This is a genomic window from Bacillus sp. S/N-304-OC-R1 (assembly GCF_019749375.1).
In the GTDB taxonomy this organism is placed as follows: domain Bacteria; phylum Bacillota; class Bacilli; order Bacillales; family Cytobacillaceae; genus Cytobacillus.
In genome coordinates this window covers 1-57671 of sequence record NZ_JACWFE010000014.1, presented here as the reverse complement: position 1 = coordinate 57671, position 57671 = coordinate 1, and the positions used below count along the sequence as shown (strand labels likewise).

Sequence of the window (57671 nt, the reverse complement as noted above, 5' to 3'; positions counted from 1 at the left end):
GATACAGCCATATAACTATATAAATTGGGCACTTGAAGTATTGCCGGCTATTGCACTGCTTGCAGTTGTAATTTTTACATATAATAAGTTTCGGCTTACCACGCTTTCCTATATTATTATCGCAATCCTAACCATTTTAATGTTCATCGGGGGCCATTATACATACTCTAGGGTTCCGCTATTTGATTGGATTAAGGATTATTTTGACTTAAAACGTAATAACTATGATCGGTTTGGACATTTTTTAAAAGGCTTATTTACTATTGTGATAAGGGAGGTTTTGATTCGCAAATCCCCGCTAACAAAAGGAAAATGGTTATATACCATTACATTGAGCATTGCCCTCTCCATTGGGACTTTATATGAAATTATCGAGTGGCTAGGAACAAAAATAATAAAAGGCGGAAAAGTATCAAAAGACTTTCTCGGAACCCAAGGAGATATTTGGGATACACAGTGGGATTTATTTTCACTGCTGATTGGTTCTATCCTTGCTTTATTATTCTTTTCAAACCTTCATAATAAGCAGCTTAGAAATAAAAAATAAAAAACTTGTCTATAAGGAAGCCTTATTAAAAATGTTAATAAAATGCTAATTTCCTTTATTTTTAATTATGTATAAAATAGTAGTTAGAAGTAATATTTTGGAAAAAGGGGAAATGGAGTGTTAAGAATGGGCATTGATTTTCACGATCAAAAAAACCATCTTTCCTATGCAACTAGAGAAGCTGATCGTTCGTGGGTGGAAACGATTAGGGGATTGATACAAGTTGAAGATATAAAGAAGGCTGTTGATATTGGCTGTGGCGGGGGAATTTACTTAAAGGCACTATCAGACATGGGTATTCTGTCTGTCACCGGTGTTGATTTTTCAGAAGTAAGTCTTGAAGGGGCAAAAGAAAATTGTAAAGAATATGAAAATATTTTCCTTCATTATGGGAATGCTGTAGAAAGCGGTCTGCCAGATCATCAATTCCAATTATTGCTGGAAAGAGCGCTAATTCATCACATAACGGATTTAGAGGCTTGTTTTGCAGAGGCGTATAGAATTTTGGAGGATGACGGAACATACATTATTCAAGATCGAACCCCAGAGGATTGTTTATTAGAAGGAAATGAGAAGCATATAAGAGGATATTTCTTTGAAGCATTTCCTAGATTAATAGACAAGGAAATTAAGCGCAGACACAGCAGTGAAGTGGTTATTGAAAAGCTCAAGGAAGCTGGTTTTAGAAAAATTCAAGAAGTGAAGTTATGGGAAGTTAGAAAAATTCATAATACAAAGCAACAATTACTGAAAGATTTGCATGAAAGAACAGGCCGAAGTATTTTACACGAATTAGATGATCATGAAATAGCTACATTGATTAGCTATATTGATAATTCCATTTCTGAAGTCTCTGAGGTCGTTGAAAAAGATAGATGGACGATTTGGAAGGCTGTCAAATAAACACTATGTCCCTAATTGACATTTTTTTAATTTCCATTTAAAGTTAAAATACATGAATGAACGAAAGGGTGACCCAATTCAATGAAGTTTTAATCCTATTTTCGAAAGTAAGCAATTGAAGGGTATTTTTTGCAGATGATGTCTGTCTGCTTTATTTGTGTTGCCTTCAATTGTCGTTTTCAGAATAGGATTGGATTTCGATAGTTGGACTTAAGGGAGCATTGTTTTTGGGAAGAGGTCTGTGAATTTGTCCCGAAAAAGTTCAGAATAAAGCTAGGGATGTCATTTCCCGACTTTTTCTGAGCTGGCTCTTTTTGATGTGCGCCTATACCTTATACCGAAGCCTCCTATTCTGAATGAGATAGGAGGCTTTTTATGTCTCCTAATAAGAATTTATAAGGAGATGATTGTATGCTATTAAAAGCTCATCATATAAAGTACTATGTTCAGGACCGTTTATTATTAGATCTTGATCAATTAGAAATTCACCGAAAGGATCGCATTGGATTAGTTGGCAGAAATGGAAGTGGAAAAACGACGTTAATAAAAATTTTGGCTGGCGTGCTAGCTCCTGAGGAAGGGAAGATCAATCACCACATAAAATGTGATCTAATACCACAGTTAAAGAGAACAGATACTGTAAAAAGTGGTGGAGAAATCACGCAGGAATATATCAATAAGGCCCTCATAAAAGATTCAGGACTCTTATTTGCAGACGAACCAACGACCCATTTAGATACTGATCATATTGAATGGCTGGAAAAGAAACTAGATCAATGGAATGGAGCATTTATGATAGTTTCACATGATCGTGCATTCCTAGATGCACTCTGCACAAAGATTTGGGAAATTAATGAAGGGAAAATAAAAGAGTATACGGGAAATTACAGCAGTTATATAGAGCAAAAAGAGTTAGAGCGCAAACAAGAAAAAATGGCTTATGAAATATATGAAAAGCAGAAAAGCCAATTAGAAAATGCATTGAAATTAAAAGAGCAGAAAGCTGAAAGAGCAACAAAAGCTCCAAAAAGGGTGAGTAATTCAGAAGCAAGGATAACCGGTGCCAAACCATACTTTGCAAAAAAACAAAAAAAGCTGCAACAAACAGCAAAAGCCCTTGAAACCCGCTTAGAAAAATTAGAAAAAGTAGAAAAAGTGAAGGAACTTCCTCCGCTGAAAATGAATTTGCCTAACGAAGAAAACATCAAAGACAAAATTATTCTTCGGGTACAAGAGGTAGCCGGCATGATTGGTGATCGCATTCTTTGGAAGGGGATAAGTTTTAATGTTCGAGGCGGTGATAAATTAGCCATTATTGGGCCAAACGGAAGTGGAAAAACAACTTTCGTAAAAAAGATTATGAAACAAGAACAAGGCATCACGCTCTCACCATCAGTAAAAATGGGTTATTTTAGTCAAAATTTAAATATTTTAGATGTGGAGAAATCTATTATTGAAAATATTCAGTCTACATCCCAACAAGATGAAACACTGATCCGGACTGTACTTGCCAGAATGCACTTCTTTAGGGATGAAGTGTATAAGCCTGTAGATGTTTTAAGTGGCGGAGAACGAGTAAAAGTAGCGCTAGCCAAGTTATTCTTGAGTGATATCAACATGTTAATTTTAGACGAACCGACGAACTTTTTAGATATGGAAGCGGTTGAAGCGTTAGAGGGATTATTACAGGAATATAGAGGGACTATAATTTTTGTATCTCATGACAGGCGTTTTATTGAAAAACTTGCTACACGCATATTAGCCATTCGTGATGAGAAAATGGAATTGTTTGAAGGCACCTATCAGCAATATTTACATTATGAATCACAGCCTGTGCGTAATACGAGTGAGGATAGACGGCTCGTCCTCGAAACCAAAATAACTGAAATCCTCAGTCGTTTAAGTATTGAACCGTCAGCAGAACTCGAATTGGAGTTTCAGAAGCTTTTAAAAGAAAAGCGGGAGCTTGAAGCGAATAAATAATTTTGGACCGGGGGACATTTCTCCTGGTTTTTTTTAAAAAAAGCATAGAAAGGAGGAATTGATAAATTCATATATAAATATCTATATAATCTGCTTGTAGTCCCCTTAGAAGAAATCTTTAGGCAATATTTTATCGACATTATGGATATTGGATAATCAGTCGGGCAAGGCGAGAGTCTCCTTGCCCTATGAAAAGTAATACAGAATTCACGAAGAATACGACACATGCTGAGGAATTTCTATTATGATTGAATTGGAGTAGAATAATTTAGAAAGGATGTTGTAATGTGGCCTATAAATCTAGGACGGAACCTCAAAAACTAATCATTTCACGAATCTTAGACAAAAGAATGAATTTGTCTGAAAAAGACAGACAGCATTATGTAAGTCTTCAAAAAGGCTATGAAGGAGAAGTGATGTTTGATGCTTTAACAGAAAGGCTTCAAGGTGATTGTTTCATAGTTAATGACCTGCTGCTTAAGTTTAACAATACCTTGTTTCAAATAGACACTTTAATTATTGCTTCGGATAAAATTTACCTTTATGAGGTGAAAAATTTTGAAGGTGATTATTACTTGGAATCAGATCGATTGTATAAGGTGCCTAAATATGAATATAATAATCCGCTATTCCAATTAACCCGAAGTGAATCCCTCCTCCGCCAATTGCTGCAAAATTTAGGCTGCAACCTCCCTATTGAAGCAAAAGTAGTTTTTATTAATCCGGAGTTCACCCTATACAAAGCCCCCTTGGACAACCCTTTTATTTTTCCAACACAAATAAAGAAATATTTAAACAAAGTAGACTCGACATTTACAAAACTAGCACAATGGCATAAAAAACTAGCTGACCAGCTCATTTCACTTCATATTAATGAAAACCCCTATACATTATTACCGCCTTATGAATACGAGCAACTGAAGAAAGGAGTTATTTGCAAAGTCTGCGGTTCATTTTCGTTTACAATTCAAGGCTATTATTGTCACTGTGGTGATTGCGACCAGAAGGAACTGATTTCAGCGGCTATTTTACGAAGTGTAAGGGAATATAGGATTCTCTTTCCTGACGAAAAAGTTAGCACTAATATTATTTACGATTGGTGTGGGGGAATAAAAGAAAAAAGGACTATGAGAAGGATTTTATTAAAAAATTTTGATAGAATCGGGACTAAGCAGTGGACTTACTATGAATGAGTAAAGATACCACTCTTAGAGGCAGTTATTATTGAGAGCAATCCATCATATTGTTGTGATAATGGTCAAGCTACGGTAGTTTCAAAGCCGAGTTGACTGTCGCAAGAGTGATGACGGCCAAGTGTTGGAGGACCAAGAGCAGATTTGTCCGTCATGAGTGAGATGACGGCCAAGTGGTGGAATATCGAGTGCTGAGTTGACCGTCATAAGTGAGATGACGGCCAAGTGGAAGAGGAACGAGAGTAGATTTGTCCGTCATAAGTGAAATGACGGCCAAGTGGAATAGAATTAGAGAGTAGAGTTGACCGTCATCAAGGTCCTAGCTACTGTTATCTACCCAAAATAAAGTTAAAGTGACCGTTATCTTAAAAAATAACGGTCATTTCAAGTCAAATCACTATCTAATCAGTCTTCAACAACGAATACATATACAAATCATCAAATTTCCCGCAAGTATATTCATATTTTCGCAGAAGGCCTTCGCGTATAAATCCTTTGCTTTCAAATAATTGGATTGATGGAGTATTTGGGGGTTCGATTAATGCTTGAATTCTCATAAGACCAAGGTCCTGAAAACCGTATCCAATGATAGCAGTTAGTGCCTCGGACATGATGCCCCTTCTCCAATAGTCTTTTGACAGCTCTGCTCCAATCTCCGCTCGGGAGTGTCTTGGAGATATATTAAGAAAACCGCAGCTTCTAATGACCTTATCTTGTCCCTTTAAGGTTATTCCCCAGCGTATTCCCGTTTTGTTCGTATAAATATCCTTATACCACTGGATTTCTTCCAATGCTTCCTTTTTGTTTTGAAAGGGCTCCATTCCAAAGTATTTCATCACTTCTGGATCTGAAAGATAGGCCATTAAACTGGCTGCGTCATTTTCAGTAACCTCTCGTAAATATAATCGCTCTGTTTCTAAAACAGGAAAAGTATTTGCTAGCTCCAAAATTTAATCCTCCCTTTGGTTTTCCCCATATTTTGACACTAAATTATATGGTAATACGAATTCAATCATTTCTAGTGAATTCATTGACAAATATTAACTTTAATTATATGAATATTTTATGTGTATAGAGTCTGGTAGAAAAACTATTTCATGCGGTTGGGCAGGGGAAACAATAATGGAATCAGCTGTGTTTGTAAAAAATTATAAAGGTGATATGGAGTTAAGAAAAAGCTTTAACGAGCTGGCCATAAATACATTTGGTATCGAATTTGAGGATTGGTATAAGTTAGGATATTGGACTGAGAAATATCAGCCGTATTCTCTTATGCAAAATGGAAAGATTGTCGCTAATGTGTCAGTTAACATCATTCAATTAATAATTAACAATCGATCAGTTCAAGCCATTCAGATTGGCACCGTCATGACAGATAAGCAGTACCAAAACCGTGGTTATTCAAGAGTCCTAATGGAAAAAGTCCTCAAGGATTTCAGCCATATTGATGTCATGTATCTGTTTGCCAATCAGACGGTATTAGATTATTATCCGAAGTTTGGCTTTAAGCGAATGAATGAAACCTTATATTCTATTCCATATTCTTATAGAGGAAAGAAGAAATGCATTAAGAGTTTAGACGGAACAAGAGAGGAAGACTTAGAGTTTATCTATCAGTTTGCGAAAAAAAGAGCGCCTGTTTCAGCTTCATTTGCGACTTCAGCTACTGAAGAATTACTAATGTTCTATGCGTTGAAGGTTTTTACACATGATTTCTATTACCTTGAAAATCTGAATACAATAGTGATATGTCAATCAGAGGGCTCCAATCTCCATGTTTATGATATTATCTCGGTCGGGCAGCCTGATCTAATACAAATTATTGATCAGTTGGCTGCAGAAGAAACTACTAAAGTTATCCTTCACTTTACGACTGATGCAAAGGGTGTCCAAATGGAAAAATACGAGAGTGAAAATGTCCTTTTTGTTCGGAATACTGGCAATCTCAAATTTCCAGAACAATTTAAGCACCCTATTACATCACAGGCTTAGCAATACCTGATTCAAAGGTAACAAAAAATAAAAAGGAGAAGGAAAAATTATGAATCATTTTACTAAAGCCTTTTACCTGCTGGAAAATGGCAAAAACGGAACTTCCACCACGCTGGGATTGTGATATTCATAATATGGCATCGAAAAAATTCGCAGGGAGTCTAGGATTCCAACATCCAATAGAATACTCAGTGTTTATCAAAAATTAACTGCCTAATTTCAAAAAGGCACCTTTCTAAAAAAAGGCCTTTTTGTCCAATCATGATCCAAACCAAGCTTCGCTTAACGCTTGGATTCCTACTCTATTTTGTGTATCTTGGTGCAAGGAAACTTGGTTTCAAATTTGATCGAGTGGGACAGTGAACCCGTCCCGTTGTCCTATTGAAGATTAAATATTTCAACCGTATGAATGTTTGGGTCTCCTGGTTTGGATGTGCTAATGTAGGCAGTTTTGGAATTAGCGCTCCAAGAGCCTGTGAGCGAAATGACTGCATAAAGGTCAGCGTTTTCTAAGATGCGTACGGTATTTTTAATTTTATTATTTTCGAGTTCTGCCATGTAGACATTCGTTTTATATTCATTTTCGACTTGTACAGGGGTGTCGAATAGGATTTTGCTATGGTCCGGTGATAATTTGTAAAATGGCACCCATATTCCCTCTTCGTCTTTACCTCCTGCCACTAGCTGTGTTACTTCATTTGATTGTAAATTCATAAGGAAGACTCCCGATTTGCCTTTGTACAAATCGCTAAAAATAATTTGGTTTGGTCCGATGAAATCATAATAATCCATTGAGTTTATGTCTGCCAATGTTGAGATCACTTTGAGCTTATCGTTATAGTCCAGATGATAGAGTCCTTTGCCATGCTCTTTAGATTGTGCTGCCACATAAATGCCGTTTTCATCTTTTTTAACAGATGTTAAAGTGAAATTATTTGTCTCAAACCACTTATTCATTTCCCAAGTCTTGGCTTCCGATGTGTCTACATTCATGACATGGACCTTAATTTGTTCTCCACTTTCAACATGAATTACTTCTTTTCCATCAGCATCTGCAAAATAATATGGATACGTTTCCGTTCCATGTCCAATTAATTTTTCGGAGTTGGTTTGAAAATCCAGCACATAGATTTTTTGATTAACTAATGATAGAGCACGGTTCCCATTTTCTGATACGGCGAAAAATGGTTTATCTGCAAGCTTCTTTTTGACTAGGGTTTCTGTATTTATAAGGTGAGCCCCGCCGTCCTGATTGAAATAAATCTTGTCGCCATGAAATCCAGTGTAATCAGCTTTTATTGGTAGTTTGACTGATTTTTCATGCGTCACTGCTAAAGAACTATCAGCTAGGGAGCTTTCAAGTTGTACATTATCATTGATTGTGACCGTTTTTTGCATATCTGCTTTCCCTGTTAATGAACACCCTGCTGCAACAAACCCTACTAATGTTATCACTGCTAGACCTTGGAATTTTTTTTTCATTCATTTTTCCTCCTTTTTCAGTACATGATTATCATAGTCCAGGTCTATTGCTAACTTGTGATGAGTTGTTTCCGACTTGTTGCCAGAGAGGAAATGAAATTTCAATTCTTGCTTCGTTATTTTCGTAATGTAAAGATATTGCTCCATCATATTGTTCAAGGATTTGCTTGCAGATGAAAAGTCCTAAGCCGTGACTATCTTTTCTATGTTCGTGAATAAAAGGTTCAAATGCTTGTTCCAAAATTTGTGAAGGGATCTGATCACAATCGTTTGAAATGATTATTTTTTCGTCTACCAAAATGCGAATTGATCGGTTAGCTTTTCCGTGCTTAATCGCATTATCGATAACGTTAATGATTACCTGACGCATATCATCACGATACGCTTTAACGAAGTAGGATTTGCCCTTTATCTCGATAGCCATTGCATATTTTCTTGCTTTCAACTCCATATCCTCACAAATAGATTGAATCAACGGCAATAGATCAAACACTTCCATGTCTTTACAAATACCTGACACTTGTGATTTTGAGAAGGACAGTAATTGTGTCACCATTTCATTTAGACGTTCACTTTCAGAATGTATTTTAGATGCTGCCTTTTGCAGGAAAATGGCATCATTAAAGTCCTGATCACCGATAATTTGGGCGTATCCTGAAATAGTTGCAAGTGGTGTTTTTAGTTCATGTGTTACATTGTTGAAAAAGTTAGTTCGTTTCTGTTCTAGAAGCAATACTTTTTCTTTTTCCTCTTGAATTTTTTCAATATGTAAACGGATTTCGTTTTGCATATGCTGAAATTGGCTTGATAGTTCACCGATTTCATCCGATGTTTTTTGATTTGAAATTTCGTTGTAGTCGCCACTGGCCATTCGTTTTGCAGCAATTGTTAAATATCGGAGCGGCTTAATAATTTGATTCGTTAAAAGTAAAGAGATAATAAATACTCCAATAAATAAAAAAATCGTGAGAAGTTTGAAGCTATTTAAGAGCTTCTGATTATGATCGAACAGCTCCGAGTAGTCACCCGTAAACCGAACGACCCCATAGAATTTGTCTTGGATATAGACGGGATAGGCAAAGTAAATAATGGTTCCCTTTTCCAACTTTTTTGGTGTGTATGCAGCTTTGTTCTGGAATGCTTGCTGCAGTTCAGTGCTGCTCGTTTTATTCACATCATGCTCGTATTTTTGATTTTCCATTAACAACGGTTTGTCAATTGGAACTGCCTCGTATAAAAAAGCCCCATCTGTTTTGTATAGAGCAACGCTTTGGGCATGCATCTTGCTTAATACTTGAGCGATGGTACTGCCATATTTAACAAAGAGGTCATCATCACCTTTGTGTAATTCAGAAAACTGTTTAATATATTCTTTCGAAGTATACTGCTGCTTTGTTAGTTCGTTTTTAATAAAATTAGCCGTATTATTTTCGATTGTTTTTGCCAGTAATTCATTAAACACGAGGGCAGAAAATGAAAATAGAATCATAAACCCAATGAGAAATTTTCGTCGAATTGTCCATTTCATATATTAAAGTCCCTTCATTTTATAGCCAGTTCCAAATACGGTTTCAATAATGGAAGGATCTAATTTTTTGCGAATTCTTTGAACATGAACATCCACAGTGCGGAGTCCACCGTCAAAATCCATGGCCCATACGGTGTCTAAAATTTCTTCGCGGGTAAAAACACGATTTTTATGTTGAGTAAATAATAATAAAAGCTCATATTCCTTCGGCTTCAAGGTAACAGTTTCGTTATTCTTGAAAACGGAATGGGAACGGGGGTCAATCTTAATACACTCATTTACTATTAAAAAGCTGTATAAAGACTCCCTCGGCTGCCGGCGAAGCAAAGTCTTTACACGAGCAATGAGTTCACGAATATCAAATGGCTTTGTCATATAATCATCGGCACCTAGCTCAAGCCCTAAAATTTTGTCAACAATGTCATCGCGGGCAGTCAGCATGAGAATCGGCACATTGCTAATTGCCATTATTTTTTTGCACAGCTCAAAGCCCGTTGTGTCAGGCAACATTAAATCTAGAATTATTAAATCAATTTCTGTTCCTTGAAGTCTATCCAATGCTCCTTTTCCAGTAGAGGCTGCAAGGACGGAAAATCCCTCCTTTCGTAGTGCATATGCCAATATATCCGCAATGGAGTCTTCATCCTCTATAATCAAAATGGTTTTGTTCATGAAATTCGTTCCTTTCGCTTTCCTAAAAACTAGTTTACTAAAAATTTGTTGCTAACTTATTGCTAGTTAGAAAAATTATCTTCTAAAAGAAGATCTGATGTGGGAGATATTCAATGCGATAAAGCAAGGGGGAGAGAAACATTAAAAATCATTATCGGAGCATCACCTTTTGCCTAGAATTATACAAAAAAGGGGGAGCCACTAAAGTTACCTTTAGGGCACCTCCCTTCATTAAAATTAGTTATCCAAACCAAGCTTCGCTTAACACTTTAATTCCTTCTTCTATCTTTTCAAGCTCAATTCCTGAAAACCCTATAAGGAATTCTTTAGAGTCTGTTTCTTTAGTGTTCAGCCATGTAAAAGAGGTTGAGGAGATTCTGATTCCTGAATCAATTGCCCTTTGCAGCAATTCCCTTTCTGATTTATCGCTGTGTACTTGCAGTAAAATATAAAAGCCAGCATTCTTTCCGATCACTTGGACACGGCTGCCCATATACGTTTCAATCGACTGGATAAGGCAGTCATGTTTCTTTTGATAAATATTCCTCATTTTTCGGATGTGACGTTCAAAGTGCCCTTGTTCCATGAATAGCTGTAAGGTCCGTTGAAAAACACGCGAGGAAGACTGTTCCATAAAAAGCTGTGATCGTAGTTGGTAATAAGTATCCACCAATGAAGGGGGAAGTACTAAGTAATGAATGCAAATATCCGGCATTAACGCTTGAGAGAAACCTCCAAGATAAAAAACATTTGCATCTGGTGACAGGCCTTGTAGGGCAGGAACAGGTTTATTCCGATAACAAAACTCTCCATCATAATCATCTTCTATAATATATCCGTTTACTTTCCTAGCCCACTCCAGCAGCTGGAATCTCGTTGATACTGGCATGGTCATTCCCAGTGGAAATTGATGAGAGGGGGTTACATTTATAAGCTGGACACCAGTTTCGTAAAGACTCTCAATACAAATGCCGTCCTCATTCACCTGAATGGGGGTCACGTGAAAACCGTGGCTTTTAAAAGTTCCAGGGATCAACTGGTACCCTGGATTCTCGGCCCCTACTTTGTTTATTTGAGTCTTGAGCATCAAGCAGATTAAAGAAACAAGCTGCTGCTGTTCAGCTCCAATTACAATCTGCTCTGGGGAGCATACGACTCCGCGAAAGTGATTCAAATAAGTAGCTACCTCGTTACGCAATCCCATTTCTCCCTGTGCATCACCGTAAAAAAGCAGGTTTCTATATTCATTTTGAAGGACTTGGTTTAGAAGCCTTCTCCATATTCGCATCGGAAAATAAGAAAAGTCATTTTTAGAAATATGGAAGTCATAGGAATAAGATTGTTTACCTTCAATCGGGAATTGTATAGTTGATGCAGCCTCATCGCTTTCCATTCTAGGGGAAAGGGGTACATGAGGAACTTCCTGAACAAAATAACCTTTGCGGGGACGGCTTTCAATAAATCCCTCTGCTAGGAGCTGTTGATAGGCTGTTTCAACAGGAGTTGTACTAATAGAGAGGAAGTCAGAAAGTTTACGAATGGAAGGAAGGTGTGTCCCTTTGGCAATTTTTCCAGAGATAATTTCAGATTTAATATGTTCATAGAGCTGGTCATAATAGAAGTTTTCTTTCGTAGAATTGAATTTGGGGAAAAATAGCATTGTACTCCTCTGTCCTTTCATTTTTGCAAAAACTGTATATTTTAAAGTATACAGTAATTTGGTAATGTGTGGTTAGAAGATTTTAAGGAGGATTTAGTTATGGAACAAAAAACAATTAGACCGGCTCGCTTCCTGGAAGGGAAGAGACTTTATTTAAAACCGATCAGTCTTGAAGACTCAAGAGACTATTATGAGAAGCTTTTTAATCTTGAATCAAGAAGGCTTACAGGTCTGCAGCGCAGTTATACAAAGGAGCAAATTGATAAATATTTAGAGGGAAAAGTTCATGAAACGTCTAGTCTTCTTTATCTGATTGCCCTGAAGGAATCCGATGAAGTAGTCGGAGATATTGCACTACAGGATATTGACAGCTTTAACCGATCTGCTAATATCCGTATTGCTATCGACAATTCATCGCATCAGGGAAAGGGCTATGGCAGTGAGGCGATGCTGCTTTTACTTGATTACGGATTTGGAATTGTTAACCTTCACCGCATCGAATTGAATGTGTTTTCATACAACGAAAGGGCAAAACATGTTTATGAAAAATTAGGATTTAAGGTCGAAGGTGTACAAAGGGACGCTCTGTATTATAACCACTCATATCATGACTCCATTTTAATGAGTTTATTAGAGCATGAGTATAGAGAAAAATATGTGAAATAATCGGGCTGTTATAGCATTAAGAGAATAGCAAATGGAAGCAAGAGAATCCTTCTCTTGCTTTTCATGTATTTAGATAAAAGTTCTTTAACAATAAATTACTCCGTAGGCATTTTCTTAAGTTTCTTCACAGCTTTCTTTAATGTGTATAAAAAATTAGACACTTGCTATGGAGAAGTGTATATAAAAATATACATTAATCATTAATATTGTAAATTTTACTGACAGAAAATTGATAAAAGTCACATTTCTCCTTTTGGCATGATTGTTGCATTAAATAACGGTAAAACTTGCGGATGCTGGAGGAGAAAAGATGAGATACGATAAATTGTTTATTACTATTGATGTTCATGTTTCAGGGGAACCGTTACGAATTATTACAGGAGGACTGCCTGAAATTAAAGGTGAAACACAGCTGGAAAGACGTGCATATTGTATGGAGCATTTAGATCATATTCGTGAAGTGCTAATGTACGAGCCGCGCGGGCATCATGGAATGTATGGCTGTATCATTACTCCGCCAGCAACACCTGGTGCAGATCTTGGAGTATTATTTATGCACAATGAAGGCTGGAGTACAATGTGCGGTCACGGGGTCATTGCTGTTGTCACAATGGCCATTGAGACAGGCATGATTGAATTAAAGGATGAAAATCAGAAATTTATTATTGATTGTCCGTGTGGACCTGTCGTTGCCAATGCGAAATGCAATGGTAATGAAGTGGAATCTGTCTCTTTTGAAAATGTACCTTCTTTTGTTTATAAAAAAGATGTTCCAGTGAAAATTGATGGCTATGAGTTCCATGTAGATATTTCTTATGGCGGCGCTTTTTACGCAATAGTGGATAGCAAGGAAGTTGGCAAAAAGGTGAATAACGAGGACCTATGGGACCTGCAAATATGGGGAGACAAAATTAAACATTATATTGAAGGACAAATGAAAGTAAAGCATCCACATGAGGATATTTCCGAAATCTATGGGGTTATTTTCTCCGACAATCCGGAAGATAGCAGAGCAGACTTACGGAATGTAACAATATTTGCGGATAAGCAGGTTGATCGCTCTCCATGTGGTTCTGGAACTGCAGCAAGGGTAGCTGCTCTTTATGAAAGAGGAGTACTCAAGGAAGGCGGAAGCTTCGTTCATGAGAGTATTACAGGCGGGCACTTTATTGGAGAAGTATTGTCATTAACAAATGTTGGCGAATATGAAGCGGTTATTCCAAAAGTAACAGGGGATGCATTCATTACGGGATTCCATCAATTTGTTGTAGATTCACGTGATCCCTTAAATAAAGGATTTTTATTAATGTAGGAACAGAGTTAGTTGAATTTATCAAAAGTAGCTATAGAAAAATGATTATAAGGATGAGGAAAAATGCTAGTCATTAATACGGATGAACTGCGAAGTTTAGCAGATATGAATGAAATTATTGAATGTGCAGCTCTTGCCTTAAAGGAATTTTCAGGAAAGAGAACAGTTACACCGATTCGTGCAGCGCTTCCATTTCATAATGGCCAAAATACAGCATTAATCATGCCATCAGTGGCTGAAGAGCTTAGCGGTGTGGGGTTAAAGGTAGTAACTGTAGCTCCTAATAATAAAGATTTAGGGAAGAAAACCATAACAGGAGTTGTTATGCTGAACGATTTTCAAACAGGTGAACCAATTGCACTGATGGAAGGTTCGTTTATAACGATGGTTAGGACAGGTGCACTATCAGGAGTGGCAACAAAATATTTATCCCGGCCAGATGCTAAGAAGCTATGTATCATTGGAACTGGGGAACAGGCAAAGGGCCTGCTTGAAGCGGTTTTGACTGTTCGAGAAATTGAGGAAATTTTTCTTTATAACCGAACGGAGCAGAAAGCACATGAATTTGCTGAATATATTAGACAGACATTTCATAAACGTGTGGTAGTATATTCAGATTCAAACGAAGCAGTACGAGACGCTGACATAATTGTCACTACTACAAATTCGTCTACACCAGTATTTACAGAGAGACTGAAACCAGGTGTTCATGTGAATGCAGTTGGTTCGTTTAGACCTGCTATGCAAGAGCTTCCATCCTCTGCTGTTGTCTCCGCTCATAAAGTAGTAGTTGAATCAAGCGAAGCGGCTCTTGAAGAAACAGGTGACCTCCAAGTTCCTATAAAAGAAGGTGTTTTCCAGCCTGATGATATTTATGGTGAACTTGGACAAATTGTAAATGGAGAATTAACTGGAAGAGAAAGCAACCAAGAAATTACGCTATTTAAATCTGTTGGGCTTGCAGTGGTAGATATTGTTGTGGCAAAGTATTTTTACGAAAAAGCACTAAAATATAATTTAGGAACGAGCATAAATTTTTAAACCGATTAGGGCAAGTTTCCTTGGGTATTAGGAGGGGAAACTTGCCCTATTTCGCGAAAATAATCCAATAATTTCCTTGTCTGATAGTTGACAATTGTATGAAAAAAGTGGTAATCTTCAATAACACTAAACAATTTTTTAGAAGGAGGTAAGGACAATGAGAATTGTAAAAATGCGTGATCACTTTCAAAATTTCATACATTGTCCATGCCTGTATTCTGTTTAATTGTTGATTTTCTAACAAATGAAGGTATGGATGCCACATCTATACCTTTTGGAGATGCATGCTCTTTTTGGGGTATGCATCTTTTTTTGTTGAGATATTTAGTGTAACGAAATAATAAGGAGCGGATGATGATGTGGAAAAAGCAAAAAAGATTAATTTTCAAAAAGGTAACGCTAGATAGTGGGTAGCCAGATACAAAGTAAAAGCAGGAAAGAAGGTTTGATATATGTTTGATGTGTTAGGGAAACTAAGTTGGTTCTTCGGACAGTATTGGAAGCAATACACAGTGGCGATCTGTTTATTAATGATGGCAAGCATGCTGGATGTAGTTCCACCATATTTGCTAGGCTCCATTATTGATATTTTGGCAGCTGGGGAAATGACAAAAGCTATTTTAGGGCAATATATTCTTATTTTTATTGGCATTATTATTGGGGGCTATGCTTTAAACTTCTTTTGGCAGTACCGTTTATTTGAAGGAGCCATTAATCTTGAAAGAACGATGCGCCGGAAATTAATGCTTCAGTTTTTAAGAATGACGCCAACCTTTTATGAGAAAAATCGTACAGGAGACTTAATGGCGCGTGCAACAAATGATTTGAACGCTGTTTCTTTAACGGCGGGGTTTGGAATCATGACCCTTATTGATTCCACCATATATTTGGGTGCGATTATTTGTGCAATGGGCCTTATGATTTCATGGAAATTAACGTTATTTGCAATGCTGCCTGTACCTATTATGGCGGTGCTGATTCAGCATTTTGGAAAGCTTGTACATGAAAGATATATGAAAGCTCAGGACGCCTTTGGCGTATTAAATGATAGTGTCCTAGAATCTGTAGCCGGTGTACGGGTAATTCGTGCTTATGTCCAAGAAAAAAAAGATGAAAAGAGCTTCGCGGACATGAGTGAGGAAGTGTATGAGAAAAATATTCATACAGCAAGAATCAATGCATTATTCGGGCCGATTACGAAAATTGGAACGGGGATCAGTTATGTAGTGGCCCTAGGTTATGGGGCAATTCTAGTGTCAAACGGAGAAATGTCTGTTGGACAGCTAGTAACCTTTAATGTTTATTTAGGTCTCGCGGTTTGGCCGATATTCGCCATTGGGGAGTTAATTAATGTAATGCAGCAGGGGAATGCCTCGCTGGATCGTGTTCAGGAGACACTCAATTATGAAGCAGACGTTCAAAACCATAAAGATCCAGTAACGATTAAAGAGCCTAGTGAGATTGGATTTGATGATTTAACCTTCCAATATCCAACAAGTCAGGTGAAAAACCTTCAGCAAATTTCGTTATCTGTAAAGAAGGGGCAAACCCTTGGTATTGTAGGGAAAACAGGCGCTGGGAAAACAACTTTCCTGAGACAGCTCCTTCGTGAATATCCACTGGATAAAGGACAGTTAATGATTGGCGGAGCTGATATAGCGGCACAAACAAAAGAACAAATCCTAGATTGGATTGGGTATGTACCACAGGATCATGTTTTATTCTCGCGTACGATTCGTGAAAACATCTTATTTGGAAAAGAAGATGCCTCAGAGAAAGATTTAATGAAGGCTGTTAGTCTTGCCTATTTTGAAAAGGATTTAGAAAATCTCCCGAGGGGTCTAGAAACCTTAGTTGGAGAAAAGGGAGTTTCCTTATCAGGCGGGCAAAAGCAGCGTGTATCCATTGCACGTGCTCTTATTAAGGACCCAGAAATACTGATACTGGATGATTCTCTTTCTGCCGTCGATGCAAAAACAGAATCAAGTATTATTAAAAATATTCAAACAGAACGAAGCGGTAAAACAACCATTATTACAACACACCGTCTTTCTAGTGTGCAGCATGCCGATCACATTATTGTTCTGGATGAAGGACAAATTATTGAAGAGGGAACTCATGAAGAGCTCCTCAAGAATAAAAGCTGGTACAAGGAACAATTTGACCGTCAGCAGCTAGAAGGAGGCGGCGCATGAGTACGAGTAAACGATTAGTGAGATACGCGATGTATTTTAAGCGGCCGATTTTCCTAGGATTATTTTTCTTATCGGTTGCTGTATTTACAGATCTTACGGGTCCATTTATTGCAAAGCATATTATTGATGAATATATGGTCATGGGCAATATTGAAATAAAACCTATAGCCTGGCTGCTTTGTTTATATTTTGGTTTGGCTATTGCTACAGCTATTCTGCGTTACTTTATGTATATTTTCTTGCAGATGGGGGCCAACCGTGTTGTTCAAAAGCTGCGAAAAGATGTATTTGGCCATATTCAAACCCTGCCAATACAATATTTTGATAATCTCCCAGCTGGTAAAATTGTAGCGCGTGTGACCAACGATACGGAAGCGTTAAGAAATCTATATGTGCAGGTACTTGCGAATTTTGCAACAAGTTTTATCTCCATAGCAGGTGTGTATATTGCCTTGTTTATTTTAAATTGGAAAATGGCATTGATCGCCCTTGTTATGATTCCAATTATTTATATTTGGATGATTATTTACAGAAAGTATGCCTCCAAATACAATAATGTCATTCGTACAAAGATTGCTGATATTAATGCCATGATAAATGAATCTATTCAAGGAATGACCATTATCCAAGCCTTTCGCCGGGAAAAGCAAATGACGAAGGAATTTGACGATATGAATGAAGAGCATTATGCCTATCAGCGTAAGCTGTTGTTCTTAGATTCTGCTACATCGTTTAACTTAGTCAATACGATTCGTCTCATTATGTTTACGATTTTCATTGTTTACTTTGGAACGCAATCACTAACAACGGCTGAAATGGTTTCATCAGGAACTCTTTATGCGTTTGTTGATTATTTAACACGATTATTCAACCCTATAACGAACGTGGTTAATCAGTTTTCACAGCTTGAACGCTCGATCGTTGCAGGGAATCGTGTGTTTGAAGTTCTAGATACAGAAGGGGAAAAGGTATCGGAGGAATCGATGCCGAGATATGAAGGAAATGTTGTTTTTGACAATGTATCCTTTGCTTATAAGGACGACGAATACGTGCTAAAGAATTTATCCTTTGCAGCAAAGCGGGGAGAAACTGTCGCGCTTGTAGGACATACAGGCTCAGGAAAAAGCTCGATTATGAACCTGCTTTTCCGATTCTATGATCCATCGAAAGGGAAGATCTATATTGATGGAAATGACATTACTGCCCTGCCAAGACAAACAATCCGAGAGCATATGGGCATAGTTTTACAGGATCCGTATTTATTCACGGGGACAATTGCTTCGAATGTGAGCTTAAATGATCCAAAAATAACACGTGAAAAAGTAGAAGATGCATTGAAGGCAGTTGGAGCTGAGCGTGTGCTTGGCCATCTGGAAAAGGGAATTGATGAACCGGTTATTGAAAAAGGCAGCACCCTTTCATCCGGACAGAGGCAGCTCATTTCCTTCGCTCGGGCACTTGCCTTTGATCCTGCGATCTTAATATTAGATGAAGCGACATCCAATATAGATACGGAGACAGAAGAAATCATTCAGCATGCGATGGATGTGTTGAAAAAGGGCCGTACGACCTTTATTATTGCACACCGTCTTTCTACAATTAAAAATGCTGACAAAATTCTTGTGTTAGAACGCGGTGTCATTAAAGAGCAGGGAACACATGATGAACTGCTTGCACTTGGCGGTATTTATGATCAGATGTATCAGATGCAGGCTAAATCACTTCATAAAAAAGTAAGTGTAGGCTAGGACAAGGGGACGGGTCCCTTGTCCCAGCTTTAATGAAAATTAAATTACATGGGAGTAGGTGAAGATATGTTACGAAAACCTCAGAAACTTCAGCGAGGGGACATGGTTGCGACAGTTAGTCCTTCCTGGGGAGGAGCAGGGGAACCAGAAATAAGATGGCGTTATGAGCAAGGGGTAAAAAGGCTCGAGGAAGTGTTTGGTTTAAAGGTAGTCCCAATGCCAAACAGTTTAAAAGGCGCTGACTATTTATATAGGAATCCTCAGGCGCGTGCAGAAGATTTGATGACGGCTTTTAAAGATAAAAACATAAAAGGGATATTTGCCAATATCGGCGGTGAGGATAGTATTCGTCTGCTTCCGTATATTGACTTTGATGTCATTAGAGAGAATCCGAAGATTTTTATGGGGTATTCAGATGTGACGATTTCACATTTGTTTTGTCATAAAGCTGGGATTTCCTCATATTATGGACCTTCCATTTTAGTAGATTTTGCAGAGAATGTTGAGATGAATCCTTACACTATTGATAAGGTAAAGCGAACGTTTTTTTCTGATGAAGTGATCGGTGAAATAGAACCTGCGAAGGAATGGACGAGTGAATATTTAGCTTGGGATGAAGCAAATAAGAGTAAGCGGCGTAAATTGCAGCACAATCAAGGCTATGAAGTTCTGCAAGGATCTGGAACTGTTGAGGGACGTCTAATTGGCGGTTGTATTGAAGTGTTAGAGTTTGCAAAGGGGACGGAGCTTTGGCCAGATTCGAAATATTGGGAGAATAGTATTCTATTCTTTGAATCGTCAGAAGACAAGCCAAATCCAAATTTAATCCGATATTGGCTCCGTAATTATGCCGCACAGGGGATCTTGCAAAAAGCCAATGGAATGATATTCGGTAAGCCTCAAGATGAAATGTATTATCAAGAGTATAAAGAAGAAATCATAAAGGTTATGAAAGAATATGAGCTGCAAAATCTGCCAATCCTATACAATCTAAATTTCGGTCATACAGAACCAAAGTTCATACTGCCTTATGGAGCTTTAGCGAGAATTGACTGTGAAAAGAAGTCCTTTTCTATTTTAGAAAGTGGTGTGGAGTAATGGAGGTTTATTATTATGAGTATAGCAAACAAAGCAGTTACGAAAACGCACGAAGGAGCTTTTTATTGGAGAGCAACTACAACTGATATTACTGTAGAAGAAGCTAAATCGATTTCAGAGAGAGTAAAGAAAGAAATTATGAGCCCAAGCATAAAATATTTTATCGTTGATAATCGTGATCTTAACGGACTATACAAACAAGATGTTCAAGAAGTTTGGTCAGAATTAATGGATTTCGTTGCTAAAAATGTTGAAAAGAATATTGTCATCTGTAAGGATGTTATCACTCAAATGCAAATTAACCGTATTTCTAGAAATACAGGTACTGCTGATAAAGTTAAGGCATTTATTGATGAAAAGGAAGCATTAGCATTTATTAATCTTACATCATTCCCATTTTAATAGATTTAGAGAAGTCTCTTTCTGATGTATTCGGAAAGGGGCTTTTTACTAAAAAGGGACGGTTCTGATGCTTACGAGGCAAGAACCGTCCTTGTGCTTCCTAATTCCGTGAATGGACTTTTTCACCTTGGACCCATACTTCGCGAATATTTTCTGGGCGGGTAAGGTACATGACTTTTTGGAAGATGTCGAGTAAATTTTCTTTTTTATTAAAGATGGGTAGTTTGGACGTTGGGATAGTTGTGTCGATGATTTGAGCATCCCAAGCATAGTTTTCTTCTAGTCGGCCGACTGGCAAGCTTAAGCTTTCCCCGCCGCCAGCAGTTACAAGGTAAAATGCTTCATTAATGGTGATTCTGGAATCAGGTACTCCGCGATTTCCTGCTGGAAGAGCAGGATTAACGCCGTCCTCTAGCATTCTTGAAGACATAACAGCCTGTCTTGCATTATCGAAAAGGCTTGGCGAGAACCCGCCAGAAATATCGGAACCTAAACCAATCTCAACGCCTTTTGAGTGAAAATGAGCAATAGGAATCACACTGTTGGCAAAGTAAGCATTGGAGATTGGACAGTGTCCAATAGCCGTACCTGTTTTAGCAAATAACTCAGCATCATGATCATCTAAGAAATTACAGTGAGCCATTACGGACTTATCACGGAGCAGCCCAAAATCATGCAAAGCAAAAGCATCATTTTTATTAAACCGTTCTTTAACATAGTTATGAGCCCAATCGCTTTCACTGCAGTGTGATTGAATATGAGTATCATACTTTGCTGCTAACTCTCCCAAACCTTTTAAAGCCTCATCCGTACAGCTAGGAATAAACCGCGGTGTTACAACCGGATATACCCCTTGTTTTGTGGACTCCGCTAATTTTTTAACTGCTAGAATAAACTCTTCCGTATCTGCAATAGCAGTCTTGGCATCAGCATCTCGATAAAAATCCGGATTTTGCTCAGGGTCATCCATAACGACTTTCCCTACTAAGCCTCGTTGTCCTTTTTTTGCACAGATTTCTGCTAGCAGCAGACTAGCTTCTTTATGAACAGTGGCAAAATATAGGGCAGTTGTTGTGCCATTCGCTAGTAGAGTGCTGACAACATCCTCATAGACGTCTTTCGCAAAATCTAAATCAGCAAATTTTGATTCAATTGGAAAGGTATACGTGTTAAGCCAATCATAAAGCGGGATATCCAAGGCAGTTCCTGATTGAGCCCATTGCGGTGCGTGGACGTGTAAATCGACAAAGCCTGGAAGAAAATACTGTCCTTCGCCTAAGGAATGGAAATTTCCAGTTCCTTGATATTCATTAAGAATTTCCTTGTATTCTGCATCTTCCGGTGAAACCCTTTTTTCAATTAATCCGTCATTATTAATGCAGAAAAGATAGTCTTGCAGTATTTGCACTTCTTTAGGTGACTGGCTCGTAAAAGCAGTCCCTTTAAAAACCTTCGTAAATTTTTTCATGCATGACACCCTCATGTTGTTTTTTTAAAATTCTATTCGATAATTATAGGGGAATTAAAAGGCAAAGTCTATTGAGCGTAAATAATTTTCAGGGATTAATATTTAGGTAATTAAGTTGAGGAATTGGGTAGGGCTTTTAAGGCCGGAAAGAGGTAAATAAATGGATGCAGCATTACTTGTTTTAGATATTCAGAAGGATTTTATAGGCTGACAAGCAAAAATGCCAGTAGCGGAACATCATATTGAACCCATGCTAGAGCGCATTAATCATATGATCAAAGAAGCTGACAGTAAGGGAATCCCTGTTATTTATATAGCAAATGAATTCGAACCCAGCCTATTCATTTTTAACTGGTTTCGAAAAAAACTGCCTTAAAGGGCAGTTCTGGGTCTAAGCTAGATGAACGCTTGCACATCGTGGATGAAAATTATTATCCAAAAAATAAAGGGGATGCACTAAGCAATTCTAAATTAGTTTCCTTTTTAAAAGGGAATAATATTAAGAGTGTTAATATTGTAGGTTTATTTGCTGAAGGCTGTGTGGCAGCAACTGCAATTGGCGCACTGCGAAGGGATTTCATCGTAACGGTCGTAGAGGATGCAGTTGCTGGGGCATCAGATGAAAAAAGAAAGCAAAAGGAGTCAGACTTGCTGATTCAAATAAAATTTGCCGGGAATTTAATACAGTCACAAATAAATAGGAAATTTTAGGGCCGATATGAGGTCCTTTTTTTATTTCATTCATATACCTATACCCCAAGTGTCTCAAGAGTTATTTTTAACGAGATGGGGATATTAACAGTAACTGGATCGTGTTGGAGAGGGTATGGATGAAAAATATTTTTTATATATTTTTTCGGGACGTAAGGAGTATTGTGAAGAATTGGGCGCTGCTTGTTATTATTTTAGGGCTAGTGTTTTTGCCGTCCTTATATGCATGGTTTAATATTTTGGCCTCATGGGATCCATATGGAAACACCGGAAATATTTCCGTTGCAGTTATTAATCAGGATCAGGGAGCTGTTTTTAAAGGTCGGAGCTTGAAAATTGGCGATGAGATAATAGCATCCTTAAAGAAAAATAAAAATATAGGATGGGTTTTTACAGATGAAGAGGATGCATTAAGGGGCGTTAATCATGGTGATTATTATGCAAGTATTTTAATCCCAGCTGATTTTTCAAAAAAAATTTCAAGCTTTCTAACGGATGTCCCGCAAAAAGCAGAGATTGATTATACGGTAAATGAAAAAATCAATGCCATCGCTCCGAAAATAACGGCAAAAGGGGCAAGCGGCATTGTAGAGCAGGTAAGGAAGAATTTCATACACACTGCAAATGGCACAATCTTTTCGATTTTTAATGAAATTGGACTCGAATTAGAGAAGGAAAGACCTACAATCGAAAAAGTTTCTAATCTAATTCTAAAGCTAGAGAGCATGATGCCTGAAGTACATAGAGTTGTAGATGAAATGGTGCAGGATATGGCCATCGCGGATCGCCTTATTACGAAGGCACAGTCCAATCTTGCCCTAATTGCGGATGAAATTAAGGGATACAAGGAATTTGTTAATCATTTAAGTGCCTGGTTAAATAAAGGATCAGATGTTTTGTCGGAAACAGCTGGACCTAATATGAAAACCAGTCTTATTTTAATGAAGGAAATATCTGCTGCAACGAAGCAATTAAGTGACAGTATGATGGATCCGGCAATAGATCCAACTGTGGTGAACAATGCTATTGACCGATCAATCAAGCATATATCCAATGGGATTTTGGTCACACAAAGCTTGGCTGATCTTTTTGAGAGAATGAATGAAATAACAGGTGAAAATAGATTACAGTACGCTGTTAATAAATCAAAAGAGCTGAATGCCTATCTAACACAGGAATTAACAATATTAAACCAAGTAAAGGGGCGTGTTTCTCGAGGTGAAGATGTTTCCGGAGAACTTGCTGCCGCATTAAATGGGCTAGCCACTAGGTCCGAAACAATACTTGATGATCTTCTTTCACGCTTTGACAGTGAAATTATGCCGCAAATTCAGAACGGTTTTGCTAGAGTAAAATTTTCAAGTGATAAGGCAGCCAAAATACTACAAGGAGTAAGTCAAGACATACCAGATGTGCAGAAAGTTTTAGTGGATGCTAAACGGGGAGTTACAGTTGGAAATAAAGAGCTGCTAGATATCCAAAGGAGACTTCCTGCTATTCAAAGTAAAATAAATGATTTAGCTAACGTTATTAGGAAGTTAGAAAAGGAAGGGACTTTGAACGAACTAATTGACCTCCTAAAGAACAACGCTGAAAGGGAGGGGCAATTTTTTGCGGAACCGGTGATTTTAAAGGAACATAAGCTATTCCCAATTCCTAATTATGGATCAGCCATGTCTCCTTTTTTTACGACATTATCTTTATGGGTAGGGGCATTACTCCTTGTTTCCCTATTATCAGTAGAGGTACATGAAGATCAAAGAATGTTCAAGGCCTATCAAGTATACTTAGGGCGATATTTAACTTTTTTACTTTTAGGCATTTTCCAATCGTTGAGCATCACTTTAGGAGACCTATTTATATTAAAAACTTATGTAGCAGATAAGGGCTGGTTTGTTCTATTTGCAATGCTCTTAAGCTCTATTTTCATGTTAATCGTGTACACTTTCGTTTCTGTGTTTGGAAATGTAGGGAAGGCGATGGCAATTGTTCTACTGGTGCTCCAGCTTGCTGGGTCAGGAGGAACCTTTCCGATTCAGGTAACACCTCCATTTTTTCAAGCCATTTATCCGCTGCTACCGTTTACTTACGCCATCAGCTTAATGCGCGAAGCAGTAGGCGGAATTCTCTGGGATGTAGTTCGGCATGATCTTCTGTATTTATCTTGTTTCGTGACCATCATGCTGTTATTAGGACTCACTCTAAAAGATTTAGTCAACCGGTCAACGGCAAAATTTGTGCAAAAGGCAAAAGAAGGCAAGCTTATTCACTAGAAAAAGGACAATTCAGGATAACGGCCAAGATGGAGGAGTTTCAAGTGTGAGTTGACCGTCTTTCGAGTGATGACGGCCAAGATGGAGGAGTTTCAAGTGTGAGTTGACCGTCTTTCGAGTGATGACGGCCAAGATGGAGGAATTTTAAGTAGGAGCTGACCGTCATACGAGTGATGACGGCCAAGATGGAGGAATTTTAAGTAGGAGCTGACCGTCATACGAGTGATGACGGCCAAGATGGAGGAATTTCAGGTGTGAGTTGACCGTCTTTCGAGTGATGACGGCCAAGATGGAGGAATTTCAGGTGCGAGTTGACCGTCATTCGAGTGATGACGGCCAAGATGGAAGAATTTCAGGTAGGAGCTGACCGTCATTTCGGTGATGACGGTCAATTTGTCTTTATATTAAAAATGCCATACTGAATTTTGTTCGGTTAAAAGTAATAGAAAAGAAGAAAATAAAAAATATCATAATAGTGGCTACAAACACTATCCATGCTAATAAGTTGCATGGACCATATCCCTACACCAAGAGCCGATGCGCCGGAAAAAAGCCAGATTAGCTTTGTCTTATTTTCCGTATGTTTCATTCTTCGTGCCAATTCAATCGCGGCATAAGCTGAAATTGTCGCAATAATATAAGAAATGACAACAAGTAATGGATTATGTTGAGCGTGATTATGTACTAATATATGTGTCCCCATTTCGTCACCTCAAAAAGATTTATGCTTCATTATACAATGAAGTGAAAAAAGGAAATAGTAGATTTGTAGGCTTTCATAAAATAAACAAATAGGAGCTATAATCTATGAAAATTTTAAACCCTAGGTATCCTACAGTGAATCCATGTCGAAAGAAAGGTAAGAAATTTGTCAAAAAATATTTCTTGTAGGATATTTTTCTGAATATTTATAATTATAAAAACAATAGTTTTTTCTTTCGTGCCCTGCATATTAAAAAGTATATGAAATTGCCAGGGTAAATGAGAAACGATTGTGAACTTAATAAAGGGGGCAAACAGATGAATAAGAAATTATCAATCTTTTTTAGTGTGTTGCTAGTTTTTAGTATGTTTTTAACTGCATGCAACAGTAATAAGCAAACTGGTGGCGGGGAGACAGCAGCGGGAAATGAAAAGGGAGAGTCAAAGGTAGAGGTAAAGCCTGATGTTCCACAGGAATTACGTATTAATATTAATACAGAACCGCCTTCATTACATCCAGGATTGGCAAAGGATACAACTTCTGGAGCAGTACTCAATCAGACTTTTGAAGGGTTAACGCGTATTAGCCCTGAAGGGAAACCAGAACCTGCAGCGGCAGAAAAAATTGATGTTTCTAGTGACCAAAAAGTATACACGTTTAAGATTCGTGATATGCAGTGGTCTAATGGGGATCCTGTAACAGCAAAAGACTTTGAATACGCCTGGAAATGGGCTTTAGATCCAAACAATCAATCTGAATATGCCTATCAGCTTTACTACGTGAAGGGAGCTGAAGCAGCCAATACTGCTGGGGGATCTCTTGATGATGTCGGTGTTAAAGCGTTAGATGATAAGACTCTAGAGGTAACACTAGAGAATCCAACTCCATACTTTTTAGAGCTTACTGCTTTTTATACTTACTATCCGATTAACAGTAAAGTTGCGGAACAAAATCCAAATTGGTCAAACGATTCAGGTGACAGCTATACATCCAACGGTCCTTTCGTTATGAAAGATTGGTCTCATAGTGATAAGATCGTTTTGGAGAAAAATGATAAATATTGGGATGCTCAGACAGTTAAGCTGACAAAGATCGAAATGATTATGGTGAATGATCCGAATACAGAGCTATCGATGTTTGAAAACGGTGAACTGGATTGGGCAGGAGCTCCAACTGGTAACCTTCCAACTGATGCGATGCAGGCACTTAAAGATAGCGGACAGTTAAATACTAAAGCGATTGCTGGAATCTATAATTACAAATTCAACACAACAGTTAAACCTTTTAATAATGTTAACATCCGTAAAGCTTTTGCTTATGCGATTAATCGTAAGGAAATTATTGATAATATTACACAAGGAGGACAAATGCCGGCAATGGCTATAGTACCGCCATCTATGTTCCCGGAAAATGAAAAAGGATATTTTTCAGATAATGATGTAGAAAAGGCGAAGGAGTTTTTACAAAAGGGTCTAGAGGAATTAGGATATTCGGATGTATCTGAGTTCCCGGCGGTTACACTTTCCTATAATACATCTGAAACACATCAGAAGATTGCACAGGCAATTCAAGATATGTGGAAGCAAAACTTAGGTGTAGAGGTCACACTTGAAAATCAAGAGTGGGCGGTATATCTAGATAAGCTTCATTCACTTGATTACCAAGTCGGCAGATTAGGTTGGTTAGGTGATTTTAACGATGGGATTAACTTCCTTGAAATGTATCGGGATGCTAATGGCGGTAATAATAATACCGGATGGGAAAGCAAGGAGTTCCAAGACCTGCTGGCAAAATCGGCTTTAGAAGGGGATCGTGAAAAACGTCAGCAGCTATTAAAAGATGCGGAAGCGGTCTTAATGGAGGATATGCCGGTAGCACCAATTTACTTCTATACAAATAACTGGATTCAGGATGAAAAATTAAAAGGTGTTGCGATTTCTGGACTTGGTGATGTGCAATACAAATGGGCATATTTTGAATAATGTTGATTGTGAAGGTTAAATAAAACGAAAAGGGGCGTCTGGATCAGAAGCGTTTTGACACAGGCGTCCCTTTTTTCTTTTGATACTATAAATTAAAAGAAAGGCTATTTACCGAAGAAGTCTTCGAATATAAATTGATCTGGTAATGAAGAAATAAGCAAATTGAAATAAGATATATAAGCCAATTGCGATAATTCCGGTATACCAAATCGTTGTTGCCATAAGTGCAACACGTGCGCTATTAAAAGCAAATAATGTATGAACTGTCCCTACAACGACAGGCAAGAAAAATAAAATAGCCATTTGAAACGATACAGTTCGTTTAACTTCTTGTTCAGACATTCCCAATTTGCGCATAATCGAAAATCCCTGTTTATCTTCCTCTATCTCTGTCATTAATTTAAAAAAGATTAAACTTCCGGATGCAAGGAAAAACAGCATAGAAATAAATAATCCAATAAACAAGAGAAGGTTATTGCCTATATTGATGTAGAGATATGTCGCAAATCCGTTAATAATATTTTTCTCAGAGCCATTTGCCCCAGCAATTAGTTCTTCCATTAAGCTTTCTGCATTTTCTAAGTCACCAAAGTAATAATCATGAATGACTAGCTGCTCGTCACGAGAAAATAAATTTGCCCAGTTTTCAAACACTTTGTCATCTATCACAAGAAGATAGGCATTGCTGCTATTCTGCCCACGAATGGTCGTAACCTCTGCAATGGAGTCCTGAATCGCTATTTTTTTACTCTCTCTATTAAATTGAATATTAATAAAATCTTTTTCGTATAAAGGTGGTCTGAACCGCTCATCCTCTGAAGGATCGAATGGAGCTACAAGTATAGCTTTCTCAGGTTCTAATTGTAATGGCTTAATATGCTTCATTTGTTTTGCCCGTTTATTAAAATCAGATTCTGACATTATCCACATCGATTGAGTGCTATCACGTAAAGTAAACGTTGAAGGTAAAATAATGGTTCTATAATAATGCTTAATTTCTACTTTATGTTTATGTGCAGCAGCTTCGATGTCAGCGCTAGTATAAACCGGCTTCTCATCTAGTCCTTTTTGTAAAATAATCATATCCTGAGGCCCTCGCAATGCAGTGCCGGAAAAATGATTGAACCAAATTAGTATTCCCATACTGGATGTAACAACTGCACTTAGAATGGCAGCGATGCTTAGGATTCTAGTGTTATCCCTCATTTTAAAGACAAGCATACTAATGGTAGTCATATTTGTTTTTTTCCAATACAAAGATGAATTCTTTAATTTATCCAGGATCGCTGTGGATATTTGCCCGAATAGCAAATAGGTGCCAAAGATCACAAGAACTAAAATAGGGATCATCGAAAAGAATAAGATAACCAAATTGGATACGGCTGCGAGCGCATAACCTCCTATTAAAAGAACGAAACCTAATATAATCAGCATGCGAGAATAGGCCGGTGGCTCCTTCGGTTTTTTGGAAGCGTTAACGAGCTCGATAATTTCGCTCTTCCTGACATCTCTTAAACCAAGAAAGGTAATCAATTCAAATAAGACAAAAAAAACGATTAGGGTAGTCAAGACAGCATTTTGCGGAACAGTGAATGTAATTGGAAACTCTAATTGTAAAATCGCGTTAATTCCCATAAAAAACAACTTTGAAAATAAAATTCCAAATAACGTTCCTGCACCAATAGCCCCAATGGAAATGACAGTGAACTCAAAAAAAACAAGCCTTTCAATCTGTTTATTTTCAAGCCCAATTAATTTCAAAAGACCAAATTCCTTTTTCCTGGACTTCATGAAAGCTGAATTCGAATATATGACAAAGAAAACGGTAAAAAAAACAATTACAATCTCGCAAGCAATTAACAATACTGAAATAAGCTCGTTAATTTTTTGCCCCTTTACACTGGGGTGAAATATAAACGCTGAAAACAAATAGAAAATGCAAACGGTAAATGTACTGCTCAAAAAATAAGAGCTGTATTTCTGGAAATTCCCTTTAATATTACTTAGAATGAGCTGACGAAATGTCATCAAAGGAACCTCCTAGCATGGAAAGAACATCAAGGATTTTTTGGAAAAATGCTTGCCGCTGCTCCCCTCGGTAAATTTCCGTATAGGGTCTGCCATCCCGAATAAATACAATCCGGTTGCAATAGCTGGCTGCAAATGGATCATGAGTGACCATTAATATGGATCGGCCTTGTTCCTTATTTAATGTTTCTAAAGCCTCCATTAGCGATTTTGCTGCCTTTGAATCAAGGTTTCCTGTCGGTTCATCTGCGAGAATGAGCTCTGGATTATGAATAAGAGCTCTGGCTGCAGCTGTTCGCTGCTGTTGACCGCCTGAAATTTCATACGTTCTTTTAGATAAAATGTCGCTAATCCCTAGAATCTCAGCAATTTCTGCCAGTCTTCTCTCCATTTCTCCTTTTGGGATACTTTCAAGAACAAGGGGCAAGAGAATATTTTCCTTTACTGACAAGGTATCAAGTAAATGGAAGTCCTGAAAGATAAACCCGAGCTGCTTACGGCGAAATAGTGAAAGCTCTTTTTCGTTTAGCTGTTTTGTATTTACGCCCTTTAATTCGACTGTTCCAGCAGATGGCTTATCAATCATGGCTAAAATATTTAGTAGAGTCGATTTCCCGCTCCCGGAAGGTCCCATTATTCCAACAAACTCACCTTCTTGTACTTGAAGGTTGAATTGGTCCAAGGCTTGATGTGAGAAGCTGCCCTTTTTTGACATGTAAATTTTCGTAATATTGTTTGCTTGTAAAAGCATCATAATCCCTCCAACAAATCGTTACTTATACATTAAAAAAAATCCGGGATGGTCACTATCGATTTACATGACAAAGAGGCTCAGAAAGATGACAATTTTATCATCTTTCTGAGCGGGCAAACTGATAATAATCGACCGACTGAGGAAAAATTAGCTCTACCTCTGTCCCTTTATGTTCAATTGAATGGATGGAAATGGGTTGCTGCAAGCGATCACATACCCGTTTTGCTAAATAAAGACCCATCCCTGTTGACTCTTGCAGTTTTCGTCCATTTTGGCCAGTGAAAAAGGGGTCAAATACTCTTGGCAGGTCCTCTTTCTTAATGCCAATGCCCTCATCAGCAATGATGAGCTTTACTTTATTTTCAAAACGCTTAATAGAAAATGTTATATATTTTGAGTCTTCATTTCTTTTCCCTTGCGAATACTTTAAAGCATTATGAATTATTTGCTCCACCACGAAATTAAGCCATTTTTTATCTGACTCAATGATAGTGGCCTTTTCATCGGTTTCAAGCTTCGGAAAAATGTGATAGCGAATAAAGGTTTTTCTTTTCTCATGCAATATGGAACGGAGAAAAGATAGCAATTCAATTTTTTCAATAGAAAAATCAACCTCGAATCGCTGCAGCCTAATTGTTGAAAGCATCATTTGTAAACCATCCTGCAGCTTTATCGTTTCCTCATCCATTTGCTCTAACAACTCTTCCTTTGTCCATTCCTCTTCCTCCTGAAGCATAAGGCGAATAACAGATAGAGGTGTTTTCATTTGATGTGTCCAACGATTTGTAAAATAATAGTTTTGCTTTTGCTGTTCTTCATACATAAATAATTTCTCAGTATAATCTTGATAAGTTTCATCACAAAGCTTTTTAAATAGTTGCTGCTCTCTCGTAACTGCTGTCAGTTTTAAAAGCGATGGCAGGTCCCCTTCTTTTAAAGCGTTGTTTAATCCATCATAAAAGGGCTTTAGCCGAATATAATCAATAAATAGGTAAATGAAGAGCAGGACACAAGATAAAATGCCTATGTATGTGAGATGCCCAGTTGAAATCCTTGTTCCGTTTTCAAGCAAACCTAGTTTGATAACAAGTAAGACTAGAGTAATTGTAACAATGAAAACAATGATATAAGTGAACCGGTCTATTAAAAATTGCCTAAAGCTCATGATAAGGGCCTCCAGCTTTTCCTCAAGCTATAGCCTTGTCCTCTTACAGTCTGAATGGCATCATGAATGCCAATCTCTTCAAGTCTTTTACGTGCTCTGCGAATATTCACATTTAATGTGTTATCATCTACAAGATCTATTTCATCCCAAATGGCTTCTAGGAGCTTATCTCTTGAAACAATATGGTCACACTTCTTTGCTAAACAATCCAGCAGACGAAATTCCTTTGGGCTGCACTCCATTTTCGCCCCATTATACTCAATCGTGTTTCTATCACGATATAAGAAGAGTCCGTCTATTTCCAAAAGGTTATGGCTTGTTGACACCGCATAATCTCCATATGTCCTTCGAATGACTCCCTTCACCTTAGCTAGAAGGACTTCCATATGAAAGGGTTTTGTAATATAATCATCTCCGCCATTTTCAATCGCGAATACTTGGTCCATTTCGCCTGAACGGGCAGATAAGAAGATAATCGGAACATTGGAAATTCCACGAATTTGCCTGCACCAATAAAAGCCGTCAAAGGAGGGGAGATTAATATCCAAGATTACGATGTCAGGCCGATACTGGCAAAATTCTTCTTTAATAGCGTCAAAGTCTTCAGCATGCTCTGCATCATATCCATACTTCTTGAAGTATTGGCAAATAATCCCTGCCATTTTTCTGTCATCTTCTACAACAAAAACTTTATACATCATCCAATTTCTCCCTTCAGCCTGACTACTATCATTCTATTATAATGTAAGACATAAATGGAAAAAACTCGCCATTTGGCGAGCTATAAATGATTATTATTTCTTTACAAAAGGCTGAGGTCTTAAATAGGTTAATGTACGCCAAAGCCATTCAAATGGGCCGAAGAGGAAACGCTTCGTCCAAAAGTGACTAATGATCAGCTGAATCGCATAAATGCCTATTGTTATCAAAAGCCCAAGGAAGGGATTTACCTTTCCGTATAACCCTAGCCCATAATGATAAAAAATGAACGTGCAGATTACTGATTGCAGCAGATAATTAGTGAACGCTGTTTTTCCAACTGCTGAAAAGGGCTGAAGCAATTTGTTCATGATAGGCTTGGTAAATAAAATGGTTATCGCTGCGACATAGAAAAGCGTTAAAAATGGGGCACCTATTAAAAGGTAAATATCTTGATGCCATAATCCAAAAGCTATATTGGCTGGCACGCCAATCACAAATCCTGAAACTCCAATAACGAAAAGTCTTTTTCGGTTTTTAGCCGTGTTTTGAAATATGTTTGCCTTAGCAAAGGATGCTCCTATTAAGAACATACAAAAATACGGTAGAGACGAATAAAAGAATAGCAATGGATTCAATGAAGGCATGCCATTCATTGACATATAGTACATTCGGTCCTGCAGTCGCTGGTTCGCAATCTCGCTAAAGCTACCGTTTTCATATACGTCTAATGCATGCTTAGCTTTAGATTCCATTTCTGTCTGAAAAGACTGCTGCCAATCATCTATCTCAGGCTGTGAAACATCACCAAAACTCGATAATGCAAATGGCAGTGCGAAAAGCATATAGAAAATACAAGCCCAAATAATAAGTGTTTTTGCCTTTGCTTTTCTAAAAATAAGCAGGATAAACCCGAGCAAAGCATAATCCATTAAAATATCTCCATCCCATATAAGAAAGGCATGAATCGTTCCGAATAGAAGCAGGGCTAGAAGCCTTCTAATATAAACAGGGACAAAATTCCTTCCATTTGCAAGAGCTCGTTCCATCATCATAACCATGCCAAACCCAAATAGAAATGAAAACATCAGGATAAACTTCATTTGAATAAATATATCCAAGAAGATACGAACAGTACGATCAGCCGCACTCCATTGATGGGTAAAGAAATTCTCTTTTCCTACCATTGCTAAATAAAGATCTGGGTAGCTAAAATGTGCCATATTTACGAGTAATATTCCAAAGATGGCGATCCCCCTTAATACATCTACAATTTGAATACGTTCATGTGCCATGATCGGCTGTAAGGCTTTCATTCTAAAAACACTCCTCGACGAGTCTATTTTCACTAATCTTAATGAAGATCGTCATTTGGAGATAGTGAAAAAGATTACAAGAGTGCTATAAGTTCTTACAATATTGTCACTAAAAGCTTTTAATTACGAATAAAGGTATTTTATAGAAAATAGAGAAGTTAAATTAAAGTTTAAAAAAACTATATGAAAGCAGGTTATTAGGATGGGAAGAGTGATTGGGTTTGAGTTAAACAGTCAGGAGCCAGAAAAAGCTGCCCAGTTTTATTCAAAAGTATTTGGCTGGAAGGTGGCGGAGCCGCATTGGGGTTATTCGGAAGTCACTACTAGCAGCAATAATAAGGGGATTAATGGAGGAATTAGTAAAGGGCCACATGATTATCCCCACGGCACACGAATCCAAATTGAAGTGGATTCCATTGATGAGGCAATCTCTAAGGCAAAAGAAAATGGAGCGATGGTGGCTAGAGACAAAATGGAATTTGATGATTTTTATCTTGCATACTTGGTGGATCCAGTTGGGTTAGGGTTTGGGCTTATTCAGCAGAAAAGGAAGTAACATATAAAGCAGGAAATACTCTAACAGTTTACAAGGAGATCACAGATAGACTAAAGAATAAGGTATGAGTAACTTATTGGGCAGGTGATCTCAATTGGAAAAAGGGAATGCAAAAAGAATACATATCATTGGTTCGGTTGGCAGTGGAAAAACAACATTAGCAAAATGGCTATCTGCCAATCTGAATATACCATTTTTTGAATTAGATAATGTCGTCTGGAAAAGGAATGAATCTGGGGATATGAGAAGAACAGAAATAGAAAGAAAAGAGTATTTAAATGAAATTATTCAAACTGAAGCCTGGATTATTGAGGGAGTACATAACGAGAAATGGGTAGCAAATAGCTTTCATAGTGCAGATTTAATTATTTTTCTCGATTCCCCATATACAATAAGAACTTTGAGAATCATTAAAAGGTTCTTGCTACAAAAGCTTAAGTTGGAAAAGTCGAATTATAAGCCGACCATTAATATTTTCTTTAAGATGTTTAAATGGAATAGACATTTTGAGGAAGTAGGAAAGCCAAATTTTTTTAATACATATAGGGTATATAGCGAGAAGGTATTGGTTGTAACGAATAATAGAACCATTATGAATTACTTTGAAAAAGAGGGATAATCACTAATTCATAGTATACCTTTAAAATAGGAGGGGAATTATCAAGAAAACAAAAAAAGAACATCTATAGCTCTATGTAAAAATTAGCTTCATATTATTATTGAAAAGAGGATCCTGAAAATGTCCCAAAGCTTTGTTCATCATATTTGCATCCAGACGAATACATATACTGATTCTATTAAATTTTACACCGAGGGGCTAGGTTTTAAATTGGTACAGGAATCGCCAAATTTTCATGGCCGTGATTATAATACTTGGCTGCAATTAGGCACTTTTTATATTGAACTTCAGACGGGAAAAAAGGGAGAATCACTGGGGGAATCAGTTTCAAACAGCCAAGGAATCGCTCACTTTTGTATATGGGTTGAAAACTTAGATGAAGAAGTAGCCCGTCTTCAAAATTTAGGAGCAGAATTTCTATTAAAAAATAACATGCCTATTTATCAAGTTGAAAATGGATTCTTGTGTAAGGTAAGGGCACCCGAAGGAACCATTGTAGAACTTCGTGATAATAAAGGGATTTAATAGTAGTTTTAAGGGGGTTATAAATAATTCATAGGCTATAAAAGTACGATTTAACTTAAACATCGGAGGATTTGTTTTGAACCGTTCGTTTTATTCTTTGTTAGTAAGCCAAACCGCTACTAATCTAGGATTTGCCTTATACACGATGGTTATTGTGCTGCATTTGTACAATGAAACAGGATCAACAGCGTTATCGGCAACGGTCACTTTCATAAGTGTCATATCAAGAATGATAAGCGGAATATTCTTGCCATCTATTTCAGATCGATTCAGGCTCAACACTCTGTTAATTTTTTCTCAAGCAGCACAATTGTTATTATTATCAGGATTATTTATTTTATTTCAGCTGCAGCTGACTTCCATAACTATGATCTGGTTTTTTATTTTATTATTTTTTATCTCTTTTTTTATTGGGTTTTTCTCACCGGTGAAAAGCACCATTGTGAAAGCTGTTGTACCTGAGCATTCTCGGGTTAAAGCAAACAGTCTAATTTCAAGTGTTGATCAAACTTTTTTATTTTCGGTTTGGACGTTTGGGGGAGCGTTATTAGCGTTTTTAGGAAAGCAAACCACTCTAATAATTACTATGGTTTTACTAGCCTTGTCGGTGATGGGGCTGTTTTTTATTAAGATCGAACGTAAAACATGAATCTCAGCTTCAGAAGGAATGATGAGCAGATTAACCTCAGGGTGGAAGCTATTATTTCTTCATCAAGGATTAAGAGTTATTGTGATCATGGAATTAATAGAAACGTTTGTCGGTTCAATTTGGATTGGTGCCGTCACGCTTGCTTATGTAAAAGAGGCGCTGGGAAAAGGGGAAGCTTGGTGGGGATATATTAACGGGGGTTATTATTTTGGAGCGATTATCGGTGGGGTATTTGTCTATCGGTTTTCAAAATATATGCAGGGACGTTTAACGGGACTGATGTTATTAGGCTCAGCAGCTTTTGGTTTATTCACCTTTGCATACGGTTTTGTATCCTATCCATTACTTGCTTTGTTACTAGTAATACTAATGGGTCCTTCGTTTCAAATTAGAGATTTGGCTCAGGAAACAATGTTTCAAAATAGTGCGGACGAAGGGACATTAACAAGAATTCTTGCAGCCAAGTCAACCCTTGTACAGTTTGTTTTTGTACTTTCAATAGTGGGCATCGGGATATTAACAGATATAATAGGCGTTCGTCTGGTGTATATACTGTCAGGCTCTTTAATGCTCATTTCTTCACTGTTTGGCTTCATTCAGCTGTGCTTGTGTAGAAAAGGAAGCTCATTGGTATCGGAGGTTAAAGATGTTTCATAGGAGGGTGTTAGTAAGTAAAACGGTTACTTACTAACACCTTTTTCATTTTTTTCAAGGAGGGCATTGACAATAACTAATCGCATTAGTTAAAATAATAATTAGATTAGTTTGACGGAAGGATATGATAAACAATGAAAATAACGAAGGTGCAATCTGTTTATCAATTAGCTTTCATGCCGCGTTTATTTCCAGTGAATTGTTATTTAGTTGAAGAGAATGATGGATTAACCTTAGTTGATGCAGCATTGCCATATAGCTCTAAAAGCATATTGAAGGCAGCTGATACTATTGGGAAATCTATAAAGAATATCGTTTTAACACATGCTCATGGAGATCATGTAGGTTCATTAGATGTGTTAAAAGAGCTTTTGCCAGAAGTAGAGGTCAGTATTTCGTCTAGAGATTCCCGTTTGTTATTTGGGGATGTTTCCTTAATGCCAAACGAAAAAATTGTCCCGATTCGAGGGGGGATTCCAAAAAATATTGTGACTAGGCCTGATAGGCTGCTACATGAAGGAGATCGGATTGGGTCATTGGAGGTTATTCTAACACCAGGACATACACCAGGCTCCATCTCACTTTTAGACACGCGAAACAGCAGTTTAATTGTTGGGGATGCTTTTCAAACTAGGGGCGGATTGGCTGTTTCGGGTGTAGTGAAGCCTTTATTCCCATTCCCCGCTTTAGCCACTTGGGATAAAGAAAGTTCACTTGCAAGTGCACGTAGATTGCTTGCTTGCCAGCCAAGCATGCTTGCGGCTGGACACGGGAAAATGATTGAGCATCCAATTGCACTTATGGAAAAAGCAATTGAAAAGGCTGAGAAAAATAGTAACGGAGGTAAATAAATTGTCTCGTCGAATAAAAATAGATTTATCTATCATTCTAGAAAAAGCAACACAATTAATAGATGATCATGGGTTAGATCAGCTTTCACTTGGCATGCTGGCTGAAGAACTGGAGATTCGTCCGCCATCTTTATACAATCATGTGAATGGTTTGAATGAATTAAAACAAAAGCTAGCCATTTATGGAACGAAGAAGCTCTATGGGTCTTTGCTTCAAGCAGCAGTAGGGCGCTCTGGGGATGAAGCAATCCGATCAGTTGGATGGGCATATCTTCAATTTGTAAGACAACATCCTGGTCTTTATCAGGCAACCTGCAGTTTTGTTGACAGGGAAGATAATGAATTACAGGAGGCGCAGCAGTCTATCGTGGGGCTAGCTTTACAAGTTTTGCAAGCATATCAGCTTGAGAAGGAGAAAGCCATTCATATGGTTCGAGGATTAAGAAGTATTCTGCACGGCTTTGCTTCAATCGAACAAACGGGGGGCTTTGGCATGCCGATTGAAACGGATAAGAGCTTTTTAATTTTGATTAACACTTTTATTAATGGTTTGCATACTCATGATAACAGTGGAATAGAGGAGTGAGCTTAATGTTGTTGGAAGGCTTAAAGCTAATTAACATTGGCCTGCGATTTGGTCTCGAGCTACTTGGACTTTTTATATTTGGTTATTGGGGATTTAAAATGGGGGACACATTAGTGATGAAATGGTGCCTAGCCTGTGGAACTCCAATAATCGTGGCAGTTATTTGGGGATTATTTGGATCACCACAAGCTAGCTATCAATTGTCAGGCATTTCTCATTTAATGCTTGAGATTCTAATTTTTCTGCTTCCGTGTGTTTTGCTCTTAAGCTTAGGCTATGCTGGACTTGGCTTGATATATGGAATAATGGCTGTTGTTAACCGAGTTATTTTATATATTGGGGATATGAGAATTGCGGTATAAAATAGCTTATTCATCCCCGAAGAAAAGAATAAGGCACGGTTAGGTGATAATCCCGTGCCTGTATATTTGTGGATAGGGATCGATAAGAGTATTAATCCGCCCAAAACAGGTAAAATAGGTAAAGTTGTAAAGTTCTCGGTTAACTCGATCTATATTAGCTTCCCATAGCCGAAAAAATTATTCTTCACCATCCAGCCAAACATCCTCTACATGCTTCTTTTTCTGCTGTTTATTAACTTTTCTATATTCCTTCGACTTAAAAATAATATCGAAATCATAGTTTTCCGGATATAGTTCTTTCCCTTTTATATAGAGTTTTAATCGTTTGTGGTTAATCCCACGCTTCTCTCCTTGAATCTGTACAAGATAATCACCTTTGGAATCGGGTCCTTTATACACAATCCCCATTTCATTTGTCTCTGTCACTAACACATTGTCGCCTTGTTCAAAATAAACAGGGGCCTCTACAGGTAAATGAGCTGATGATTTCTTAGCTGTTCTTCTTGCGTATTTGTTAACTGCTATTTGTTTTTGATAGTCTATTTCCTTCAATATGCTTTCATCCATTCCATCTCGATAGCTTCGTTCGTCTTTATAGGTAATTAGGTGAGCTTTTTCGATTAGTTCCGGATGCATTCCGAGCTTGATGGCAATATCAAAGGCTTGGCTATTTCCGCTTTGTCCAAGCAGAAGTCTGTATGTTGGCTGCAAAGTTTCGATATCGAATTCCATTGTGCCGTTCAGAAAACCGCTTGTTTTTTCAGCAAAATCCTTCATTTCACTATAATGGGTAGTGGCAAATAATGTTGCCCCTTTTTTGTATAGCTGCTCTAGAATAACAATGGCAAGCGCCATCCCCTCACTAGGGTCAGTCCCTGAACCTAATTCATCTAACAGCACCATTGAACGGTCGTTAGTTACACGCAGAATATCAATAATATTGACAAGCCTTGAGCTAAAAGTACTTAAGTTCTGTTCAATACTTTGCCCATCCCCAATATCAACGAAAATATGCTGAAAAATGGCTAATTCACTTCCAGTTTTAGCTGGAATAGGCAAACCGGATTGTGCCATCATGGTGAGCAGTCCGACTGTCTTTAGGGTAACGGTCTTTCCGCCGGTATTCGGCCCAGTAATGACTAAGGCACGATGCTCCTCTCCGAATTTAATAGACAATGGAACTGCCTTCTCTCCAAGCATGGGGTGTCTTGCCTCTTTCAAATTGATTTTATAATTCTCATTCAGTAATGGTGCAGTGCAGCCATTTTTTTGGCTAAATGCTGCTTTGGCAAATAAAACATCATAATGGTGCATCGTTTCAATGGCGATTTCAATCGTATGTTCATGCTCCAGTACTTTTTCGGTTAATTCATACAATATTCTCTCCGTTTCCTGCTCTTCTGCCATCCGGATTAGATCGAGCTCCTCTTGAATGGACGCAAGCTCAGCCGGTTCCATATAAAGAGTGGAGCCAGAAGCGGATGAATCAAGAACGGTTCCTTGTACTTTTGACCGATATTGTCTTTTAATCGAAATGGCAATTCTTCCATTTCGTTCAACTAGGACGGTATCCTGCAAATAGGAAGAGTACTTCTTTGACTTTACAAGCTGCTGTGCTTTGTCTTTTAGTTTATCGGTTAATATCGATAGTTGTTTTCGTAAATAAGCTAGATCACTCGAGGCATACTGATCAACTTGCCCGTGCCGAATGCATCGGTTAATTTCTTCAGCAAGCTCCCTTACATCTCCAATGGATTCTGCATATAAGCTTACATTCGGTGCCGCATATTGCTTATCCCTCATAAATTGCTTGAGCTTGGAACAATGCTGCAAGAAGGAAAGAACATAAGTAAACTGATCTGCACGAATATAAATTCCTTTTTTAGCCTGAGTTAGATAAAGCTCCATTTCATCCAATGTATGAATAGGTACACTGCTGCTGATTTTAATGATTTCTTCTGCTTCCGCTATTTCCTTTATCGAAAGTTCCATCCGTGACTTATCCTGGTAGGGAAGAAGTTTCTGAATGGTGTTTTTCCCTCTGTTTGTTTTTGCAAAATGCGCAATTTCTTTTAAAATTTCCTGATAGCCAAGTACATCAATTGTTTGCTTATTCATTTTATATCCTCCTTTTTATAAAACAAAAAAACCGCCATGAACAATTCGCTCATGACGGCTAGAAGAAATGTAAACATGTATTGGCACCCTAAATTTGTACACAGTAAAGAAGGAGAAATACTCCTTTTCTGCACACAAAAAAGCTATGACAAAACATGCCATAGCTGGTTGACCAATCTTCTATGCTATGATGCGTGTTCTTAACAATCCTTGTAAAAGCCCATACTTAATAAACCGGATAACTATCCGGTTTTTTGCTTTCATCAAGGCCGTATAAAATTACGGTTTAGTTAAGAACATTCACACTCATAAAACAAACTCCTTTGAGTTTACATTTTTATACAAATTAAGTATACCTTGATTGAATGGAAGTGGTCAATCAAAAATTATATGAGGTTTTGATTTCGTAATTGAGTATCATATAACTTTTTGAATATTTGATATATACTTATAAGTGAAATAATCAATCTTAATGTGTGTTTCAAACATTAAGAGGGATTTCTAGTACATTTGTATAGATTTTTTGAGTATATTTATAGATTTGTTATTGATTTAATGGATATATCAGCGCCTTCCAGGATATATCAGCGCCTTCCAGGATATATCGGCGACTTTCAAGAAATATCGGCGACTTTCAGGATATATCAGCGCCTTCCAAGATATATCAGCAACTTCCAGAATATATCGGCGACTTCCAAGATATATCAGCGCCTTCCAAGATATAGCGGCGCCTTCCAAGATATATCGATGACTCCCGGAATATCTCGATGACTACCCCATATACTTCTTCAAAGCATAACTTAAATAAAAAGGAGATGCAGAGAATATTGAATCAAACCAAAGCAACCAATAACTTAGAAAAATATGCTGATCCTGAGATGTATGATCATTTACATAAAGACTATACAAAGGATTTTAATGTGATAGTAGAATGGGCTCAACAATATGGACAACAACAGCCTATTATCGAGTTAGCTTGTGGAACAGGGCGGGTAACAATACCGATGGCGAAACAAGGGTTTAAGATGATAGGGGTTGACATCCATGAAGGAATGTTAAGCCTTGCAAAGGAAAAAGCAGAAAATGAAGATTTACCCATAGAATTCCATCTTCGAGATTGCACAACTTTGAGCCTCCCAACTAAGAGTTCATTCATATACATGACGGGGAATTCCTTTCAGCATTTTTTAACAAATGAACAGCAGGATGCGCTTTTTCAAGCCGTAAGACATCATCTAAATAATAGAGGCCTGTTCATTTTTGACACAAGAAATCCTTTACTGCATGAACTGGCAGTAGTTGATAAGTATGAACAGAAATATATAGATAAAAAAGGTGATCGAGTCATTGAATACCACTCTGAAGAATACGACTCTTTAACTCAAATGCAACATTGTATGACCAAACGTCATATTTATCGTAAAGAGGAATTAATTGCAATAGAGCAGGATGGTATTTCACTTCGATTTACATTTCCCCTTGAAATGAAAAGGCTCTTACATTCCTATGGATTTAAGATTTTGCAAGTCTATGGAGATTGGGATAAGAATGAATTAACAGCTCAAAGTGTACAGATGATTTATATTTGCCAAATTAATACTGCGGATAAGGAGGAATAAGTTTGAAAGCTATTGTTGTAACCGAATTTGGAAATCCGGATGTTATGAAATACGTAGATTTAGAGATTCCTCGTATTACACCTACCCAAGTATTAATTCAAGTGGCGAAAACGAGTGTAAATTATGCAGATATCAAGGCTAGGTATGGGAATAAAGGGAGCTGGAATTCCCCTTTCGTTCCAGGATTAGATGCGGCTGGTGTTATTGTGGAAATAGGGGCTGAGGTACTAAATCTGAAAGTTGGACAACGGGTCATTGCATTTCCACCTAAAGGGTCATATGCGGAATATGTAGCCGCTGAGGAGATACTCACATATGCAATTCCAGATTCTATTGATTTTGATACCGCAGCTGCTTGTCCTATTGTCTCTTTTCTCTCTTATAAGATGCTTCACGATATTACTAGAATAGAAGAAGGGGAGACAGTTCTCGTTCATTCAGCAGCTGGAGGGGTTGGAACGACAGCTATACAAATGGCAAAGCTCTTGGGTGCAGGCATTGTGATTGGAACTGTTGGAGATGCAAGGAAGGCTGCAATTGCTAGTGAAGCAGGAGCGGATTACGTTATCAGTTATCTCAATAATAACTTTGCTGACAGGGTAAATGAGCTGACGAAGGGGAAGGGTGTTAATATTGTATTAGATTCAGTTGCTGGCTCGATTACAGAGCAAAGCCTACTTTGCTTAGCGCCATTTGGCCGGTTAGTTCAGTTTGGAAATTCAAGCGAAAAATCAGGTGCTTTCAAAACAAGTGATTTGCATGCAAGCTGCAGGTCAGTTCTCGGATTTAGCTTAGGAACGACGAGAAAGCATAAGCCTGAATCGTTGCAGAAAACAGCGAAACAAGTTCTTCAGTACATTAGCGAGGGAAAACTTAAGTTCGAAATTGGCCATCGTTTTCCGTTGGAAGAAGCGGTAATGGCACACAAGCTTATTGAAAGTAGACAAAGTACGGGAAAAATTTTATTGGATGTAATATAAAGCTCGGATCCTGATAAACAAATGGGATTCATATGATACAAACGTTTACTCACTACTAAACCCATCAGCTAGAGGAGATTCAAATGTTAAACATTCATAAACTAAACCTAGATCGGAACCGCAGGGTTGTTATGGTTTCAGATATTCACGCAAATTTATCTGTATTTAAAAGACTATTAGAAAAGATTCATTACCGGCCGGATGACTATCTCTTTATTATTGGAGATCTTTGTGAGAAAGGACTAAACAGCTTAGAGACTGTTCGTTATGTGAAAAAGATGACAGAGCAATCTTCAAATGTTTTCGTAACGAAAGGAAACTGCGATGTTCTATACCAGTATGTTTTTAAGGGTGATGAAAGGATCTTCAATTATATGAAGGTTCAACAGAATTCGATTTTAAACGAAATGCTGAAAGAGAAGGAAAAAACGATCGAAGACTTTCAAACCGTTCAACAGCTTGCTCAATTTTATAAGAGTCATTTTCAAGAAGAACTCCATTGGATTGAATCCATGCCTGTAGCTATAGAGACCGAGGAATTCATCATGATCCATGCAGGAATAGAGGATCGGCCGGATTGGGAAAATACTGAGGAAAACACAGCTTTATCTTTAGATTCCTTTATGGATAGAGGGCATGAAGCTAAGAAACCAGTTATTGTTGGACATTGGCCCTCTGTAAATTATAGATATAATACGGAAAGCTCTAATAATCCAATGATTGATTTGGAGAAAAATATTATTGCTATTGATGGCGGAAATCAGATTAAAAGGGACGGACAGCTGAATGCACTCATTTACGAGAATGACCAATTCTCGTTTGAATTCGTTGATGAGCTAAACGAAGAAATAAAAGTACAAAAAGATTATTTAGATCAAACAAAGCGAGTGGGCACGGTTACTTACCCCAATTATGAAATGAGTGTAGTTCGTAAGGAGCCAGATTTCACACTTTGTCATAATAAAAAACTAGGGTATGAACAGTGGGTGAAGAATGAATATTTAGTTGAAAATGATAAAGGCGTATATTGTAAAATGGATTTAAGCACCACGTTTCTATCTGTTAACCAAGGGGAAATCGTAAAGGTTCTTGACGATGAGCAAACAGGTTATCTGTTAGTTAAAAAGCAGGATGGGTCAGTAGGATGGCTGCCTAGAGAAGTCCTCTAATATATGAAACGTATTAAGTCCACTTCGATTTATCCATCATCTGGATGTACTTCTTAAGAAAATTCATCAAGCAAGAATAAAGCAGAAGATCACCGCTTTATTCTTATTATTTATAATTTATGATTTTTCTGCATCGCTTTTTATAAGCTTTTTAATATCTAAAATCGTTTGTAAATGCATTCCTTCATGAAAAATAGTCCGAATTAATACTTGTTCAATTGTTTGCATACCCATTTCAGTTGGATGATATTCGACTTCTAATTGCTGTCCGTAAGCCTCTTTTATTTGCGATGGCTGATTTTTAAGCGCATCCCTAAGTTCCTCTAATGAAGGGGTTTCGGCAGTGAAATTAGCAGGTGATGTGCCGAATCCAAACCATGTGTTGTAGTGATCGGGTACTGGAGTTTTTTCTTTTGTAATAGCCTGGATCCATAAGTATTGATCAAGAAAAATATGTCCAAGGTTCCATCGGATATTATTGTTGAAGCCTTTTGGAATAATCTCGGCTTCCTCTTCTGTAACATCCTTAACAGAACCCAGAACTCCATTACGATAACTTTCTAATTGCTTGAATAATACCTCATGTCGTTTTTTCATAATTTAGCCCCCTTATTTGTTAAACAGATTCGATAAGGATATTTGGTTTCCTGCAAAATAAATCATATTTTTTTGAAAGTAGTCATGTAAAATAAATAATAAATGGAAGGATTTAATTTCCTAATAATATGGAGAAAGGGAGAGAGATTTAATGAGTACATACCAACCTAATATTCTCGTGTTCCATCCAAATAGGTCTGAAGCGAAGGCTTATGCTGATACTATACGTAACTTTGGGTATACATTTGTAAAAGAGGCGACAACCGTTGAAGAAGCAGAAACTTATTTGTCCGATACTAATGTTATTTTAGGATGGAAGTTTCCGACACATATCCTCAATCAGCCGATTGCTTCAAATGTCAGCTGGTTTCAGTCTATGGGAGCAGGGGTTGATGATTTAGTTGCTGACCAAACGATACCGGAAAGTATCCAGTTAACACGAATTGTTGACCAGTTTGGAACTTATATATCTGAATATGTATTTACCTATTTATTGCAAATTGTGAAGGATGTCCCTCGCATGACTAAAGCGCAGTTAGAACAATCTTGGGATCCTTTCATCGCAGAATCTCTTTCTGGTAAGACTGTAGGAGTTGCCGGTCTTGGATCCATTGGACAGGAAATTGTGCGTAAAGCTCGTGCCTTTGATATGAAGATACACGGATTAAGCTTTAGCGGTAAACCAGCTTATTTGACAGATTGCCACTTCGCACCTGATCAGTGGGGTGAATTTGTAAAGGACCTTGATTACTTAGTGCTTACCCTTCCTTTAACTGATGCTACTTATCATGTTATGAATAAAGAACTTCTTCTAACTATGAAGACGGATGCGTGTCTCATTAACGTAGGTCGAGGAGCATTAATAAATGAAGAGGATTTAGTCACTGTAATGAAATCAGGTCATTTGCGTGCTGCGGTACTCGATGTGTTTGAGAAGGAACCGTTGACGAAAGATCATGCCTTCTGGTCAATGCCGAATGTTTATGTTACTTCTCATTTATCTGGCCCAAGCACTGTAAACGGTGTTTGCCGTTTTTTTGCAGAGAACTTAGATCGATTCATAAAAGAACAGCCTTTAAAAGGATTAGTAAATCGAAAGCGCGGATATTAAAGCAAGTAAAAGGAGCATTGAGAAATGTTCCTTTTTTTATGATTTATACTATATTTTGCGAAAAAAAGGAGATTATGTCGAAAGGACAGAATATATTTTGATAAATCCAATTTTATGAGAATCTTTTAAATTTAAAAGGTAGGTGCAATTATGAAGGTAACTAAACAAAAGCTAAGAGATTTAATTACAACAAAACTTTACTCTGCGGGTTTAACTAATGAGCATGCTGCTGGTGTTGCGGATGTGCTTGTTCATGCGGATGCACGAGGAGTACATTCACATGGTGCTATGCGTGTAGAATATTATGCTGAAAGAATTTCAAAAGGGGGGACTAATACGAGCCCGTCCTTTACATTTGAAAAAACCGGGCCATGCTCTGGTATATTTGATGGAGACAATGGCGCTGGTCACGTGGCTGCTAAGCTGGCAATGGACGAAGCGATCCAAATGGCAAAAGAAACGGGTATTGCTGTTGTTGGTGTAAAGAGAATGGGGCATAGTGGGGCACTGTCATACTTTGTTGAAATGGCAGCAAAAGAGAATTTAATTGGCATTTCCGTTTGCCAATCTGATCCGATGGTCGTACCGTATGGCGGGGCAGAACCTTATTATGGAACAAATCCTATTGCGTTCGCAGCTCCGGGAAAGAATGGGGAAAACATCATTTTTGATATGGCAACAACCGTTCAAGCTTGGGGCAAGGTTCTGCATGCACGCTCGAAAAATGAGCCGATTGAAGAAGGTTGGGCAGTCGATAAAGACGGCAATCCAACTACAGATCCGTTTAGTGTAAATGCCCTCTTGCCAATAGCAGGACCAAAAGGATATGGCTTAATGATGATGGTTGATATTCTTTCTGGCGTCCTTTTAGGTCTTCCTTTTGGAAAAAATGTTTCTTCTATGTATCATGATCTAACTGAAGGGCGTAATTTAGGGCAGCTCCATATTGTCATCAATCCAGAATTCTTTACAAGCATAGATAGATTTACAGAAAATATTGCTCAAACTATGGCTGATCTGAAACAAATTAAGCCCGCTCCTGGATTTGATCAAGTCTACTATCCAGGAGAGATTAGTACAATCAAGGAAAGAGAAAGTGAAGAGGATGGAATTGAAATTGTAGATGAGATATATGAATACTTGATTTCAGATATAATTCATCATAATCAATACGATAATAAGGATCCGTTTGCAAAATAATTAATGCTGTTTCCGATCTTTTGGTTATTGAATGGGATCTCGTTTTACGCGGAATGATAATCATATACCATTCTTAATGCGGAGGTTTATTCATGAAGAACCGGAAATATCGAAATGATGAGCCGATTATGGCTGAAGGAATCGACACAGAAGATGAGTTAAATAAAGAAGCAACACCAGAGGAAGTAGCGAGAGGCGAGTATACGAAGGTTGTAACCGTATCGCTGGATGAAAACGACCCTAGCTAGTGAAAACACCGTCTTTGACGGTGTTTTCATTTTTGCACCTTAGTTTTCTTTATATTCAGCATTATAGGAGTTTTCTCCAGAATGGACGGATAGTAGGGTGTCGGCGTAGCCCACTAGTCGATTGACAATTTCATCTGATATGGCGTAGACAAGCTGGTAGGCTTCACCTTTCTGTAAAGCAGGATCATCCCAAATGATTGTCGTATTAATAAAAATTTGTTTTGTATCATAAAGGTTATAATGAATAATAGCCTTTCCCGGCGCACCGCCCGTAACAGGGTCTTTAAAGCCAGGGATAAATATATACCATTCTTCAGCAGAGGGGGACCGGAAGTTTTTAGTAAATGTCATACCCCTTATTGCTTCTTCCAATTGCAACTTTGCATTTTCATCAACCATATCAATAATTTTTTCCTTCATTATCTGTTTCCCTTTCATCATTGGAGTTTTAACTTATCGTTAGTGTTTTATAAGGAAAACTTCTTATGCAAAATCATGAAGTGTTATCTTTCCAGTGTCATGTTCTTATGGTACGAAACCTTTTCTGTTACAAATCGTCTACTAGATAAAGGAAAATACAGTAGGGAGTAATTTATACTAATCTCTGCACGTTCGCAAACATTAAGTTATCTCTTAATTGTTTAGAATATCGCTGACAATTCATATTTTAGGAAAGTATTATTTATTTCTTTGTAAAATTGTTTTATTAAAATATATGTCTCTTTAGGGGGAAGTATGAGGAAAAGTATGCTTTGGAGTTTTTTGATATCACAAATAATATTTTTTAGTCTATTTCCAGTCTGGATGCAATTAACCTCTTACTTACATCCTATTGTAATGGGTGTCGTTTGGCTGCTCGTTTTTATAATCGTTTTATTTATTATTTGTTTGTTGAACGGTGTCAAAATCCCAATTAGAAAACGAAGTCTGCATGTTTTTATGCTCATCTATTCTATAGGACTTTTAGTTTTATTATTTTTCAGGCCAAATGGAGCTAGTTATGGTGCGGTAAACTTGATGCCGTTTGAGACCATTCAACTTTATTTATCTGGGAATGCTGACTTTCTTATTGCTTTTTACAATTTAGGTGCCAATATTGGTCTATTTATTCCTTTCGGAGTATATTACGGGTTTATTAAAAACGTAGCATCAATAAACCATCTTCTAATGATTACCATTTGTTCCATTAGCTTAATAGAGGTGCTTCAATTTTTAACAAAAAGAGGTAGTTTGGATATTGATGACTTGCTGCTTAATACAGTAGGCGTTTGTCTAGGGTACATGCTTCTTCCGTTTTTTCGCAGAGTTATAATGATGAAATATTAGGACTGATATTAAAAAGCCATATGCTGTTCACGTGATGAACAATCATATGGCTTTTGTGGTGGTTTACCCTAAATCATGGCCAGTGATGAAGATGTATCCGACTAAGAAAACGTTCAGGATAACAATAACACCTGTGATCAACCAGGCAAGAGTTTTTATCCAAAGTGGATTGGCGAACTCGCCCATTTTACTTTTGCTGCTTGTGAATAACACTAATGGTATTACGGCAAAAGGCAGTTGGAGACTAAGAATGACCTGGCTCCAAAGTAATAAATTCCCCGTTCCTTTTGACCCTGCAATCCAAGTCACTATAAATGCAGGAATAACGGCCAATAAGCGAGTAACAATACGGCGAAGCCAAGGTGAGATTCGCATGTTTATGAAGCCTTCCATAACGATTTGGCCTGTTAACGTTCCTGTAATGGTTGAATTTTGCCCGGAAGCAAGAAGAGCAACTGCAAATAATGTACTAGCAATTCCAATTCCTAATGTAGGACTTAGTAAATGATAAGCAGCTTCAATCTCTGAGACATCTAGACCCGTTCCATAAAAAGCAGAAGCTCCAAGAATTAAAATGGCAGAGTTAATTAGAAAAGCCATAGACAGAGAGAAAGTGGAATCCAGCATAGAAAACTTTAAAGCTTCTTTTTTTCCGTTTCGATCACGTTTGAACTGTCTAGTTTGAACAATAGAGGAGTGCAAATATAAGTTATGCGGCATAACCGTTGCACCCAGAATTCCTAACGAAATGAAAAGCATATCTGGATTAACAGCAATCTCAGCTGTTGGGACGAAGCCACTAAATAGTGCTGATACCTCAGGTTTAGATGCGATTACCTCAAAGACAAACACGATAAATATCGTCGTCATGAGGACAATGACAATGGATTCAATAATTCGAAACCCTTTTTTCTGTAAAAGCAATAATAGAAAAACGTCCAAAGTTGTAATGAGTATGCCTAATAATAAAGGGATATTAAATAGCAAATTCAAAGCAATGGCTGAGCCAATTACTTCTGCAAGATCCGTGGCTATGATCGCTAGCTCCGTTAATATCCATAGGAAAAAGGCTGTTTTTTTTCCTGTTGCATCTCGAGTAGCTTGAGCTAAGTCACGGCCAGTAACGATACCGAGTTTTGCTGAAAGTCCTTGCAGCAGCATAGCCATTAAATTAGCAATTAATATAACGAATAATAATGTATAACCAAAGCGGGCTCCTCCAGCAATAGAAGTAGCCCAGTTCCCTGGATCAACATATCCAACAGCAACAAGTGATCCTGGTCCTGCAAAGGCAAGAAACTTCCGCCAAAAACCGGCATTTTCAGGAATTCGTATGGAGCTGTTTACTTCTTCAAGGCTAATACTCGAACTCTCTTTTAACCAAGCCTTTGTCTTAACGTCACTTTTCTTCTCCATGTTAAACACCTCGAAAGTAGCTTGCCTTTAGGAAAGTAAGTTTCCTTAGGGCAAAAAAATAAGTAAAAAAATTTATATTAGAAAGTAAGGAGAAATATTAAAATATATTGAATTATAACAAAAAATATTTCAAAAAACACTAATATTATTTTGAGAAAAATCCAGTTAATCATGCATGATTAACTGGATTCATTGTAAGCATTTTCCTTTTTACTTGTGTCACTTTTTTCATTAATGGATGATCTTTGCAGGTGAAAGTTAATTTATTCCCCTATATACATAAGGATCATCAGGCGCATGGATAGTTTTCCAATTCTTTATTTTTAAGACAGGAATGGTGGATTTAAAAGGCTGGTAGTACATAGAAGATAATGTACCTTCAACATGGATCCAATCATCGTCTTTAAGATTTACATCACCAGGGAATTCAACTAACATCCCAAATACACCGGAGTCAGCTACACAATGAATGACACCGAACCGCAGAACGAATAATTGCCGGCTATTTTCGGATTCACCTTTAAAGGCAAATCCATCAAACGAAATATCTTTCCCTAAAAAATCTCCTGGATAATTATAAATAGTCTCCATACCCTTTAAATAATTTTTATCATTCATTACAATGCTTTTCTTAGATATATACTGTTTTAATTCTTTCTGCATTAGTTCTTCATATCCATCAGTGCCATAGTAGACACTCGAATCCGGTCTTAAATATTGGATCTGAGCATATTCATCTGTCGTATCAATCGCTTTGAAAGAAAAACCTTTTGCTTTAACAATATTAGAGTCAAGAGTTGCAATCGGCAGGAAAAATCCGGTTATCAATGGGAACAAAAATATAGCATAAATCCCCCATCTTTTATAAAAAGGCAGATCATTTTCATGAACATGGTCATGATCACAATCGCAATCAATATGAGCTTTCTTTCCTTCAGTGGCCACCAGATAGAATTGAACAATGGTTAGAAAGGCCAATAGATAAATTGTAATGTCAGAAAGAAAAGCATATTTCATATTTATATATTTTGTAATATTCCCAGATACCTTTAAATGAAAAAAGAAATAAGTGAAAAATAGTAATACATAGGCGCGGAACATCCAAATTCCTCCTTTCCTAAATATATAGGGAAGATAAAAAGACAAAAATGATAATATATCCAATGACATAGAAGACAAAGCGTTTTTTAAACACACTTAGCATCATTAATGTGTTCTTCACATCAAGCATCGCTCCAAATACGAGAAAGGCAATTAATGAACCCTTTGAGAAAGTGCTTTGGAAGGAGGAGGCTATGAAGGCATCTGCCTGTGAACATAATGATAATAGGAATGAAAGTGCCATCATAACAAGTGATGAACTAGCTTTTGAATGACCGATTTCTAACAATGCAGAAGTCTTAATGAAAGTTTGCATAGCCGCAGCAATAAATGCCCCGAAAATTAAGTATTTCCCAACAGAGAAAAACTCTTCAATGGCATGGCGAAAAACAGAAGCTAGTTTGCTTGATAAGCTGTTTTTTGATGAAGAATGATGATGATGGTGGGAATGGGCTTTTGCTTTTTCTATCAGCTGATCCCCTTTAAATTGATAAGAGATAATGGTTCCTATAAGCATAGCTACTAACGCTGCTACTCCTCCACGCAAAAGCATCATATTCCATTGATTTCCGAACGCGATATAAGTCGAAAACAACACAATAGGATTAATGATTGGAGCTGTTAACATAAAAACGATCGCTGCATGCAAGGGAACCCCTTTTAATATAAGTCTTCTGACGATCGGTACTATTCCACATTCACATGCCGGAAATAAGGCACCTAAAAGGATGGCAAACAGAATAGAAAGAAAACGATTTTTCGGCAACAGCTTCTTAATCATTTCCTCCGTTAAAAAGATTTGAATAATACCCGATACTAATACCCCAATTAAAACAAAGGGGATCGCTTCTATTAATATACTAATAAAAATTGTGTTCATCTGTAGAAATGATTGTGAAAACATAAATGATCCCCGCTAACTTAAAAATTTATTTTTGTATTATAACATAATAAAAAATGAAACATCATGGATTTATTTGGGTCAATGGAACAGGAAGGGTCTACTGAATTTAGATGAATAAACTAAAAATTTCTAATCATCATTATGAAACTATAATTATTTTTCTAATAAATGAATAACTGAAGACGATTTTGTAACATTTTTTATCTTTTCAAAAAATTAAGTTGTCAATTTGAACAAAGTATAATAAAATAACTTACAACTATTAAACATAGTATTTTTATAGGAATTAAATGAATTAAAATCTTTTGGTTTCTTAAGGGGGATAGATTGCTTGGCAGAATCCGTTTTTATTCAGGTAGAAAATGTATCTAAAACATTTAGGAATAAGGATCAAACAGTACATGTTTTAAACAATGTGAGCTTTGAAATCAAAAGAGGAGAAGTAGTTTCTCTTTTAGGGCAAAGCGGATGTGGAAAGAGCACGCTGCTTAATGTTATTGGAGGATTTGAAAAAGCGGATAAAGGCAACGTCATCATTGATGGAAATCCTGTGACCCTGCCAAATCGAAAGTGCATTATGCTGTTTCAAAATTATGGACTATTGCCATGGAGATCCGTTTTGAAAAATGTAGAGCTAGGTCTTGAAGGAGCAAAGATAAACACGAAAGAGCGACGAGATCGAGCTTATCACTATTTGCAACTAGTAGGTTTAGAGGATAAAGGAAATCTATTTCCCCATGAGCTTTCGGGAGGAATGCAGCAAAGAGTAGCGATAGCTAGAGCTTTAGCTCTTCAGCCGGAATTAATATTAATGGATGAGCCTTTTGCTGCCTTAGATACGTTTAACCGTTATTATTTACAGGATGAACTATTGCGAATTCAAGAACAGGAGAAAACAACGATTATTCTCGTCACTCATGACATTGATGAAGCCATTTATTTATCAGACAGAGTATTAATGATGAAGGCTAATCCAGGGGAGATCAATAAGGATTTGGGTATCACGCTATCCAAGCCAAGAGACCGGAGCCATGGAGACTTTCAGCAATACCGAAGGGCGATATTTGAACAATTTCACTTTAACCGTCCTGCGGCTTCAATTGAATTTAATATTTAATTATTTTTTTAGAGAAAGAGGAGGGATACGATGAAGAGTTATAAAAAGCTTTTATCCTTATTAATCATTTCTATTTTGACGGTGGGCTTGGCAGCCTGTGGTTCTAAAGAATCTTCAGCCGGAAAATCAGAAAGCAGAGAAAAGCGAGTTGTAAAGATTGGATATTTACCGATTACCCATGCTGTTCCTTTATTTTTAGAAAGTGAACAAGAAACGTTTAAAAATTTTAAACTGGAGCTCGTGAAATTTGGCTCATGGCCTGAGTTAATGGATGCGCTCAATTCGGGGCGGATCGATGGCGCATCGGTTCTTGTGACTCTTGCAATGAAGGCAAAAGAGCAAGGAATTGATTTAAAGGCAGTAGCTTTAGGTCATAGAGATGGAAATGTTTTAGTGACAGCAAATGATATTAACAACGTTGCGGATTTGAAGGGAAAGAACTTCGCCATTCCACATAAGTTCTCTACTCATAATATTTTGCTTTATCAAATGCTTAAAAAAGCCGGAATGAAATATGAAGATGTGAACGTTGTTGAACTTCCTCCTGCTGAAATGCCAGCAGCCCTATCGGAAGGACGGATCTCAGGATATGTAGTAGCTGAGCCGTTTGGCGCTGCGTCAGTGGCTATCAAAAAGGGAAAGGTGCTCTATCAAGACACAGATATTTGGAAGGATTCAATTGATTGTGCCCTCGTCTTAAGAAATGAATTTATCCAAAAGGACAATAATGTAGCTCAAGAATTTGTAAATGAATATGTAAAAGCAGGAAAGGTAGCTGAGAAAAAAGATGATCATACACTGACTGCTTCTTCTAAATATATGAAGGTTGATAAAAATGTTATGGATCTTTCATTTAAGTGGATTTCTTATGATAATTTAAGAGTGAATAAAAGCAGCTACGATGAATTAACAAAGAGTTTAATAGAGATGGGGCTATCAAAAAACCCGCCTTCCTATGAGGAATTTGTAGATAATTCATTATACGATAAGGCGAAGTGATTTAAATGGAAAGCACAAAAAAACTTATTAATGTCTTATTGGGATTTATCATTCTTGTTGCTGTGTGGCAAATAATCATTGTTGCTGGGAATTATGATGGAGCTCTTTTGCCGTCCCCGCTTAAAGTTTGGCAAGGGATTGTTTCAATGATTAAGGACGGATCATTGTTTGTTCATCTTCAGGTAAGTCTAATAAGATTTATGATTGGTTATTTATCTGCGGTCATCACCGCTGTCATTTTAGGATTAATATTTGGAAGGGCTCTTGCTTTGTGGAACATCCTGGATCCGATTGTGCAGGTATTAAGGCCGGTATCTCCTATTGCATGGTCACCGTTTATCGTGTTGTGGTTCGGAATTGGAGACATTCCTGCGATAGTTATTATTTTCATAGCGGCATTTTTTCCTGTTTTATTATCAACCGTTTCTGCTGTAAAGAAAATCGATCTGACCTATTTAAAAATAGCGCAGAATTTTGAAATTAAGAAAATCCATTTACTTGTTAAGATTATTCTTCCGGCTGCCTTTCCGTTTATCGCAAACGGGCTGCATATTGCTTTAGGAACGGCTTGGATATTTCTTGTAGCAGGTGAAATGGTGGGTGCACAATCTGGATTGGGCTACTTAATTGTCGATGCCAGAAATTCAATGAGATTAGATTTGGTATTGGCAGGGATAATATTTATTGGAGTCAGCGGGCTACTGCTCGATAAGGCAATTGGCTTGTTTGAGAACTGGGTAAACAAACAATGGGGGAGGGCAAACCATTAGAATGATTTGCCCTGATGACTTTAATCAATAGATGAAACCTTATTTTCAAGCTCTACTATATCAATGTCCTCTACATTTTCTTTACAATGCGGACAATAGTAGACCAACTTAATTTCATGCTGACAAGGTGTATGGATTATTTTCTTGTAACATTCTTCCAAGTTTTCTCTGCCCCAGAGAATGAGTGCATTAAAAACTCCTTCTAAATCTTGGCCGCTTTTCGTTAATGTGTACTCATATCTTGGTGGATGTTCAGAGTAAAGCTTAGTAGTAATAAGTCCGTTTCTTTCTAGTAGCTTTAGGCGATCAGACAATAGATTTGAAGAGATGCTTTCGAGTGAATTTTTAATTTGATTAAATGTCGTATTGCCAGTAAATATTTCATGAACAACTAGTAATGTCCACTTGTCTCCAATAATATTAAGGGTTTGTGCGATGTTGCAAGGCAAATCATATTTCTTTTCTTTCATTAAAAAGGGCCTCCGTAACTTTCGTTGATTATTAAAATAATAACATATTATGTATATATAGTAGGTTGTTTTTTATAACTTAGTATCATAAAATGATTTACAGATAATTATTAATCTTTTTATTACATTTCTTAAGGAGGAAAATATCATGTCGCTATATCTTGTTGAATCGATTTTAAATGGAGCAGTAAGTACCAAGAATGCTTTTGAATCAAAAGTTTCCGAGGTTCAAGAAACAGTAAGTGAAAAAAATGTTCATTTGATTGAAGTTCAGGTTTCAAAAGAGTTTACTAGAGCATTTTTTATTTTTGAAAGTGAAGATCGCAATTCAATAACTGATAGTTTAAGAGAATTGGGTATCCCAGTTGCGCTTATTAAGCCTGTTCGTCTTGTTGGGCAGGATTTAGCAAAGGTGAAGGAACAGCAGGAAAAGGTTAATTATTTGGTAGAGTGGAATCTGCCAGAAAGTTTAACAATGGACCAATACTTAGAAAGAAAGACCAAGAATTCTGTACACTATGCAGAAGTGCCGGAAGTCTCTTTCTCAAGAACGTATGTATGTGAAGATATGACGAAATGTCTGTGCTTCTACGATGCTCCGAATGAAGGAACTGTGAAAAAAGCTCGTGAAGCAGTTAAAGCTCCAATTGATACAATAACTGAACTTTCATAATAAAAAGTAAGGGAAAACCTCCTAATAGGAGGTTTTCTAAGTAAAGAGGAGATGTTCGCAATGACGGATCAATGGAACTTTGAAAATATGGTGCAGACACTTCTAAAGCCGTTAGTAAGAAAGATTGACTCTGAAGCCTACTATCCAGAAGAGTTTCTGAAGTCCATCGGCAGGGAGGGGTTGTTAAGCACAAGGCATTCAACGGACGAAGAAATGTTTTTAAGAGAAATTCATTTAGTAAAGGAAACTGCAAAGGTGTGTATGACAACATCCTTTAATTTATGGTGTCATTTAGCATCCTTAACCTATATTCGCAAAAGTGAAAACTCATATTTAAAAAACGAACTTTTGCCTTTGTTAGAAAATGGAAAGTTACTAGGTGGTACAGGGTTGTCAAATCCGATGAAATATTATGCAGGTCTTGAAACACTACATTTAAAAGCTGTGAAAGATAAGGATGGCTATAGAGTTTCAGGAAATCTGCCTGCTGTTTCAAACTTAGGGAAAGCACATTGGTTTGGCATTGTCGCAGAAGTTAATGAGCATCAGAGAATAATGGCGATTGTTCAATGTGGTTCTGAAGGATTAACATTAAAAGAAAAGCGTGAATACATGGGAGTAAACGGGAGTGCAACTTATTCATGTGCATTTAATGAAGTGAAAATACCGAAGAAGTGGATCATTGCTGAACAAGCGGATGAATTTATTCCGCTTATTCGACCAGCCTTTGTAATTTATCAGATTCCTATAGGGCTTGGAGTAACAGAGGCGTCCATAATGTCCATTCGAAAGGTTTGCAATAAACAAGGCGGCTGTAATCAATTTTTAGAAATACAACCAGATGAATTGGAATTAAGTATGAAGAATATTTATGAAAAAACAGTCCAATTTGCAAAAAGCGATTCTCTTATGCAAAAATGGCAGCAATTAATTGCGTTAAGGTTAGAGTCTGTTAATTTAACACTACAAGCAGTACATGGTTCTATGCTTCACCAAGGCGGAGCCGGTTACTTGAAAAACAGCGATTCAGCAAGAAGACTAAGAGAAGCATACTTTTTTGCTAATTTAACTCCAACTGTTAAGCATTTAAAGAAGATGCTTCATTTGAACGCTAATTTTAATAGTAAATAAGAAAACCAATTTTTTTATACTATAAAACCAAGTAATCTTATTCGAATAATGAAGTAAAAGGGATAGAAACATAAAAAACTGCTCTATTAGCAGTTTTTTATAATATAATTACAAGTTTTGTTGGATAATATTTTCAAACGAAACAATTCTAATATAGTTATTGACACTATTTTAATTTGATAGTATCATAAAAACTCTCACTAATAGATGAGAGCAGTTGTTATGATTTTATATCAAAAACACGATTGACAAATGTTAATGCATTTCTTATAATTAGTTTCTGTCGTTGATACGGCAAAAAAATATTTTAAAAAAGTAATTGACATTTTGAAGATGAGATGATATAGTATTATCTTGTCAGCAACATTAGTTCTTTGAAAACTGAACGAACAAAAAACG

At 37.3% G+C, this 57671-nt stretch carries 55 protein-coding genes (1 of these 55 running past the window's edge); 36 read left to right on the top strand and 19 right to left on the bottom strand.

The window, feature by feature from the left end:
* From H0173_RS12755 to H0173_RS12740, 4 genes are all read left to right on the top strand, one after another.
* On the top strand, positions 1–547 hold the 3' portion of the coding sequence (locus tag H0173_RS12755; RefSeq protein ID WP_221846933.1) for a DUF2238 domain-containing protein. Its footprint begins 74 nt before the window's first position; the window shows 547 of its 621 coding nt (coding positions 75–621); its start codon lies off the left edge, out of view; the stop codon is at positions 545–547.
* Positions 548–673: 126 nt separating this feature from the next.
* Entirely contained in the window at positions 674–1450 is a 777-nt protein-coding gene (locus tag H0173_RS12750; RefSeq protein WP_221846932.1) for a class I SAM-dependent methyltransferase, read from the top strand.
* 411 nt (positions 1451–1861) lie between these two features.
* Positions 1862–3433: a Vga family ABC-F type ribosomal protection protein gene (locus H0173_RS12745; protein ID WP_221846931.1), complete on the top strand. Its 1572-nt coding sequence runs from the start codon at positions 1862–1864 to the stop codon at positions 3431–3433.
* A 287-nt stretch (positions 3434–3720) separates the two neighbouring features.
* Entirely contained in the window at positions 3721–4626 is a 906-nt protein-coding gene (locus H0173_RS12740; protein WP_221846930.1) for a nuclease-related domain-containing protein, read from the top strand.
* A 401-nt stretch (positions 4627–5027) separates the two neighbouring features.
* On the opposite strand, the gene H0173_RS12735 is transcribed toward H0173_RS12740, so the two are convergent.
* Positions 5028–5573, bottom strand: coding sequence for a GNAT family N-acetyltransferase (locus tag H0173_RS12735; protein WP_260631167.1), 546 nt, complete (start codon positions 5571–5573; stop codon positions 5028–5030).
* 175 nt (positions 5574–5748) lie between these two features.
* Between H0173_RS12735 and H0173_RS12730 the strand changes: the two genes are divergently transcribed.
* Positions 5749–6618, top strand: coding sequence for a GNAT family N-acetyltransferase (locus H0173_RS12730; RefSeq protein WP_221846929.1), 870 nt, complete (start codon positions 5749–5751; stop codon positions 6616–6618).
* An 86-nt stretch (positions 6619–6704) separates the two neighbouring features.
* Complete coding sequence (locus H0173_RS12725; RefSeq protein WP_221846928.1) at positions 6705–6827, top strand: GNAT family N-acetyltransferase; 123 nt, start codon at positions 6705–6707, stop codon at positions 6825–6827.
* 169 nt (positions 6828–6996) lie between these two features.
* Here the strand turns inward: H0173_RS12725 and H0173_RS12720 are convergent, their stop codons facing one another.
* The 4 genes from H0173_RS12720 to pdxR form a co-directional block, all read right to left on the bottom strand.
* Positions 6997–8100, bottom strand: a complete 1104-nt coding sequence (locus H0173_RS12720) for a TolB family protein (RefSeq protein WP_221846927.1) — start codon at positions 8098–8100, stop codon at positions 6997–6999.
* A gap of 31 nt (positions 8101–8131) precedes the next feature.
* Positions 8132–9628, bottom strand: a complete 1497-nt coding sequence (locus tag H0173_RS12715; RefSeq protein WP_221846926.1) for a HAMP domain-containing sensor histidine kinase — start codon at positions 9626–9628, stop codon at positions 8132–8134.
* Positions 9629–9631: 3 nt separating this feature from the next.
* On the bottom strand, positions 9632–10300 hold the full coding sequence (locus H0173_RS12710) for a response regulator transcription factor (protein WP_221846925.1): 669 nt from the start codon (positions 10298–10300) through the stop codon (positions 9632–9634).
* 241 nt (positions 10301–10541) lie between these two features.
* Positions 10542–11960 (bottom strand): MocR-like pyridoxine biosynthesis transcription factor PdxR, encoded by a 1419-nt coding sequence (gene pdxR, locus H0173_RS12705; RefSeq protein ID WP_221846924.1) that lies wholly within the window; start codon positions 11958–11960, stop codon positions 10542–10544.
* Positions 11961–12059: 99 nt separating this feature from the next.
* Here pdxR and H0173_RS12700 point away from each other — a divergent pair, with 99 nt between their 5' ends.
* From H0173_RS12700 to H0173_RS12670, 7 genes are all read left to right on the top strand, one after another.
* Positions 12060–12626 carry a GNAT family N-acetyltransferase gene (locus H0173_RS12700; protein ID WP_221846923.1) on the top strand — a complete coding sequence of 189 codons (567 nt, stop codon included), beginning with the start codon at positions 12060–12062 and terminating at the stop codon, positions 12624–12626.
* Between the two features lie 310 nt (positions 12627–12936).
* On the top strand, positions 12937–13938 hold the full coding sequence (locus H0173_RS12695) for a proline racemase family protein (RefSeq protein ID WP_221846922.1): 1002 nt from the start codon (positions 12937–12939) through the stop codon (positions 13936–13938).
* 63 nt (positions 13939–14001) lie between these two features.
* A complete protein-coding gene (locus H0173_RS12690; protein WP_221846921.1) occupies positions 14002–14979 on the top strand; it encodes an ornithine cyclodeaminase family protein in 978 nt (325 codons plus the stop codon).
* 452 nt (positions 14980–15431) lie between these two features.
* Positions 15432–17174 carry an ABC transporter ATP-binding protein gene (locus tag H0173_RS12685; protein WP_221846920.1) on the top strand — a complete coding sequence of 581 codons (1743 nt, stop codon included), beginning with the start codon at positions 15432–15434 and terminating at the stop codon, positions 17172–17174.
* Positions 17171–18922, top strand: coding sequence for an ABC transporter ATP-binding protein (locus H0173_RS12680; RefSeq protein WP_221846919.1), 1752 nt, complete (start codon positions 17171–17173; stop codon positions 18920–18922). The genes H0173_RS12685 and H0173_RS12680 overlap by 4 nt, the downstream gene beginning before the upstream one ends.
* Positions 18923–18988: 66 nt before the next feature.
* Complete coding sequence (locus H0173_RS12675) at positions 18989–20020, top strand: S66 family peptidase (protein WP_221846918.1); 1032 nt, start codon at positions 18989–18991, stop codon at positions 20018–20020.
* Between the two features lie 15 nt (positions 20021–20035).
* Positions 20036–20422, top strand: coding sequence for a hypothetical protein (locus H0173_RS12670; RefSeq protein ID WP_221846917.1), 387 nt, complete (start codon positions 20036–20038; stop codon positions 20420–20422).
* Positions 20423–20522: 100 nt separating this feature from the next.
* Here H0173_RS12670 and guaD read toward each other — a convergent pair whose 3' ends face one another.
* Positions 20523–21890: a guanine deaminase gene (gene guaD / locus H0173_RS12665; RefSeq protein WP_221846916.1), complete on the bottom strand. Its 1368-nt coding sequence runs from the start codon at positions 21888–21890 to the stop codon at positions 20523–20525.
* Between the two features lie 351 nt (positions 21891–22241).
* On the opposite strand from guaD, the gene H0173_RS12660 reads away from it, so the two are divergent.
* Together H0173_RS12660 and H0173_RS12655 are read left to right on the top strand one after the other, a co-directional pair.
* Positions 22242–22601: a cysteine hydrolase family protein gene (locus H0173_RS12660; protein WP_221846981.1), complete on the top strand. Its 360-nt coding sequence runs from the start codon at positions 22242–22244 to the stop codon at positions 22599–22601.
* A 119-nt stretch (positions 22602–22720) separates the two neighbouring features.
* A complete protein-coding gene (locus H0173_RS12655; protein ID WP_221846915.1) occupies positions 22721–24874 on the top strand; it encodes a YhgE/Pip domain-containing protein in 2154 nt (717 codons plus the stop codon).
* 433 nt (positions 24875–25307) lie between these two features.
* On the opposite strand, the gene H0173_RS12650 is transcribed toward H0173_RS12655, so the two are convergent.
* Positions 25308–25577 (bottom strand): hypothetical protein, encoded by a 270-nt coding sequence (locus H0173_RS12650; protein WP_221846914.1) that lies wholly within the window; start codon positions 25575–25577, stop codon positions 25308–25310.
* A 317-nt stretch (positions 25578–25894) separates the two neighbouring features.
* On the opposite strand from H0173_RS12650, the gene H0173_RS12645 reads away from it, so the two are divergent.
* Positions 25895–27559 carry a peptide ABC transporter substrate-binding protein gene (locus H0173_RS12645; protein ID WP_221846913.1) on the top strand — a complete coding sequence of 555 codons (1665 nt, stop codon included), beginning with the start codon at positions 25895–25897 and terminating at the stop codon, positions 27557–27559.
* 108 nt (positions 27560–27667) lie between these two features.
* Here the strand turns inward: H0173_RS12645 and H0173_RS12640 are convergent, their stop codons facing one another.
* The 5 genes from H0173_RS12640 to H0173_RS12620 all read right to left on the bottom strand — a co-directional run bounded on the left by H0173_RS12640 (position 27668) and on the right by H0173_RS12620 (position 33521).
* Entirely contained in the window at positions 27668–29587 is a 1920-nt protein-coding gene (locus tag H0173_RS12640; RefSeq protein WP_221846912.1) for an ABC transporter permease, read from the bottom strand.
* The gene (locus H0173_RS12635; protein WP_221846911.1) at positions 29559–30341 is read right to left on the bottom strand and encodes an ABC transporter ATP-binding protein; all 783 of its coding nucleotides are present in this window, start codon (positions 30339–30341) and stop codon (positions 29559–29561) included. Before H0173_RS12635 ends, H0173_RS12640 begins: the two co-directional genes overlap by 29 nt.
* 97 nt (positions 30342–30438) lie before the next feature.
* On the bottom strand, positions 30439–31506 hold the full coding sequence (locus H0173_RS12630) for a sensor histidine kinase (RefSeq protein WP_221846910.1): 1068 nt from the start codon (positions 31504–31506) through the stop codon (positions 30439–30441).
* A complete protein-coding gene (locus H0173_RS12625; protein WP_221846980.1) occupies positions 31503–32204 on the bottom strand; it encodes a response regulator transcription factor in 702 nt (233 codons plus the stop codon). The genes H0173_RS12630 and H0173_RS12625 overlap by 4 nt, the downstream gene beginning before the upstream one ends.
* Before the next feature lie 96 nt (positions 32205–32300).
* Positions 32301–33521, bottom strand: coding sequence for a DUF418 domain-containing protein (locus H0173_RS12620; RefSeq protein ID WP_221846909.1), 1221 nt, complete (start codon positions 33519–33521; stop codon positions 32301–32303).
* Positions 33522–33723: 202 nt separating this feature from the next.
* Here H0173_RS12620 and H0173_RS12615 point away from each other — a divergent pair, with 202 nt between their 5' ends.
* The 8 genes from H0173_RS12615 to H0173_RS12585 all read left to right on the top strand — a co-directional run bounded on the left by H0173_RS12615 (position 33724) and on the right by H0173_RS12585 (position 38323).
* Positions 33724–34077 carry a VOC family protein gene (locus H0173_RS12615; protein ID WP_221846908.1) on the top strand — a complete coding sequence of 118 codons (354 nt, stop codon included), beginning with the start codon at positions 33724–33726 and terminating at the stop codon, positions 34075–34077.
* Between the two features lie 94 nt (positions 34078–34171).
* The gene (locus H0173_RS12610) at positions 34172–34696 is read left to right on the top strand and encodes a shikimate kinase (protein WP_221846907.1); all 525 of its coding nucleotides are present in this window, start codon (positions 34172–34174) and stop codon (positions 34694–34696) included.
* 120 nt (positions 34697–34816) lie between these two features.
* The gene (locus tag H0173_RS12605; RefSeq protein ID WP_221846906.1) at positions 34817–35221 is read left to right on the top strand and encodes a VOC family protein; all 405 of its coding nucleotides are present in this window, start codon (positions 34817–34819) and stop codon (positions 35219–35221) included.
* A gap of 76 nt (positions 35222–35297) precedes the next feature.
* A complete protein-coding gene (locus H0173_RS22295; RefSeq protein ID WP_260631166.1) occupies positions 35298–35870 on the top strand; it encodes an MFS transporter in 573 nt (190 codons plus the stop codon).
* A gap of 21 nt (positions 35871–35891) precedes the next feature.
* Positions 35892–36527 carry an MFS transporter gene (locus tag H0173_RS22290; RefSeq protein ID WP_260631165.1) on the top strand — a complete coding sequence of 212 codons (636 nt, stop codon included), beginning with the start codon at positions 35892–35894 and terminating at the stop codon, positions 36525–36527.
* A gap of 131 nt (positions 36528–36658) precedes the next feature.
* Positions 36659–37375, top strand: coding sequence for an MBL fold metallo-hydrolase (locus H0173_RS12595; RefSeq protein ID WP_221846905.1), 717 nt, complete (start codon positions 36659–36661; stop codon positions 37373–37375).
* 1 nt (position 37376) lies between these two features.
* Positions 37377–37961 carry a TetR-like C-terminal domain-containing protein gene (locus tag H0173_RS12590; RefSeq protein WP_221846903.1) on the top strand — a complete coding sequence of 195 codons (585 nt, stop codon included), beginning with the start codon at positions 37377–37379 and terminating at the stop codon, positions 37959–37961.
* Between the two features lie 5 nt (positions 37962–37966).
* Entirely contained in the window at positions 37967–38323 is a 357-nt protein-coding gene (locus H0173_RS12585) for a YrdB family protein (protein WP_221846901.1), read from the top strand.
* A gap of 177 nt (positions 38324–38500) precedes the next feature.
* Here the strand turns inward: H0173_RS12585 and H0173_RS12580 are convergent, their stop codons facing one another.
* Positions 38501–40441: an endonuclease MutS2 gene (locus H0173_RS12580; RefSeq protein WP_221846899.1), complete on the bottom strand. Its 1941-nt coding sequence runs from the start codon at positions 40439–40441 to the stop codon at positions 38501–38503.
* Between the two features lie 827 nt (positions 40442–41268).
* On the opposite strand from H0173_RS12580, the gene H0173_RS12575 reads away from it, so the two are divergent.
* The 3 genes from H0173_RS12575 to H0173_RS12565 all read left to right on the top strand — a co-directional run bounded on the left by H0173_RS12575 (position 41269) and on the right by H0173_RS12565 (position 44209).
* Positions 41269–42060: a class I SAM-dependent DNA methyltransferase gene (locus tag H0173_RS12575; protein WP_221846897.1), complete on the top strand. Its 792-nt coding sequence runs from the start codon at positions 41269–41271 to the stop codon at positions 42058–42060.
* Positions 42061–42062: 2 nt separating this feature from the next.
* Positions 42063–43040: a quinone oxidoreductase family protein gene (locus H0173_RS12570; RefSeq protein ID WP_221846895.1), complete on the top strand. Its 978-nt coding sequence runs from the start codon at positions 42063–42065 to the stop codon at positions 43038–43040.
* A gap of 83 nt (positions 43041–43123) precedes the next feature.
* A complete protein-coding gene (locus H0173_RS12565) occupies positions 43124–44209 on the top strand; it encodes a metallophosphoesterase (RefSeq protein WP_221846893.1) in 1086 nt (361 codons plus the stop codon).
* A 117-nt stretch (positions 44210–44326) separates the two neighbouring features.
* Here the strand turns inward: H0173_RS12565 and H0173_RS12560 are convergent, their stop codons facing one another.
* A complete protein-coding gene (locus H0173_RS12560; protein WP_221846892.1) occupies positions 44327–44806 on the bottom strand; it encodes a DinB family protein in 480 nt (159 codons plus the stop codon).
* 151 nt (positions 44807–44957) lie between these two features.
* On the opposite strand from H0173_RS12560, the gene H0173_RS12555 reads away from it, so the two are divergent.
* From H0173_RS12555 to H0173_RS12545, 3 genes are all read left to right on the top strand, one after another.
* Positions 44958–45917 (top strand): D-2-hydroxyacid dehydrogenase, encoded by a 960-nt coding sequence (locus H0173_RS12555; RefSeq protein WP_221846891.1) that lies wholly within the window; start codon positions 44958–44960, stop codon positions 45915–45917.
* 150 nt (positions 45918–46067) lie between these two features.
* Positions 46068–47117: an ureidoglycolate dehydrogenase gene (gene allD / locus H0173_RS12550; protein ID WP_221846890.1), complete on the top strand. Its 1050-nt coding sequence runs from the start codon at positions 46068–46070 to the stop codon at positions 47115–47117.
* A 92-nt stretch (positions 47118–47209) separates the two neighbouring features.
* Positions 47210–47365 carry a hypothetical protein gene (locus tag H0173_RS12545; RefSeq protein WP_221846887.1) on the top strand — a complete coding sequence of 52 codons (156 nt, stop codon included), beginning with the start codon at positions 47210–47212 and terminating at the stop codon, positions 47363–47365.
* A gap of 39 nt (positions 47366–47404) precedes the next feature.
* Here H0173_RS12545 and H0173_RS12540 read toward each other — a convergent pair whose 3' ends face one another.
* The gene (locus H0173_RS12540; protein ID WP_221846885.1) at positions 47405–47785 is read right to left on the bottom strand and encodes a hypothetical protein; all 381 of its coding nucleotides are present in this window, start codon (positions 47783–47785) and stop codon (positions 47405–47407) included.
* Positions 47786–48100: 315 nt separating this feature from the next.
* Here H0173_RS12540 and H0173_RS12535 point away from each other — a divergent pair, with 315 nt between their 5' ends.
* Positions 48101–48691: a VanZ family protein gene (locus H0173_RS12535; RefSeq protein WP_221846884.1), complete on the top strand. Its 591-nt coding sequence runs from the start codon at positions 48101–48103 to the stop codon at positions 48689–48691.
* A 63-nt stretch (positions 48692–48754) separates the two neighbouring features.
* On the opposite strand, the gene H0173_RS12530 is transcribed toward H0173_RS12535, so the two are convergent.
* The 3 genes from H0173_RS12530 to H0173_RS12520 form a co-directional block, all read right to left on the bottom strand.
* Complete coding sequence (locus H0173_RS12530) at positions 48755–50107, bottom strand: Nramp family divalent metal transporter (RefSeq protein WP_221846883.1); 1353 nt, start codon at positions 50105–50107, stop codon at positions 48755–48757.
* A gap of 258 nt (positions 50108–50365) precedes the next feature.
* Complete coding sequence (locus H0173_RS12525) at positions 50366–51208, bottom strand: TIGR03943 family putative permease subunit (RefSeq protein WP_221846882.1); 843 nt, start codon at positions 51206–51208, stop codon at positions 50366–50368.
* Between the two features lie 16 nt (positions 51209–51224).
* A complete protein-coding gene (locus tag H0173_RS12520) occupies positions 51225–52112 on the bottom strand; it encodes a permease (protein ID WP_221846881.1) in 888 nt (295 codons plus the stop codon).
* Positions 52113–52443: 331 nt separating this feature from the next.
* Between H0173_RS12520 and H0173_RS12515 the strand changes: the two genes are divergently transcribed.
* Genes H0173_RS12515 through H0173_RS12505 form a run of 3 tightly spaced genes read left to right on the top strand, consistent with a single transcriptional unit; the run spans position 52444 to position 54998 of the window.
* Positions 52444–53229: an ABC transporter ATP-binding protein gene (locus H0173_RS12515; RefSeq protein WP_221846880.1), complete on the top strand. Its 786-nt coding sequence runs from the start codon at positions 52444–52446 to the stop codon at positions 53227–53229.
* Positions 53230–53259: 30 nt separating this feature from the next.
* Positions 53260–54228, top strand: a complete 969-nt coding sequence (locus tag H0173_RS12510; RefSeq protein WP_221846879.1) for an ABC transporter substrate-binding protein — start codon at positions 53260–53262, stop codon at positions 54226–54228.
* A gap of 5 nt (positions 54229–54233) precedes the next feature.
* Positions 54234–54998: an ABC transporter permease gene (locus H0173_RS12505; RefSeq protein WP_221846878.1), complete on the top strand. Its 765-nt coding sequence runs from the start codon at positions 54234–54236 to the stop codon at positions 54996–54998.
* Positions 54999–55018: 20 nt separating this feature from the next.
* On the opposite strand, the gene H0173_RS12500 is transcribed toward H0173_RS12505, so the two are convergent.
* The gene (locus H0173_RS12500; protein ID WP_221846877.1) at positions 55019–55468 is read right to left on the bottom strand and encodes a winged helix-turn-helix transcriptional regulator; all 450 of its coding nucleotides are present in this window, start codon (positions 55466–55468) and stop codon (positions 55019–55021) included.
* A 148-nt stretch (positions 55469–55616) separates the two neighbouring features.
* On the opposite strand from H0173_RS12500, the gene H0173_RS12495 reads away from it, so the two are divergent.
* Together H0173_RS12495 and H0173_RS12490 are read left to right on the top strand one after the other, a co-directional pair.
* On the top strand, positions 55617–56141 hold the full coding sequence (locus H0173_RS12495) for a DUF4242 domain-containing protein (protein WP_221846875.1): 525 nt from the start codon (positions 55617–55619) through the stop codon (positions 56139–56141).
* A gap of 60 nt (positions 56142–56201) precedes the next feature.
* On the top strand, positions 56202–57272 hold the full coding sequence (locus tag H0173_RS12490) for an acyl-CoA dehydrogenase family protein (protein WP_260631164.1): 1071 nt from the start codon (positions 56202–56204) through the stop codon (positions 57270–57272).
* Positions 57273–57671: the final 399 nt, after the last annotated feature.

Coding starts and splice junctions, on each gene's coding strand:
- H0173_RS12750 (WP_221846932.1), top strand. CDS start 674: ATGGGCATTGATTTTCACGATCAAAAAAACCATCTTTCCTATGCAACT.
- H0173_RS12745 (WP_221846931.1), top strand. CDS start 1,862: ATGCTATTAAAAGCTCATCATATAAAGTACTATGTTCAGGACCGTTTA.
- H0173_RS12730 (WP_221846929.1), top strand. CDS start 5,749: ATGGAATCAGCTGTGTTTGTAAAAAATTATAAAGGTGATATGGAGTTA.
- H0173_RS12725 (WP_221846928.1), top strand. CDS start 6,705: ATGGCAAAAACGGAACTTCCACCACGCTGGGATTGTGATATTCATAAT.
- H0173_RS12720 (WP_221846927.1), bottom strand. CDS start 8,100: ATGAAAAAAAAATTCCAAGGTCTAGCAGTGATAACATTAGTAGGGTTT.
- H0173_RS12715 (WP_221846926.1), bottom strand. CDS start 9,628: ATGAAATGGACAATTCGACGAAAATTTCTCATTGGGTTTATGATTCTA.
- H0173_RS12710 (WP_221846925.1), bottom strand. CDS start 10,300: ATGAACAAAACCATTTTGATTATAGAGGATGAAGACTCCATTGCGGAT.
- pdxR (WP_221846924.1), bottom strand. CDS start 11,960: ATGCTATTTTTCCCCAAATTCAATTCTACGAAAGAAAACTTCTATTAT.
- H0173_RS12700 (WP_221846923.1), top strand. CDS start 12,060: ATGGAACAAAAAACAATTAGACCGGCTCGCTTCCTGGAAGGGAAGAGA.
- H0173_RS12695 (WP_221846922.1), top strand. CDS start 12,937: ATGAGATACGATAAATTGTTTATTACTATTGATGTTCATGTTTCAGGG.
- H0173_RS12690 (WP_221846921.1), top strand. CDS start 14,002: ATGCTAGTCATTAATACGGATGAACTGCGAAGTTTAGCAGATATGAAT.
- H0173_RS12685 (WP_221846920.1), top strand. CDS start 15,432: ATGTTTGATGTGTTAGGGAAACTAAGTTGGTTCTTCGGACAGTATTGG.
- H0173_RS12680 (WP_221846919.1), top strand. CDS start 17,171: ATGAGTACGAGTAAACGATTAGTGAGATACGCGATGTATTTTAAGCGG.
- H0173_RS12675 (WP_221846918.1), top strand. CDS start 18,989: ATGTTACGAAAACCTCAGAAACTTCAGCGAGGGGACATGGTTGCGACA.
- H0173_RS12670 (WP_221846917.1), top strand. CDS start 20,036: ATGAGTATAGCAAACAAAGCAGTTACGAAAACGCACGAAGGAGCTTTT.
- guaD (WP_221846916.1), bottom strand. CDS start 21,890: ATGAAAAAATTTACGAAGGTTTTTAAAGGGACTGCTTTTACGAGCCAG.
- H0173_RS12655 (WP_221846915.1), top strand. CDS start 22,721: ATGAAAAATATTTTTTATATATTTTTTCGGGACGTAAGGAGTATTGTG.
- H0173_RS12650 (WP_221846914.1), bottom strand. CDS start 25,577: ATGGGGACACATATATTAGTACATAATCACGCTCAACATAATCCATTA.
- H0173_RS12645 (WP_221846913.1), top strand. CDS start 25,895: ATGAATAAGAAATTATCAATCTTTTTTAGTGTGTTGCTAGTTTTTAGT.
- H0173_RS12640 (WP_221846912.1), bottom strand. CDS start 29,587: ATGACATTTCGTCAGCTCATTCTAAGTAATATTAAAGGGAATTTCCAG.
- H0173_RS12635 (WP_221846911.1), bottom strand. CDS start 30,341: ATGATGCTTTTACAAGCAAACAATATTACGAAAATTTACATGTCAAAA.
- H0173_RS12630 (WP_221846910.1), bottom strand. CDS start 31,506: ATGAGCTTTAGGCAATTTTTAATAGACCGGTTCACTTATATCATTGTT.
- H0173_RS12625 (WP_221846980.1), bottom strand. CDS start 32,204: ATGTATAAAGTTTTTGTTGTAGAAGATGACAGAAAAATGGCAGGGATT.
- H0173_RS12620 (WP_221846909.1), bottom strand. CDS start 33,521: ATGAAAGCCTTACAGCCGATCATGGCACATGAACGTATTCAAATTGTA.
- H0173_RS12615 (WP_221846908.1), top strand. CDS start 33,724: ATGGGAAGAGTGATTGGGTTTGAGTTAAACAGTCAGGAGCCAGAAAAA.
- H0173_RS12605 (WP_221846906.1), top strand. CDS start 34,817: ATGTCCCAAAGCTTTGTTCATCATATTTGCATCCAGACGAATACATAT.
- H0173_RS22290 (WP_260631165.1), top strand. CDS start 35,892: ATGAGCAGATTAACCTCAGGGTGGAAGCTATTATTTCTTCATCAAGGA.
- H0173_RS12595 (WP_221846905.1), top strand. CDS start 36,659: ATGAAAATAACGAAGGTGCAATCTGTTTATCAATTAGCTTTCATGCCG.
- H0173_RS12585 (WP_221846901.1), top strand. CDS start 37,967: ATGTTGTTGGAAGGCTTAAAGCTAATTAACATTGGCCTGCGATTTGGT.
- H0173_RS12580 (WP_221846899.1), bottom strand. CDS start 40,441: ATGAATAAGCAAACAATTGATGTACTTGGCTATCAGGAAATTTTAAAA.
- H0173_RS12565 (WP_221846893.1), top strand. CDS start 43,124: ATGTTAAACATTCATAAACTAAACCTAGATCGGAACCGCAGGGTTGTT.
- H0173_RS12560 (WP_221846892.1), bottom strand. CDS start 44,806: ATGAAAAAACGACATGAGGTATTATTCAAGCAATTAGAAAGTTATCGT.
- H0173_RS12555 (WP_221846891.1), top strand. CDS start 44,958: ATGAGTACATACCAACCTAATATTCTCGTGTTCCATCCAAATAGGTCT.
- allD (WP_221846890.1), top strand. CDS start 46,068: ATGAAGGTAACTAAACAAAAGCTAAGAGATTTAATTACAACAAAACTT.
- H0173_RS12545 (WP_221846887.1), top strand. CDS start 47,210: ATGAAGAACCGGAAATATCGAAATGATGAGCCGATTATGGCTGAAGGA.
- H0173_RS12540 (WP_221846885.1), bottom strand. CDS start 47,785: ATGAAGGAAAAAATTATTGATATGGTTGATGAAAATGCAAAGTTGCAA.
- H0173_RS12535 (WP_221846884.1), top strand. CDS start 48,101: ATGAGGAAAAGTATGCTTTGGAGTTTTTTGATATCACAAATAATATTT.
- H0173_RS12530 (WP_221846883.1), bottom strand. CDS start 50,107: ATGGAGAAGAAAAGTGACGTTAAGACAAAGGCTTGGTTAAAAGAGAGT.
- H0173_RS12525 (WP_221846882.1), bottom strand. CDS start 51,208: ATGTTCCGCGCCTATGTATTACTATTTTTCACTTATTTCTTTTTTCAT.
- H0173_RS12520 (WP_221846881.1), bottom strand. CDS start 52,112: ATGTTTTCACAATCATTTCTACAGATGAACACAATTTTTATTAGTATA.
- H0173_RS12510 (WP_221846879.1), top strand. CDS start 53,260: ATGAAGAGTTATAAAAAGCTTTTATCCTTATTAATCATTTCTATTTTG.
- H0173_RS12505 (WP_221846878.1), top strand. CDS start 54,234: ATGGAAAGCACAAAAAAACTTATTAATGTCTTATTGGGATTTATCATT.
- H0173_RS12500 (WP_221846877.1), bottom strand. CDS start 55,468: ATGAAAGAAAAGAAATATGATTTGCCTTGCAACATCGCACAAACCCTT.
- H0173_RS12495 (WP_221846875.1), top strand. CDS start 55,617: ATGTCGCTATATCTTGTTGAATCGATTTTAAATGGAGCAGTAAGTACC.
- H0173_RS12490 (WP_260631164.1), top strand. CDS start 56,202: ATGACGGATCAATGGAACTTTGAAAATATGGTGCAGACACTTCTAAAG.